The sequence below is a fragment of the Chromobacterium alticapitis genome (assembly GCF_002924365.1).
Classification (GTDB): Bacteria; Pseudomonadota; Gammaproteobacteria; order Burkholderiales; family Chromobacteriaceae; genus Chromobacterium; species Chromobacterium alticapitis.
Genome location: NZ_PQWB01000040.1, coordinates 1 through 55813 on the forward strand (window position 1 = coordinate 1; position 55813 = coordinate 55813).

Annotated in this window: 50 protein-coding genes, 1 tRNA gene and 1 CRISPR repeat array; of the genes, 31 read left to right on the forward strand and 20 right to left on the reverse strand. The window is 63.3% G+C overall.

Annotated elements, in window-relative coordinates; translation table 11 throughout:
• Window positions 1-96 precede the first annotated feature (96 nt).
• From cas1 to C2I19_RS10570, 3 genes are all read left to right on the forward strand, one after another.
• Entirely contained in the window at window positions 97-576 is a 480-nt protein-coding gene (gene cas1, locus C2I19_RS10560; RefSeq protein WP_255410699.1) for a CRISPR-associated endonuclease Cas1, read from the forward strand.
• A complete protein-coding gene (cas2e, locus tag C2I19_RS10565) occupies window positions 557-859 on the forward strand; it encodes a type I-E CRISPR-associated endoribonuclease Cas2e (RefSeq protein WP_103902658.1) in 303 nt (100 codons plus the stop codon). Before cas1 ends, cas2e begins: the two co-directional genes overlap by 20 nt.
• A 101-nt stretch (window positions 860-960) precedes the next feature.
• A CRISPR array of direct repeats spans window positions 961-2575; the repeat unit is 29 nt; unit sequence GTGTTCCCCGCAGGCGCGGGGATGAACCG.
• Window positions 2576-2715: 140 nt separating this feature from the next.
• Complete coding sequence (locus C2I19_RS10570) at window positions 2716-3036, forward strand: RebB family R body protein (RefSeq protein ID WP_103902659.1); 321 nt, start codon at window positions 2716-2718, stop codon at window positions 3034-3036.
• A 113-nt stretch (window positions 3037-3149) separates the two neighbouring features.
• Here C2I19_RS10570 and C2I19_RS10575 read toward each other — a convergent pair whose 3' ends face one another.
• Window positions 3150-4031: a LysR family transcriptional regulator gene (locus tag C2I19_RS10575; protein ID WP_103902660.1), complete on the reverse strand. Its 882-nt coding sequence runs from the start codon at window positions 4029-4031 to the stop codon at window positions 3150-3152.
• Window positions 4032-4173: 142 nt separating this feature from the next.
• Here C2I19_RS10575 and C2I19_RS10580 point away from each other — a divergent pair, with 142 nt between their 5' ends.
• From C2I19_RS10580 to C2I19_RS10620, 9 genes are all read left to right on the forward strand, one after another.
• A complete protein-coding gene (locus tag C2I19_RS10580) occupies window positions 4174-5694 on the forward strand; it encodes an AMP-binding protein (protein ID WP_103902661.1) in 1521 nt (506 codons plus the stop codon).
• A 4-nt stretch (window positions 5695-5698) separates the two neighbouring features.
• A complete protein-coding gene (locus C2I19_RS10585; RefSeq protein ID WP_158253687.1) occupies window positions 5699-5959 on the forward strand; it encodes an acyl carrier protein in 261 nt (86 codons plus the stop codon).
• A 22-nt stretch (window positions 5960-5981) separates the two neighbouring features.
• A complete protein-coding gene (locus C2I19_RS10590) occupies window positions 5982-7109 on the forward strand; it encodes an acyl-CoA dehydrogenase family protein (protein WP_199181142.1) in 1128 nt (375 codons plus the stop codon).
• A gap of 31 nt (window positions 7110-7140) precedes the next feature.
• Entirely contained in the window at window positions 7141-8322 is a 1182-nt protein-coding gene (locus C2I19_RS10595) for an acyl-CoA dehydrogenase family protein (RefSeq protein WP_103902664.1), read from the forward strand.
• 6 nt (window positions 8323-8328) lie between these two features.
• A complete protein-coding gene (locus tag C2I19_RS10600) occupies window positions 8329-9534 on the forward strand; it encodes an MFS transporter (RefSeq protein WP_103902665.1) in 1206 nt (401 codons plus the stop codon).
• Window positions 9534-10319, forward strand: a complete 786-nt coding sequence (locus C2I19_RS10605) for an alpha/beta fold hydrolase (RefSeq protein ID WP_103902666.1) — start codon at window positions 9534-9536, stop codon at window positions 10317-10319. Before C2I19_RS10600 ends, C2I19_RS10605 begins: the two co-directional genes overlap by 1 nt.
• 16 nt (window positions 10320-10335) lie before the next feature.
• Window positions 10336-11022: a ferredoxin reductase domain-containing protein gene (locus C2I19_RS10610; protein ID WP_103902667.1), complete on the forward strand. Its 687-nt coding sequence runs from the start codon at window positions 10336-10338 to the stop codon at window positions 11020-11022.
• Window positions 11023-11122: 100 nt separating this feature from the next.
• Window positions 11123-11581 (forward strand): hypothetical protein, encoded by a 459-nt coding sequence (locus C2I19_RS10615; protein WP_103902668.1) that lies wholly within the window; start codon window positions 11123-11125, stop codon window positions 11579-11581.
• A gap of 2 nt (window positions 11582-11583) precedes the next feature.
• Window positions 11584-11892: a hypothetical protein gene (locus C2I19_RS10620; protein ID WP_103902669.1), complete on the forward strand. Its 309-nt coding sequence runs from the start codon at window positions 11584-11586 to the stop codon at window positions 11890-11892.
• A gap of 1 nt (window position 11893) precedes the next feature.
• Here the strand turns inward: C2I19_RS10620 and C2I19_RS10625 are convergent, their stop codons facing one another.
• Window positions 11894-12790, reverse strand: a complete 897-nt coding sequence (locus C2I19_RS10625) for a LysR family transcriptional regulator (RefSeq protein WP_103902670.1) — start codon at window positions 12788-12790, stop codon at window positions 11894-11896.
• A gap of 98 nt (window positions 12791-12888) precedes the next feature.
• Here C2I19_RS10625 and C2I19_RS10630 point away from each other — a divergent pair, with 98 nt between their 5' ends.
• Complete coding sequence (locus C2I19_RS10630) at window positions 12889-13302, forward strand: DUF2000 domain-containing protein (RefSeq protein ID WP_103902671.1); 414 nt, start codon at window positions 12889-12891, stop codon at window positions 13300-13302.
• A 10-nt stretch (window positions 13303-13312) separates the two neighbouring features.
• On the forward strand, window positions 13313-13900 hold the full coding sequence (locus tag C2I19_RS10635; protein WP_103902672.1) for a LysE family translocator: 588 nt from the start codon (window positions 13313-13315) through the stop codon (window positions 13898-13900).
• Between the two features lie 3 nt (window positions 13901-13903).
• Here C2I19_RS10635 and C2I19_RS10640 read toward each other — a convergent pair whose 3' ends face one another.
• Complete coding sequence (locus tag C2I19_RS10640; RefSeq protein ID WP_199181143.1) at window positions 13904-14569, reverse strand: HAD family hydrolase; 666 nt, start codon at window positions 14567-14569, stop codon at window positions 13904-13906.
• A gap of 310 nt (window positions 14570-14879) precedes the next feature.
• On the opposite strand from C2I19_RS10640, the gene C2I19_RS10645 reads away from it, so the two are divergent.
• The gene (locus C2I19_RS10645; protein WP_103902702.1) at window positions 14880-18821 is read left to right on the forward strand and encodes a Dyp-type peroxidase; all 3942 of its coding nucleotides are present in this window, start codon (window positions 14880-14882) and stop codon (window positions 18819-18821) included.
• Between the two features lie 179 nt (window positions 18822-19000).
• Here C2I19_RS10645 and C2I19_RS10650 read toward each other — a convergent pair whose 3' ends face one another.
• Both C2I19_RS10650 and C2I19_RS10655 read right to left on the reverse strand, forming a co-directional pair.
• Window positions 19001-20407, reverse strand: a complete 1407-nt coding sequence (locus C2I19_RS10650; RefSeq protein WP_103902673.1) for an L-serine ammonia-lyase — start codon at window positions 20405-20407, stop codon at window positions 19001-19003.
• A gap of 187 nt (window positions 20408-20594) precedes the next feature.
• On the reverse strand, window positions 20595-21893 hold the full coding sequence (locus C2I19_RS10655) for an HAAAP family serine/threonine permease (RefSeq protein WP_103902674.1): 1299 nt from the start codon (window positions 21891-21893) through the stop codon (window positions 20595-20597).
• A 1088-nt stretch (window positions 21894-22981) separates the two neighbouring features.
• Here C2I19_RS10655 and C2I19_RS10660 point away from each other — a divergent pair.
• The 4 genes from C2I19_RS10660 (at window position 22982) to C2I19_RS10675 (ending at window position 28130) form a co-directional block, all read left to right on the forward strand.
• Window positions 22982-23764: a formate transporter FocA gene (locus C2I19_RS10660; protein WP_103902675.1), complete on the forward strand. Its 783-nt coding sequence runs from the start codon at window positions 22982-22984 to the stop codon at window positions 23762-23764.
• Between the two features lie 268 nt (window positions 23765-24032).
• Complete coding sequence (pflB, locus tag C2I19_RS10665; RefSeq protein ID WP_103902676.1) at window positions 24033-26360, forward strand: formate C-acetyltransferase; 2328 nt, start codon at window positions 24033-24035, stop codon at window positions 26358-26360.
• A 123-nt stretch (window positions 26361-26483) separates the two neighbouring features.
• On the forward strand, window positions 26484-27263 hold the full coding sequence (gene pflA, locus C2I19_RS10670) for a pyruvate formate-lyase-activating protein (protein WP_103902677.1): 780 nt from the start codon (window positions 26484-26486) through the stop codon (window positions 27261-27263).
• Between the two features lie 123 nt (window positions 27264-27386).
• Window positions 27387-28130, forward strand: a complete 744-nt coding sequence (locus tag C2I19_RS10675) for a copper homeostasis protein CutC (protein ID WP_103902678.1) — start codon at window positions 27387-27389, stop codon at window positions 28128-28130.
• On the opposite strand, the gene C2I19_RS10680 is transcribed toward C2I19_RS10675, so the two are convergent.
• Window positions 28127-28918: a substrate-binding periplasmic protein gene (locus C2I19_RS10680; protein ID WP_103902679.1), complete on the reverse strand. Its 792-nt coding sequence runs from the start codon at window positions 28916-28918 to the stop codon at window positions 28127-28129. The two genes, C2I19_RS10675 and C2I19_RS10680, sit on opposite strands and share 4 nt — an antisense overlap.
• A 189-nt stretch (window positions 28919-29107) precedes the next feature.
• On the opposite strand from C2I19_RS10680, the gene ggt reads away from it, so the two are divergent.
• From ggt to C2I19_RS10695, 3 genes are all read left to right on the forward strand, one after another.
• On the forward strand, window positions 29108-30778 hold the full coding sequence (ggt, locus tag C2I19_RS10685; RefSeq protein ID WP_103902680.1) for a gamma-glutamyltransferase: 1671 nt from the start codon (window positions 29108-29110) through the stop codon (window positions 30776-30778).
• An 80-nt stretch (window positions 30779-30858) separates the two neighbouring features.
• A complete protein-coding gene (locus tag C2I19_RS10690) occupies window positions 30859-31287 on the forward strand; it encodes a GNAT family N-acetyltransferase (protein ID WP_103902681.1) in 429 nt (142 codons plus the stop codon).
• 208 nt (window positions 31288-31495) lie between these two features.
• The gene (locus tag C2I19_RS10695; protein WP_158253688.1) at window positions 31496-33145 is read left to right on the forward strand and encodes a methyl-accepting chemotaxis protein; all 1650 of its coding nucleotides are present in this window, start codon (window positions 31496-31498) and stop codon (window positions 33143-33145) included.
• 2 nt (window positions 33146-33147) lie between these two features.
• Here the strand turns inward: C2I19_RS10695 and C2I19_RS10700 are convergent, their stop codons facing one another.
• The 7 genes from C2I19_RS10700 to C2I19_RS10730 all read right to left on the reverse strand — a co-directional run bounded on the left by C2I19_RS10700 (window position 33148) and on the right by C2I19_RS10730 (window position 37946).
• A complete protein-coding gene (locus tag C2I19_RS10700) occupies window positions 33148-33897 on the reverse strand; it encodes a LytR/AlgR family response regulator transcription factor (protein ID WP_103902683.1) in 750 nt (249 codons plus the stop codon).
• 9 nt (window positions 33898-33906) lie between these two features.
• On the reverse strand, window positions 33907-34809 hold the full coding sequence (locus C2I19_RS10705; RefSeq protein WP_103902684.1) for a sensor histidine kinase: 903 nt from the start codon (window positions 34807-34809) through the stop codon (window positions 33907-33909).
• Window positions 34802-35044, reverse strand: a complete 243-nt coding sequence (locus tag C2I19_RS10710) for a hypothetical protein (protein WP_103902685.1) — start codon at window positions 35042-35044, stop codon at window positions 34802-34804. The genes C2I19_RS10705 and C2I19_RS10710 overlap by 8 nt, the downstream gene beginning before the upstream one ends.
• Complete coding sequence (locus C2I19_RS10715; RefSeq protein ID WP_103902686.1) at window positions 35037-35300, reverse strand: hypothetical protein; 264 nt, start codon at window positions 35298-35300, stop codon at window positions 35037-35039. The genes C2I19_RS10710 and C2I19_RS10715 overlap by 8 nt, the downstream gene beginning before the upstream one ends.
• Before the next feature lie 152 nt (window positions 35301-35452).
• Window positions 35453-36451 (reverse strand): DUF1176 domain-containing protein, encoded by a 999-nt coding sequence (locus C2I19_RS10720; RefSeq protein ID WP_158253689.1) that lies wholly within the window; start codon window positions 36449-36451, stop codon window positions 35453-35455.
• 33 nt (window positions 36452-36484) lie between these two features.
• The gene (locus tag C2I19_RS10725) at window positions 36485-37003 is read right to left on the reverse strand and encodes a methylated-DNA--[protein]-cysteine S-methyltransferase (RefSeq protein WP_103902688.1); all 519 of its coding nucleotides are present in this window, start codon (window positions 37001-37003) and stop codon (window positions 36485-36487) included.
• A gap of 40 nt (window positions 37004-37043) precedes the next feature.
• Window positions 37044-37946 (reverse strand): LysR family transcriptional regulator, encoded by a 903-nt coding sequence (locus tag C2I19_RS10730; protein WP_103902689.1) that lies wholly within the window; start codon window positions 37944-37946, stop codon window positions 37044-37046.
• Between the two features lie 124 nt (window positions 37947-38070).
• Between C2I19_RS10730 and C2I19_RS10735 the strand changes: the two genes are divergently transcribed.
• The 3 genes from C2I19_RS10735 to C2I19_RS10745 all read left to right on the forward strand — a co-directional run bounded on the left by C2I19_RS10735 (window position 38071) and on the right by C2I19_RS10745 (window position 40315).
• Window positions 38071-39504 carry an MFS transporter gene (locus C2I19_RS10735; protein ID WP_146056778.1) on the forward strand — a complete coding sequence of 478 codons (1434 nt, stop codon included), beginning with the start codon at window positions 38071-38073 and terminating at the stop codon, window positions 39502-39504.
• Between the two features lie 124 nt (window positions 39505-39628).
• On the forward strand, window positions 39629-39985 hold the full coding sequence (locus C2I19_RS10740) for a DUF1304 domain-containing protein (protein ID WP_103902690.1): 357 nt from the start codon (window positions 39629-39631) through the stop codon (window positions 39983-39985).
• A gap of 27 nt (window positions 39986-40012) precedes the next feature.
• On the forward strand, window positions 40013-40315 hold the full coding sequence (locus C2I19_RS10745) for a hypothetical protein (protein WP_103902691.1): 303 nt from the start codon (window positions 40013-40015) through the stop codon (window positions 40313-40315).
• 10 nt (window positions 40316-40325) lie between these two features.
• On the opposite strand, the gene C2I19_RS10750 is transcribed toward C2I19_RS10745, so the two are convergent.
• On the reverse strand, window positions 40326-41234 hold the full coding sequence (locus C2I19_RS10750) for a LysR family transcriptional regulator (protein ID WP_103902692.1): 909 nt from the start codon (window positions 41232-41234) through the stop codon (window positions 40326-40328).
• A gap of 99 nt (window positions 41235-41333) precedes the next feature.
• Between C2I19_RS10750 and aptA the strand changes: the two genes are divergently transcribed.
• The 3 genes from aptA (at window position 41334) to C2I19_RS10765 (ending at window position 45243) form a co-directional block, all read left to right on the forward strand.
• Entirely contained in the window at window positions 41334-42671 is a 1338-nt protein-coding gene (gene aptA, locus C2I19_RS10755) for an omega-aminotransferase AptA (RefSeq protein WP_103902693.1), read from the forward strand.
• A 32-nt stretch (window positions 42672-42703) separates the two neighbouring features.
• Window positions 42704-44197: a CoA-acylating methylmalonate-semialdehyde dehydrogenase gene (locus C2I19_RS10760; RefSeq protein WP_103902694.1), complete on the forward strand. Its 1494-nt coding sequence runs from the start codon at window positions 42704-42706 to the stop codon at window positions 44195-44197.
• 602 nt (window positions 44198-44799) lie between these two features.
• On the forward strand, window positions 44800-45243 hold the full coding sequence (locus C2I19_RS10765) for an SRPBCC family protein (protein WP_103902695.1): 444 nt from the start codon (window positions 44800-44802) through the stop codon (window positions 45241-45243).
• A gap of 102 nt (window positions 45244-45345) precedes the next feature.
• Here C2I19_RS10765 and C2I19_RS10770 read toward each other — a convergent pair whose 3' ends face one another.
• Complete coding sequence (locus tag C2I19_RS10770) at window positions 45346-46695, reverse strand: chitinase (protein WP_103902696.1); 1350 nt, start codon at window positions 46693-46695, stop codon at window positions 45346-45348.
• A gap of 178 nt (window positions 46696-46873) precedes the next feature.
• Complete coding sequence (locus C2I19_RS10775) at window positions 46874-47992, reverse strand: MBL fold metallo-hydrolase (RefSeq protein WP_103902704.1); 1119 nt, start codon at window positions 47990-47992, stop codon at window positions 46874-46876.
• A 181-nt stretch (window positions 47993-48173) separates the two neighbouring features.
• Between C2I19_RS10775 and C2I19_RS10780 the strand changes: the two genes are divergently transcribed.
• Entirely contained in the window at window positions 48174-48734 is a 561-nt protein-coding gene (locus C2I19_RS10780; protein ID WP_103902697.1) for a murein L,D-transpeptidase catalytic domain-containing protein, read from the forward strand.
• 329 nt (window positions 48735-49063) lie between these two features.
• Here the strand turns inward: C2I19_RS10780 and C2I19_RS10785 are convergent, their stop codons facing one another.
• Entirely contained in the window at window positions 49064-50335 is a 1272-nt protein-coding gene (locus C2I19_RS10785; protein WP_103902705.1) for a RidA family protein, read from the reverse strand.
• Here C2I19_RS10785 and C2I19_RS21730 point away from each other — a divergent pair.
• Window positions 50334-50519 carry a hypothetical protein gene (locus tag C2I19_RS21730; protein ID WP_146056779.1) on the forward strand — a complete coding sequence of 62 codons (186 nt, stop codon included), beginning with the start codon at window positions 50334-50336 and terminating at the stop codon, window positions 50517-50519. The genes C2I19_RS10785 and C2I19_RS21730 overlap by 2 nt on opposite strands.
• A 903-nt stretch (window positions 50520-51422) precedes the next feature.
• Here the strand turns inward: C2I19_RS21730 and C2I19_RS10790 are convergent.
• Both C2I19_RS10790 and C2I19_RS10795 read right to left on the reverse strand, forming a co-directional pair.
• Window positions 51423-53573 carry an AsmA family protein gene (locus C2I19_RS10790; protein WP_103902698.1) on the reverse strand — a complete coding sequence of 717 codons (2151 nt, stop codon included), beginning with the start codon at window positions 53571-53573 and terminating at the stop codon, window positions 51423-51425.
• Window positions 53574-53631: 58 nt separating this feature from the next.
• A tRNA-Gly gene (locus C2I19_RS10795) sits at window positions 53632-53705 on the reverse strand.
• A gap of 508 nt (window positions 53706-54213) precedes the next feature.
• On the opposite strand from C2I19_RS10795, the gene C2I19_RS10800 reads away from it, so the two are divergent.
• Window positions 54214-54777, forward strand: coding sequence for a DUF4879 domain-containing protein (locus tag C2I19_RS10800; protein WP_158253690.1), 564 nt, complete (start codon window positions 54214-54216; stop codon window positions 54775-54777).
• A 96-nt stretch (window positions 54778-54873) separates the two neighbouring features.
• On the opposite strand, the gene C2I19_RS21735 is transcribed toward C2I19_RS10800, so the two are convergent.
• Window positions 54874-55398 carry a hypothetical protein gene (locus tag C2I19_RS21735; RefSeq protein ID WP_146056780.1) on the reverse strand — a complete coding sequence of 175 codons (525 nt, stop codon included), beginning with the start codon at window positions 55396-55398 and terminating at the stop codon, window positions 54874-54876.
• Between the last annotated feature and the right edge of the window lie 415 nt (window positions 55399-55813).

Sequence of the window (55813 nt, forward strand, 5' to 3'; positions counted from 1 at the left end):
ACAATATCAAAGCGGCACGCGAACAACTGGGTTGGTCGCCAGACCAGTTACTGGCGCTATGCAAGCTGGCATGAGATAGCATTGAATGGCCCTGGGGTGCGGGCCATGTACCAGCAACTGGCGCAGCAGTACGGCGTCAAATGGCAGGCGCGCAATTACGACCGCGAAGACTGGGACCAGGCCGACATTCCCAACCGCTGCTTGTCCGCCGCCACCGCCTGCCTGTACGGCGTGACGGAGGCTGCGGTGCTGGCGGCCGGCTACGCGCCGGCCATAGGCTTCATCCACAGCGGCAAGCCGCTGTCCTTCGTTTACGACGTGGCGGACGTTTATAAATTCGAAACCGTGGTGCCGGTAGCTTTCGCCGTCGCCGGCAAGCCAGTGCACAACGTGGAGCGCGAAGTGCGCCAGCGCTGCCGCGACATGTTCCGCAAGACGCGGTTGCTGGAGCGCATCATCCCGGACATCGAAACCATGCTGGACGCCGGCGGCCTGGACAAGCCGGAGGCGCAGGGCGTCGTGGACGCGGCGTTTCCGGAGGACGAGGGGTTGGGCGATGCTGGTCATCGTACTTGAAAACGCGCCGCCCCGGCTGCGCGGCCGGATGGCTATCTGGCTCTTGGAAATCCGCGCCGGCGTTTACGTGGGCGCCTACAACCGAAAAATCCGCGACTACCTGTGGCTGCAGGTGGAGGAAGGGCTGGAAGACGGCAATGCGGTGATGGCCTGGCAGGCTACTACCGAGGCCGGCTTCGACTTCGTCACCTTGGGCGCCAACCGCCGCGTGCCGGCCGAGTTCGACGGCGCGAAATTGGTGTCTTTCCTGCCGCCTCCCGTATCGGAAGAGACTGGCGAATAGGGGCCGGGCGGCGCGGATGGGAAGGGAGGTTTGGCTCTTTAAAAATCGGTAGATTTTTAGATGGTGTTTTTTGTTTTGAAAATCAGTTATTTGCAAATGGTGTGTTCCCCGCAGGCGCGGGGATGAACCGCCCAACCCCAACCCCAAGAAGGCGGACCCGAAGTGTTCCCCGCAGGCGCGGGGATGAACCGCAGGCATCCAAATACTGGCCGCATCGCGAGCGGTGTTCCCCGCAGGCGCGGGGATGAACCGCAGGCATCCAAATACTGGCCGCATCGCGAGCGGTGTTCCCCGCAGGCGCGGGGATGAACCGGCGCCGGGGAGCCTCCCGGACAATGCCGTTGTGTGTTCCCCGCAGGCGCGGGGATGAACCGACCCTGCTGGCGCTCGCCGCGGGCCTCGAGCAGTGTTCCCCGCAGGCGCGGGGATGAACCGGCCGTATAGAGCGAAATGTGTCTGTTTCTAGAGTGTTCCCCGCAGGCGCGGGGATGAACCGATCATGAGGCCACCCCCTGCTAAAATTGGTTAGTGTTCCCCGCAGGCGCGGGGATGAACCGAAAAATGCCGTAGCGTTCTTCCAGCTCGCCAAGTGTTCCCCGCAGGCGCGGGGATGAACCGTCTTCGACATCTTCGTCGCGAATGCCAGTTACGTGTTCCCCGCAGGCGCGGGGATGAACCGACTTCCGCCGGGAGGCGGAGCAGCAATTCCCAGTGTTCCCCGCAGGCGCGGGGATGAACCGGGAGCGATGAATCAGATGGCCCAGGCTATCCAGTGTTCCCCGCAGGCGCGGGGATGAACCGACCGTTAATGCGGATGGTGAGGTGGTCGTGAAGTGTTCCCCGCAGGCGCGGGGATGAACCGCGCTTGGCGGCGCAGCCAAACCGAGACCGCGGGTGTTCCCCGCAGGCGCGGGGATGAACCGGCGACCAGCGTCGCTATTACGTCGCCTGTCCTGTGTTCCCCGCAGGCGCGGGGATGAACCGTATGGATTTCGATTGTCCCGTTCGAGGGCAATGTGTTCCCCGCAGGCGCGGGGATGAACCGCCGGCGCAGTGAATCGCCGGAGCTAACCGGAAGTGTTCCCCGCAGGCGCGGGGATGAACCGCTCGACAATCCAGTGAGACACGGCGTTCTTGAGTGTTCCCCGCAGGCGCGGGGATGAACCGCCGGCAATAGACTGGCTGTGCGGATCGGAGCGGTGTTCCCCGCAGGCGCGGGGATGAACCGGCAGCGGCGTACTATCCCCCAGCGTGAATGGCGTGTTCCCCGCAGGCGCGGGGATGAACCGCCACGGAAGGTTCTCACGGAGTTTTCTTGGACGTGTTCCCCGCAGGCGCGGGGATGAACCGTCGCGGTTGCAGAGAAGTCCAGTGCGGCACCAGTGTTCCCCGCAGGCGCGGGGATGAACCGGTGATCACAGCCAAGAAGCAGATCATGGGAGCGTGTTCCCCGCAGGCGCGGGGATGAACCGACTGAGGCATCTCTTATTGATTCATTTGAGCGGTGTTCCCCGCAGGCGCGGGGATGAACCGCTGGGCGAAACTGTCGGAAACCTGGAGCGCAAGTGTTCCCCGCAGGTGCGGGGATGAACCGCAGACTTACACGGACCTGACCGACGCTAAGACGTGTTCCCCGCAGGCGCGGGGATGAACCGCAGGCTGCAGTTGTGATAGACCTTGACCAGCAGTGTTCCCCGCAGGCGCGGGGATGAACCGCGAATGATCCCATGAGTCATGCGCGTGTCGCGCTCGCTGGAAGGTTTTTCCTTTTCAAGATAATTCATATAAGTAAGATCTCTCATTGAATGAGTGGGGGCCAAGTGCCAGTCTGAAATTCCCACATAGGAGGAACGAAGATGGCTTTTCCCACGGCAGTCAACGATCAAATCACCGACGCCATCGCCCAGGCCAATGTCAAGGTGGTAGCCGAGGCGCCGGCCATGGCGATGGGGGCGATCTATCAGACCATGGCGCATTCCGCCGGCATTCTGTTTGAGAACGCCGTGTCATCGCAGCAGCAGATGACGGCGCTGGCGCAGTCAATGGCCAATATGGGCGTGATGCAGATCTACAGTCTGGATACGCCCCCATCGGGACTGGCGCTTGCCGGCGTGCCGGACAATCTGTCCAGCTTGCTTGCCGTGCTGCAAGCGTTTCGCGTGCGGGCCGGGACGTGACGGAGGGGGTGGCTTGACGCGCGCTTGAGCCAAGCCTCGTCTCCGCGGGGGGCGCAAGCAGCGGGGCTGGATCGTGACTGTTTTCGAGTCGCACGGGCTTGGAGCGCGGGGCTTCAGGCGGTTTCGCTCAGCAGCTCCAGGCATCGTTGCGCGGCTACGGACAGCTGGACATTTTTGCGCCAGATCACGGTCAGCAGCCATTGCAGGTCTCCGCATTCCAGCGGCACGGTTTCCACGCCGGGCGGGATGTGATGCTGGGCCAGCAGCCTGGGCAAAACCATCACGCCCGCGCCGGCCGCCACCAGGGACAGGCAGAAGGCCAGGTTGCCGCTTTGCGCCACTTGCCGGCGCGAGATGTCCAGCCCCGGGCAGCACTGCTCGATGCGGCGGTTCAGGATGGAGGCGCCCAGCAGGCGCACCCAGGGTTGCTCCGCCAGATCGGCCAGCGTCAGCTTATGGCGATGGGTCAGCGGGTGGCGCGGCGGCAGCGTCACCACCAGGGGTTCTTCGCAGATCGGGTGCCAGGCCAGGTCGGCGCCATCGGGCCGCAAGCTGATGGCCAGTTCCACCTCGCCCTTGCGCACGGCCTCTTCCAGCTCCAGGCCGCCTTGCTCCAGCAGTTGCAGCTCCACTTGCGGGAAGCGGCGGTGGAATTCGGTCAGCGTCGCGGCCACTTGATCGGTGCTGCCCAGGGGCGGCAGCCCCAGGCGCAGGGTGCCGGCGGCCAGGCTGTTGAGCAGGCTGACGTCGGCCTGCATTTGCGCGCTGCGTTCCAGCAGCGCCTTGGCGTGATGGAATACCAGTTCGCCGGACGGCGTCAGTCGGGAAGGCACGCCGGGCTTGCTGCGCACCAGCAGCAGGGTGCCTAGTTCCTCTTCCAGTTGCTGCACGGCCTTGCTCAGCGCGGGTTGAGTGACGTGGATGCGGCGGGATGCCCGGAGGAAGCCGCCATGCTGGGCCACGGACACAAAATAGCGCAGATTTTTCAAATCCATACGGAACTATACCTTATCCATATACGGTGTATGAAGATTATTCATTTACGCTAATTTAATCAGCGCCTCTACTATCGCCCTTCGGAAAGCGTTGCTGCACTGCAGCGTTGATTGTCGAAATGCATAAGTAAGGGGGCCTGCTTTGTACAAGGATTGTTCGCGGCTGGATCAAGCCCTGGCCTGGGCCGCGCAACGCTACCCGCAACGGCCGGCGCTGCAGGCGGAGGATGGTTCGTTCAGCTACCAAGAGCTGGATCAGGCGGTGGATGGCTTGTGCGAGGCGCTGCGGCGGGATGGCGTGGCTGCAGGCGACCGGGTGGGCGTATACATCGCCAAGAGTGCGGCGGCCGTGGTGGCCATCCATGCCGTTTTGCGGCTGGGGGCGCTGGTTGCGCCCATGGATGTGCGCGAACCGGCGGAGCGCGGCGCGCGCATGCTGGCCAATGCGGATATGGATTATCTCCTGGCGGCGCCGTCCAGCCGCGCCGCTGCTGGCCAAGTGGCGGCGGCGCGCGGCGCGAGCGAAGAGGCGCGCGCGGTCGGCGGCTTGTGGCTGTTCGGCTTGCCCGGCCAGCCCGGCCGGCATGCCGGCGACGAGGGCGGTTATGTGCTGTTCACCTCGGGCAGCACCGGCTGGCCCAAGGGCGTGCGGCTGTCGCATGGCAATGTGCTGCATTTCGCAGTCTGGGCGGCACGCGAGGTGGGGCTGGGCTGCGAGGACCGCGTGGGTTCCCAGGCCGCGCTGACTTTCGATCTGAGCACGTTTGACCTGTTCTCCAGCGCGCTGGCCGGCGCCTGCCTGTGCCTGCTGCCGGATTATCTGAAGTCCTTCCCGCGCGATGTGGCGGCCTGGCTGGACGGGCAGCGCGTCTCGGTGTTCTACGCCGTGCCCACGCTGTACCAAATGCTGCTGCTCAAGGGCGGCATAGAGGCTTCGCCCCCGCGCGCGCTGCGGGCCGCGCTGTACGCCGGCGAGCCCTTCCCGCCGCAAATGCTCAAGCGCTTCCTGCAAGCCTTCCCCGATCTGCCCGTTTACAACCTGTACGGCCCCACCGAGACCAATGTCTGCACCGCCGAGCGGGTGAGCCTGGCGGGTCTGGACACGCCCTTGCCGTCCATAGGCTGGGCGATAGACGGCGTGGAAGTGGAGGTGATAGGCGAAGACGGTGGCGCGGCGGCCGAGGGCGAGATTTTCGTCGCCGGCCCCACCGTGTTCGCCGGCTACCTGGTGGATGGCGTTTGCCGCGACGCGCGCCGCCTGGTGCGCTTCCGCGATGGCGAAGAGCGGCTGGCCTACGGCACCGGCGACATCGGCTACCAGGCTGAGGACGGCCGCTTCCATCTGCAAGGCCGGCGAGATCACCAAGTGAAGCGGCGCGGCCACCGCATTGATCTGCTGGACATTGAAAGCGCCGTGCTGGCGTTGCCGGGGGTGGAAAACGCCGCCGTGGTGGCGAGCCATGGCGCGGACCAGGAATGCGAGATCTGGGCGCACGTGGTCAGCGCGGGCGCCAGCCTTGACGACATCGCCCGCGGCTTGCGCGAGGCGCTGCCGCAAAGAATGCAGCCGGATGGCGTGGAAATGGCGGCCAAGCTGCCCGTCACCGCCAACGGCAAGATAGACCGGCGCGCGCTGAGCGCGCTGCATCCCAATGGAGAATGAAACGATGAAGACGATTGAAACGCTGTGCGCGCTGATCCAGGACAATTTGCTGAGCCAGCATCAGGGCGCCCAACTGACCGTGACGCCGGAAACCGCCTTGCTGGAAGAGGGCTGGCTGGATTCGCTGACCATCATGTCCATCGTCACCGCCGTTGAGCAGGAGTTCGCCATCGCCTTCCCGGAAAACAAGATCGTGGCGGCCTCGTTCCGCACCCCCGCCGCCCTGTGGGCGGTGGTGGAAGCCGGTCTGGCCGCAACCGTTTGAACGCGGACGCGCGGAGACGATGATGCTGTTCGAGTGCGAAGACAAAGCGATTGAGCAAGCCGTGCGAGATAGCCGCGACCAGGCTGCGGCGCTGCTGCCCAGCCTGGAAGGGCGGGATTTCCGCGGCCGGTGGCGCGTCATGGCGGCCACCGGCCTGCTGCGGGCGGACGAGGGATCGGCCGCGCGCAAGCTGGCCATGGCGGAGGGCTTGGGCTGGGCCGGGCTGGACGCGGGGCTGTGCTATGCGATGACGTCGCAGCTGTTCGGCATGCAAATGCCGATGCGGCCGTGGCTCAGCGAAGGCCAACGGCGGCGCCTGGCAGGCCTGGAAAGCGGAGAAACCTTGCTGTGCCACGCGCTGACCGAGGCGCATGGCGGCAGCGATCCGATGTCCATGGAAACGGTGGCCGAACGCCAGCCGGACGGCTCCTACCGCCTGAGCGGGGAGAAGCGCTTCATCACGGCGGCGCCGGCGGCGGACCAGGGCCTGGTTTTCGTGCGCACCGGCAAGGGGCGTTCGCCGTTCGATCTGTCCGCCGCGCTGGTGGACCTGGCGGCGCCCGGCGTGTCGCGCAGCGCGCCGCTGGCCAAGACGGCCTTGCCTGGCGTGCCCATGGGCGTGCTGAGCTTCGACGGCGTGCGGCTGAGCGAAGACGATCTGCTGGGCGGCGAGGGCGCGGGCTTTTCCGTGCTGACCGCCACCACCACCTGGGAGCGCGCCCTGCTGATGGGCTACGCCCTGGGGCCGATGCGGCGGATGCTGGAGCAGACCGTGGAATGGGGCCGTGCCCGCCAGCACTTCGGCCGCGCCATGGGCGCCAGCCATCTGGTGGCCGGCCATGTGGCGGACATGAGCCTGGCGCTTTACCGCTCGCGCCAGATGCTCTATGGCATGGCCCGCCGCATTGATGCCGGCGCGCCCATCCGCCAGCTGAGCGGCGAGGCGGCCATGGTGAAGATCTCGGTGTCCGAGGATTTCACCCGGCTGTCGCAGCTGGCTGCCCAGTTGGGCGGCGTGCGCTCTTATATAGAAGACTCCGGCCGAGCGGTGGACCTGATCAGCCCGTTGGCGGCCATGACTTACGCCGGCGTCAATGATTTGCTGCGCATCAGCGTGGCGCGGCAGGCCGGCCTGCCGGTGGAAAACTGAAATTTCGCAATACCAATCCGAGGTCAATCCTATGGCTTTACCGCATCAACTCGACGCCATCCTGGCGTTGGTGGACGAAATCGGCGCCCAACTGACTGATTTGGCGCCGGCCGTGGACAACCGGCAATCCGACAGCAGCGAGAGCTACCGCCTGGTCAAGGAATCCGGCCTGCTGGGTTTGCTGATTCCGCGCCAGGCCGGCGGCGCCGGCCTGAATTACCAGGAATACAGCCAGGTGCTGGCGCGGCTGGCGCAATACGACGCCGCCACCGCGCTGGGCTTCAATATGCACAATGTGGCGCTGGGCTCGCTGTGCGAATCCGCGGACAAGCCGATGCCGCCCGCCGCCGAGGCCTTCCGCGCCTGGGTGTTCGATGAGGTGATCCAGCGCAATATGATGTTCGCCTCCGCCACGTCTGAAACCGGCAGCGGCGCGCGGCTGCGCGGCATTCAGACGCATTATCGGCCGCATGAGGACGGTTTCCTGCTCAACGGCACCAAGTCCTTCGTGTCCCTGGCCGGCGCGGCGGACTACATCGTGGTGACCGCCAGGCCTGAGGGCAGCGACAGCGACAGCGAAGTGACCCACTTCGTGGTGGGGCGCCATGACGAAGGCGTGCAGCTGGGCCAGGTGTGGGACGGCTTCGCCATGAACGGCACCCAGACCGCCAGCATGACGTTTGAAAACGTATGGCTGCCGCGCCAGCGGCTGTTCCTGGCGGTGGAGGGCATGTCGCTGTTCAAGCTGGTGCGCGAGCCGCACTGGATGATTTCCGGCTACACCGGCGTGTATCTGGGCATCGCCAGCGCCTTGCTGGCCCACATCACAGAGGCGGTGCGCAACACGCCGTCGCAATGCGAGTCCAGCGCCATCCTGCAGGAAGTGGGCAAACTGTCCGCCGAGCTGCAGGCCGGCCGCGCGCTGCTGAACGAGGCCGGCGGCGCCATCTCGCAGCGCCGCGGCACCATAGACGCCAACGCCGCCGTGCATGCGGCAAAGTATTTCATCGGCGAACTGGCGCCGCGCATGGCGATGGCGGCGGTGCGGATTTGCGGCGCCGGCACGCTGAACCGCAGCCGGCCGCTGGAGCGGCTGCTGCGCGAGTCTTTCTTTTGCAACGTGATGCCGGCCAAGCCGTTGGATTGCCTGGAGTATCTGGGCAAGGCGCAACTGGGCGTCAATCTGTTCGACGCGCGGCAGATGAACTGGTAGACGGCCATGCACATTCCCGCTCAATCGCGCCGCGCCGCCTGGCTTAGCGCCTATCTGCTGCTGGTGGTGATGATGGCAGGCACGCTGCCCACGCCGCTGTACCCGGTCTACGCCAAGCAGCTTGGCTTGTCGCCCTTGCTGGTGACCATGGTGTTCGCGTCCTACGCGCTGGCCATCCTGTTCAAGCTGATGGTGTTCGGCAAGCTGTCCGACCTGCTGGGAAGGCGGCCGGTGCTGGGCCTGGCGCTGGGTCTGACGCTGGCGGGCCTGCTGGCCTTCCTGTTCTGGCCCACGCTGACCGGCCTGTTCGTGGGCCGCATCCTGTCCGGCATGGCGGTGGGCCTGATGGTGGGCGCCACCACGGCCTATCTGGCCGAGCTGCTGCGCAATCGTGCGCTGGCCGCGCTGATCACCAGCCTGAGCAATATGAGCGGTTTGGGACTGGGCGCGCTGCTGTCCGGCGCGGTGTCGCAGTACGCGGCCGAGCCGCTGCATGCCTGCTACCAGGTGTCGCTCGCCTTGCTGTTGCCGGCGCTGGCCTTGCCCTGGCTGCCGGAAACCGTGAAGCATGACGGTCCGCGACCGGCGCTGCGGCTGCAGCGGCTGCGGGTGCCGCCGGAAATCCGCCAAGCATTCGTGGCGGCGGCGCTGGCGGTGTTGTGCGGTTTCAGTTTTCTGGGCCTGTTCGCCGCGCTGGCCGGGCGTTTTCTGGCGGTGGGGCTGCACCGGAGCGGATTCTTGTTGAGCGGGGGCGTGGTGTTTTCCGCCTTTTGCTGCGCGGCCATCGGCCAATTGCTGGTGATGCGGATGTCGCCGCGCAAGGCGTTGCCGGCGGGCGTGCTGCTGCTGCCGCTGGCGCTGGCCTGCGTTTGGGTGGCGTTCCGCATGGCGTCCATGCCCTTGTTCCTGGGCGGCGCGGCCTTGGGCGGCGTGGGCGCGGGCATCGCCCTGCGCGGTGGGCTGGGTTTGGTGACCATGCTGGCGCCGGGCGAGCGCATCGCCGAAGTGAGTTCGTGTTTTTTCGTGGCGGCGTATCTGGGCCTGATCGCGCCGGTGGTGGGCGTGGGCTTGTTGCTGTCGGTATTGGACATGTCCAGCACCATTGGCCTGTTTGGCTTGCTGGTGGGGGCGCTGTCGATTTACAGCAGCCGCGCCGTCGCGGGCTTGGGCGAGGAAACGGCGCAGCCGGCGCTGGCTGCGAGGAGCGAGTGATGGCGAAAATTTCGCTGAGCGAAGGGGAAATCGATTATCTGCTGATCGATGGCGCGGCGGAGCTGCCGCCGCTGGTGCTGTTGCACGAAGGGCTGGGCTGCATCGCCATGTGGCGGCGCTTCCCGCACCGGCTGGCGGAAATGACCGGCCGCCGAGTGCTGGCGTACAGCCGTTACGGTTATGGCTATTCATCGGCGGCGCAACTGCCCAGGCGCGTCGATTACATGCACGTGGAAGCGCTGCAAGTCTTGCCGGAATTGCTGAGGCGGCTGGAGCTGCGGGAGCCAGTGCTGGTGGGCCATAGCGATGGCGCCTCCATCGCGCTGCTGCACGCCAGCGTGTTTCCGGTGGCGGGCTTGGCGCTGCTGGCGCCGCATGTGTTCGTGGAGGACATCACGCTGGCGGGCATAGAGGCGGCTAGGCAGTCATTTGCAAGCGGCGAGCTGGAGCGGCAGCTGGCCTTGTTCCATCGCGATCCGCGCACGGTGTTCGAAGGCTGGAGCGGCGTGTGGCTGTCCGAGCGATTTCGCGGCTGGAATATCGAGGAGTGCCTGGTCAATATCCATTGTCGCGCCTTGCTGCTGCAGGGCGATGGCGACGAATACGGCACGCTGGCGCAGCTGGACGCCATCCGCCTGGGCATGCGCGGGGTGGCGGTGCAACACTGCCTGGACGACTGCGGCCATTCGCCGCATCTGCAGCAGCCTGAGCGCGCGCTGGGCCTGGTGGCCGGTTTCATCACCCAATTGACGGACGCGGCTAGCCGCGTGCCGGAATTGCAATGAAGCCGCGGGAGAGCGCATGAGATTGCGGTGCCGAATCGAGGCCGGCGAAACCTTGGGCGGCAGCACGCGGCGCGTCTGGCTGCATCCGCTGCTCGCCGAGGGCTGGCATTACGCCGCCGGCCAGTATCTGAAAGTGGATTTGCCGGAGCTGGGCGGCGCGTATTTCTCCATCGCCAGCGCGCCGGGCCAGGCCGAGCTGGAGCTGCATGTCGACGCGCGCTCCGCCAAGGCGCTGCGCCTGGTCGAACTGGCCGAGCGGCGCGAGACGGTGGACGTGGTGCTGCCGCTGGGGGATTGCTGCCTGCGCGAGTCGCCGGCGCAACCCTTGTTGCTGGTGGCGGGCGGCTCCGGTTTCGCCCAATGCCAGAGCTTGCTGCTGCGGCTGGCTGAGCTGGACTGTCGCCAACCTTTAGTCTTGTTGTGGTCAGCCGACGAGGCCTATCTGGCCAGCCGCCGTCCGTTGTTGGAACGGCTGGCGCGGCGGTTGGACCTATCGGCGCAAACGCTGCCGCGGGAGGCGGGCATGGACGCCGAAGCCTGGCTGGCCGCCGGCTTGCGCGGCGCGCGCGCGCGCCATCCTTCGGCTCGAATCATGGTATGCGGCTCCAAGGCCTTGCTGGAGACGGTGCTGCGCCATGTTCCTGAGGAGAGGGTGCTGAGCGATATGTTGCCGGCGGTTGCCGAGAGGCAGGCTATGGTTTGATCTGGCGCGGCCATCCTTCATGCATTTGCTTTGCTGATTGCCTATGTTGAGAGCGTAGCCGTCGCCAAGCCTGGCGACGGCGCAATATGGGAGGCGGAGCATGGACTTATTGTTGTTGTCTCACCCGACTTTCGGCGCGCTGGGCATCATGGCCGCGGTGTGGGTGCTGGTGGAGGCGCTGAACGCGAGCAGCGGCAACGAGGCCAGGATACGGTTCGCCTCGCGAATCGTGGCGTTTTGCATAGGGATGTCCTGGGTGCTGGGCGGCTATTGGTATGTGCATTTCTATGGCCATGACAAGGCGCTGATCCTGAAGGGGCCGCTTCCCTATGCGCACAATCTGGTGATGGAGACCAAGGAGCACCTGTTCTTCATCGTGCTGATTCTGGCGTTCTACCTGCCCATCGTCGCGGCGCGCGGCTTGCACGAGAATCCGGCTGCGCGGCGCATGACCATAGCCGCGGCGGGTCTGCTGGCGCTGACCGCGTTCGCGGTGGAGGGGGGCGGGGCCATCATCAGTTTCGGGGTTAAGGCTGCCTTGCTGCAGCATGGAGCTTAGCCATGGAATATTCGCTGAACCGTCATGCCGGCGGCTTCGCCCTGTCGGCCTGCATCGCCATTCTATTCAATACCGCGCTGGCCTGGCTGAAGGACAGCATGCCGGCCCTGAACAGCTGGATGGCCTCCTTGAGCGGCCATCACTGGACCACGCATGGATTATTCGATCTGGCGGTTTTTATCGGGTTGGGCCTGGTTTTTTCCCATGCGCCCCTGCCTGAGCGGCTGGGCGGCGACGGCATGGCCAAGCTCTTGGCCGCCTGCACCGTGGCGGCAGGCTTGGGTCTGTTGCTTTGGTTCCTGTTTGTCTGATTCAAGCGGAGGGCTGGGGACTGTCTTTGTCGGCCAGATGGTTCACCAGCCTGAGCGTCAGGCTTTCCCGCGCCGCGTTGGCGGGCCAGACGGCGTAAACGCCCAGCGCTTCCACCCGCCATTCCGGCAGCACGGCGCATAGCCGGCCTGCCGCCAAATCCTCCTCCACCAGAAAGACGGGCGGCGTGGCTAGGCCGCAGCCGGCGATGGCCAGCCGGCAGGCCGCGTCTATGCTGTTGCTGGTCAGCCGCGGCTGGAAGGCGAAGGCTTGCGCTTCGCCGGAGTCCAGGCGCAGCGTCTTGCGGTTGGGCCGCATTCGTATGCCCAGCCAGGGCCAGTCCGCCAGCTCCGCCGGAACGCGCGGCGCTTCTCGCTCAGCCAGCAGCGAGGGCGCGGCCACGGTGAGGCGCGGCATGTCCAGCAAGCGCCGCGACTTCAGCGCGCTGTCCGGCAGTTCGCCTATGCGAATGGCCAGGTCTATGCCGTCGCGTATCAAATCCCGCTTCTCATCGCTGAAGTCCAGCGCCAATTCCACTTTGGGATGGCTTCGGGAAAAGCCGGCCAGTTGTTCCACCAGAGGATGGCGGGCGAAAAAGGCCGGCAGCGTCACGCTGAGCGAGCCGGCCGGCTCCGCCGCGCGGCCTGCCAGCGCGTTGAGTCCGCTTTCCGCCGCCTGCAGCATGGCCTGCGCATGTTGGTATAGGTCCTGGCCGTCCGGTGTCAGCGACAGCTTGCGGGTGGAGCGGTACAGCAGCGCCGCGCCGAGCTTGGCTTCCAGCTGCGACACATGATGGCTGACCACCGATGGCGAGAGCTGCAGGGCCCGCGCGGCGGCGCGGAACGATCCGGTTTCCACGGTTTTGGCGAACACGGCCAGCGCGCGCAGTTCATCTATCATTGTTCGATTTTTTCGACTAGACAGTTTTAATTGATCTGGATTGTAGCTTAGTTGGCGCCGATGCATAGTGGGTGCATACCCATACGCAGGAGACTGCCATGCAGGACATACGCTGCGCCATCATCGTCGATCCCGAGCTGCCTGCCGGGGTTATCGCCAATACCGCGGCTGTGCTGTCGTTGACGCTGGGCCGTCGCCATCCGGAGCTGATAGGCGAAGATCTGCTGGATGCGCAAGGAGAGTCCAGGAGCGGCATCACCACCTTGCCCATTCCCATTCTGAAGTGCGGCGCGGAGCAGTTGCGCGCCTTGCGCGCGGCGGCCAGCGAGCATGGCGACGAGCTGACGCTGGTGGAACTGATCAGCGCCACGCGCAGTACCCGCAGCTACCAGGAATACGCGGCGGCGCTGGCCGCCACTGCGGAGGAGGCGCAGCAGTACCAGGGACTGGCCTTGTGCGGCCCGGCCAAGCGGGTGAGGCAATTGACAGGCAGCCTGGGCTTGCTGCGCTGAGGAGGCTGTCATGATCTGGAGCTTCATCATCGCCACCGCCTTGGTCACGCTGTTGCCGGGGCCTTCCATGCTGGTGATCGTGGCGGCGGCTCTGCGCGAAGGCTGGCGGGCCGGCGCGATGGCATCGCTGGGCGTGGTGGCGGCGGACGCCATTCTGCTGCTGGCGGCCTTGAGCGGCCTGGGCGCGCTGGCGCAGGCTTCGCCGGCGTTGTTATTGGCGCTGAAATGGCTGGGCGCGGCTTATTTGCTGTGGCTGGGCGTAGGGCTGCTGCGCGCCGCGCCTGCCGCAGCGTCATCGATCTCGCCTTTAGCGGGCGGCGCGTTCCGCCGCGGGCTGATGGCCACGCTGCCCAATCCCAAGATCGTCGGATTCCTGATTGTTTATTTTCCGCAATTCATCCGGCCGGAGCAGGACGCGGCGCGGCAGATGCTGCTGCTGGGGCCGCTGTTCCTGCTCACCGTGCTGGCGGTGTTCCTGCTGTGCGTGGCGGCGGCGCGCTTGCTGGGCGGCGCCTTGGCCGGGGGAGGCCGCAACTGGCCTAGCCGCTTGTGCGGCTGCTGCTTGATCGCCTGCGGTCTGTACTCTGCCTTGGGTTGAGGCTTAGACCAACGCGCGCTCCAGCCAGCGCCATAGCTCGGGCGCGGTGAAGTCCGCGATCACGGCTGCCGCGCCGGCATCCAGCAGCTTTTGCGGCGGCAGCGCGCCGGCGATGCCGTAGCTGTGGATGCCGGCGGCGTGGGCGGCGCGCATGCCGGATGGCGAATCCTCAAAGGCGCAGGCGCGCTCGGCCCGGCCGCCCAGCCGGGCCAGGCCGGTCTGATAGGGCAGGGGGTGGGGCTTGCCGCGCTCCAGCTCGTCGCCTATCACCAACGCGTCTATCCGGCTGTCCAGGCCCAGGCCGGCCAGCATCAGCTCGGCGTTGGCGCGCGGCGCGTTGGTGACCACGGCGATGCCGACCCCATGGCGCTCGGCCCAGTCGAACAGTTCCCGCGCGCCCGGCGTCGGCGTCAGCCGGGTGACGGAGTCGCGGAACAGCCGCTCCTTGCGCTCGGCCAGCTCCAGGTGCCGCTCCGGCAGGTCCGGGAACAGCCGGGCCATGATGGCTTCGTTGGTGGCGCCGACGATGTGGTGCAAGAAGGTGTCGTGATCCAGCGCGCGGCCGTATTCGGCCATCAGGGTATGGAAGGCGTCGAAGTGCAGGTCGTCGGTGTGGGTCAGGGTGCCGTCCAGGTCGAACAGCAGGCAGAAATCGGCTTTGGCGTTCACGGATAGCCCTTTGTTTTCAATCGCATGGACAGTTGGAAAAACTGTACTGGCGCGTACTGTTTTGTGGAGTGGCCATGATGGCACTCTCGACACGAAAACGCCACAGCGATGGCGGCATTACGTTTACGGCGGTAGATCCGGCAGAGGAGATCCTATTGGGGCGCGCCGCAAAGGAGGCAATTCCACTCACGCGCCGACGCGACTGTTCATCGGCATCTAGTTTCAAGCGAATCCATGCTTGCTTAATGCTATTGGTCTTCTAGCATCAGAGATGCATTTCTATGTCATCAACGATCAAGGGGAGATATGCATGGAGCGGAATCCACAACAAACGGCGGCCTGTCCGTTCGAGGCGCTGGAAGGCAGCGGAGAGCGGCTGTCCGCCGGCAAGGGGCGCGAGGCGCGGCACGCCATCTGGCGGCTGGTGCAGCGCGGCCTGGTTTATCCGTCGCCGGAGGCGGTGTTCGCGATCTTCAAACTGCGGGCTGATGACAGCCTGTCCCTTGAGCGGCTAACTGAACTGATGGCTGCCGTGCGCCGCGAAATCCACCAGCAATACGGCAGCAGCCATACCACCGCCATCGTGGGCGTGGGATTCGAGCTGTGGCGGCGCTGGGCGGAAGCGGCGGGCTTGAGCGTGCCCAAGGGCATGCGCTTGAGCCGGCCGCTGATGCAGTCAGCGGATGCGGAGTCCGAAACGCGCTCCCAGGTCTTCGTCGACGGCGCGGCCGCGTTCAGCGATAGCGGCGGCGACTTGTGGTTCCACATCAAATCCCGCGAGGCGGCGCATTGCGACCAGGTTTTCGCCTTCATCGATGAATGGCTGAGCGGCGAGCAGGCCATCAACCCAGACGCGACGGTGCGGCAGCATGCTTCCACCAAGGCCAGCACCTTGGACCGCACCGGCGGCAAGGTGCTGGGCTGCCGTTTCTCCGAGAACTTGAACAATCCCTCCGACCCGCTCAGCATCCAGCAGCAGACCATAGTCGGCTTCGATGATCTGGCGCACGCGGGGGCTTCTTATGTGCTGGCCCAGCGCTTCCGCATCAAATGGGACAATATCCTGAATATGAGCCCGTCGCAGATCGAGGATCTGGTGGGCCGCACCACGGACGATATCCTGATCCCAACCCGGGACGACCGCAGCCACATCAAGTGTTCGCGCGCGCAGGACGGCGAGGGCAACACCATGGCGGTGCTGCGGCTGGGGCTGCCTTTCGGCCAGTCCGACGCCGTGCGCAATATCGACCTCAGCCGCAAGGGGGCGAGCCTGCGCGACGAGGAGGGCGTGGTGTTCGCCGGCTATGCCCGCAGCGCGGAGGCGCTGGAAAGCATTGTGGCCAATCAGATCGGCGGCGGGGAGGGACCGATCCGCGACCGGCTGCTGGCCAATGTCCACGCCGATGCCGGCGGGCTGTTCTACATCCCCAGCCAGGCCGACCTGGGTCTGCCCGAGGTGGACGTGCCGGACATCGCCGATCTGGAGTGGTCGCGCTTTCCCGGCGTGGATTGGGATAGGCTGGACCGCCACTTCACCCAGCGCTCCAAGAATGGGCTGATGTATTACAACCACAAGGATTACCTGTTCCAGATGGCGACGATGCCGGAGCAGGACAAGGCATTCAAGCGGCCGCCCTCGGCGCGCGTGCAGTTGCTGCTGGCCAACGCCTTCATGCGCTGGCAGGACAACTGGTATTTCGACCGCAAGCAGCAGGAGCTGGGCCATTTGCGGGACTGGGTGGCGAAGAAGTTCGGCGCGGCCAAGGTCGAGGACGTGATGGCGCTGCCGGTGATGGAGCGCATGGGCTGGGCCATCCGCATGACAGTGGGGCATGCCTATGTCGATCCGGAATACGGCCGCCGCGGCCGTTGGCAGGATGAAGAGGGCAACTGGATCAACGGCGCCGACACTTATCGCATCCAGCCGGAGGAGCTGATTGCCGGCGGCCTGCCCAATATCGGCCTGGGCCAGGGCAAGTACGTGATGGAGTACGCCCGCCGCGACGAGGAGATGGGCAATTTCTTCCGCGGCTTGGGCGCAGCCTCCGGCGTCGGCCACGTGGTGCCGGGCTATGGCGAAGCGTTGGAACTAGGGCTGGATGGGCTGCAGCGCAAGGTGGCGGAGAAACTGGCCGGCTGTCCCGAGGCGTCACGCTCCCTGTACCTGGCGATGCAGCAGGCCTTGACCGGCGTCAGCGAGCATTGCGAGGCCTATGCCGCACTGGCGGAGGCGATGGTCGATGGCATGGCGGATGGCCAGGCGGCGGAAAAAGCCAATCTGCGCGCTTTGGCACAGCGGATGCGCAAGCTGGCGCACGGCAAGCCGGAAACTCTGCTCGAAGCCGCGCAGCTGGTGTTCACCCTGCACGCCTGCCTGCATTTGGCCGGGGAGCCGACGGCGGTGGGCCGGCTGGATCAGTTGCTGGCCCCGTTCTACTTGGCGGACAAGCAGGCTGGCCGGCTGAGCGAGGAAGAGGCGCAGGAGATCATAGACTGTTTCTGGATCAAGATAGGCGAGAAGGTGCAGAGCAACCGCCTGTTCGTGGAAGATCATCAGCCTTACGGCAATATGGCGATGGGCGGCGCCAGCGGCAACTACCCGCAGGGCGCGGCCAATAACCAGTGGATACAGCAGGTGACGGTGGGCGGCACCGTGGCGGACGACAGTCCCGGCGCCGGATCGCCGGCCTACAACGACGTCACCATCCTGTGCCTGCGCGCGGTGCGCAGGCTGCCGCTGAACGCGCCCTGTCTGTCGCTGCGCCTGCGGCCGGACGCGCCGCGCCAGGTGCTGGAGGAAGCGGCGTTGGCCATTCTGTCTGGGGGCGCGCATCCTATCCTGCTCAACGACGAAGCCATCATCGACGGCCTGCATCGCAGCGGCGACGGCGTGGGCGAGGGCGCGAAGGTGGCAGAGCGCGCCGAGGGGCGCTGGCGCAGCGAGGTGGCGCTCAGCGCCGCCCGCGATTACGCCTGCGACGGCTGCTACGAACCGCAACTGTCCGGCCGCAACTGGTTCACCTTGGGCGGGATGAACATGCTGGTGGCGCTGGAGGCGGCGATGAACCAGGGCAAGAGCTGGGCCATGGCCGGACCGGTGTGGTTCCGCGGGCAGCGGGTGTCGTTCACTTCGGCCCCGCCGGAGGAAATCCATAGCTACGCCGAGCTGGAAGATTTGCTGCTCAAGCACCTGCGCTGGATGTACGCCAAGCAGCTGGATGGCCAGCTGGCCGGGTTTGGCCAGATGCAGCAGGTTTGCCCCACGCCCTTGCTGTCGTTGTTTGTGGAGGGCTGCCTGGACAAGGGGCAGGACCTGTACGAAGGCGGCGCGCGCTACAACGTGATCGCGCCATGCTTCACCGCGATCCCCAGCCTGATCAATTCCCTGTGGGCGATTCGCAGCATGGTGTTCGAGCGCGACAGCGCCGTGACCTCGCTGCCGGAGTTGGTGCAGGCGCTGATGTGCGACTGGGGCGAATCCATGCAGGAGCCGTTTGTCAGTTCGCTGTCCGGGCCGGACCGCATCGCCGCGCAGGCTGAGCGCTACCGCGATTTGCGCAAGGCGGCGCTGGCGCTGCCGCGCTATGGACGCGGGCACGAGGGCATTGACGCGTTCGGCGACCATATTTGTGGCCGCATCGCCGATACCGTGGTCGATCTGTTCCATAACCCGGTGCAATCCACCGGCGATCAGATGGTTGCCCTGGCCCAGCGGCTGGGCACGAAGGAGCAACCGTTCGGAGGCTTCCAGATCCAGCCGGGCGTGGGCACTTTCGAGAACTATGTCGAGTTCGGCGGCATGGCCGGGGCGTCGGCCGACGGGCGGCGCAACGGCGAGACCATTTCGTCCGACCTCAGCCCGACGCCCAGCCCGGCGGACCGGCCGGTGGCGCATCAGGAAGCGGCGTTCGGCAAAGTGCTGGATGGCTACACGGGCGAGGGCAACCGCGCCTTCAGCGACGGCGCGCCCATCGACCTGTGCATACGCGAGGACTTCCCGCGCGAGGAGCTGGTCGGGCTGCTGGACGCATTCGCGAATGGGGCCGGCTCCAACATTCTGACCGTCACCTGCGGCGATCCGGACACGCTGGCCGGCGCCGCGCGCGACCCGGAGAAGTATGATCTGCTGCGGGTGCGGATGGGCGGCTGGACCGAGTTCTTCGTCTCCATGTTCCCGGCCCACCAGCGCCAGCACCAGCGGCGTCCGCTGGATGTTTCCGGCGGCTGCCCGGAAGGGGAGGGCAAGCGCTGAGCGGCGATGGCAAAACCCTTGATGCTGCGTTGCGCCGACGGGTCCTGCGGTTTGTACTGCCTGCGTCGGCGCGCCTTGCCTCAAACGCCTCGCAGAGTTTTGTTAGCGGTCTAAGCAGGCTGTCGAGCAACAAAAAAATGCCGCCGGATGTCCGGCGGCATTTTCATTGCGGGGAGGGATCAGGCGCAGGCCGCGTCGTCCACCCAGCGTATGGCTTGGCTGGGCACGATCTTGCTTTCCGCCTTGATCTGCAGGGCGAGGCCGCCGCAGGAGGTTTCGCGGTACTTGGCGTCCATGTCCTTGCCGGTTTCGTACATGGCGGCGATGACCTTGTCCAGCGACACCTTGGGGCTGCTGACACGGTGCATGGCCATGCGGGCGGCATTGATCGCCTTGACCGCGGCGATGGCGTTGCGCTCGATGCACGGAATCTGCACTTGGCCGCCCACCGGGTCGCAGGTCAGGCCCAGGTTGTGCTCCATGGCGATTTCGGCCGCCATGCACACCTGGGACGGGCTGCCGCCCATCAGCTCGGTCAGGCCGGCCGCGGCCATCGAGCAAGCCACGCCCACTTCGCCCTGGCAGCCCACTTCCGCGCCGGAGATGGACGCGTTGAGCTTGAACAGGCAGCCGATGGCGCCGGAGGACAGGAAGAAGCGCAGGCAGCTGTCGTCGTCCAGCGGCTGGATGAAGTGGTTGTAGTAGGCCAGCACCGCCGGCACGATGCCGCAGGCGCCATTGGTGGGCGCAGTCACTACGCGGCCGCCGGCGGCGTTTTCCTCGGACATGGCCATGGCGTACATATTGACCCAGTCCATCACGCTCATCGGGTCTTTGGCCACGGTCAGCGAGCTGGTCAGCATGCGGTGCAATGCCGGGGCGCGGCGCGGGATGCGCATGGGGCCGGGCAAATTGCCCTCGGTGCGCATGCCGCGCTCTATGCTGCCCTTCATCACGTCCCACACGCGGCGGAAGTGGGCCTGAGTGTCCTTGACGTCGTGGAAGGCCTTTTCGTTTTCCAGCACCAAGGCGGCGATGGACAGGCCGGTTTCCTCGCACATGTCCATCAGCTGCTGGGCGGTAACGAAGTGATACGGCACGGGAGTGTCGCTGCAGCTGGATTGGTCGAAGTGCTCCTCGTCGACGATGAAGCCGCCGCCTATCGAGTAATAGGTTTTGGTCAGGACTTTTTCGTCGCCGACGAAGGCGTGGATCTGCATGCCGTTTTCGTGGCGTGGCAGATTGGCGGTGTGGAAGTCCATGCCGAAGGCCACGCGCTGGTGGGTGCGGCCCAGCGTCAGCTGGCCGGTTTGTTCCACGTCGGCGATCAGGCCGGCGGAGTTGTCCGGGTCTACGGTGTCCGGCAGATTGCCGGCCAGACCCAGGATGATGGCCTGGTCGGTGCAGTGGCCTTTGCCGGTGAGGGCGAGCGAGCCGTAGCAGTCCACATGGACGCGGTTCACTTGGTTGAAACGGCCGGTTTCCTTGAGCGCGCCGAGGAACTGGTGGCCGGCCTTCATCGGGCCGACGGTGTGGGAGCTGGAGGGGCCGACGCCGATTTTGTAGATGTCGCTCATGCTGAACATGATGCTACCTCTTTGAATGCTGGAATCTAGGAAGAAGAACAGGCCGGGCGGTTTGGAGCGTGCGATTGGGAGGGGGCCAGAGGGCCCGGCCATGCCGGGCCTCTCTATTTCAGCGCTGGAATCCGCAGCCTGATGACTGAGTCCCAATCCCCCAGCCAGCAAGGGCGGGGGGCCTGTTGGCTTACGATCAGGCGATCAGATCGTAGAAGATCGCGGAGATGGCGATCAGACCGATCAGCACCACGAAGATGTTGCTGGCGGCGCCGGAGTACTTCTTCATCGCCGGCACTTTCTGGATGGCGTACATCGGCATCAGGAACAGCAGCATCGCGATCACCGGGCCGCCCAGGGTTTCGATCATGCCCAGGATGGACGGGTTGATGGTGGCGATGATCCAGCAGGTCACGATCATGAAGATGGCGGTGTAGCGGTCCAGCTTGGACGATTCGATGGTCTTGCCGCTCTGGCGCAGTTGCTTGATCACCAGGCCGTTGAAGCCTTCCTTGGCGCCCAGGTAGTGGCCCAGGAAGGACTTGCTGATGGCGACCATGGCGATGATCGGGGCAACCCATTCCATCACCGGGTTTTGGAAGTGGTTGGCCAGGTAGGACAGGATGGAGATGTTCTGGGCCTTGGCGGCGGCCAGGTCGGCCGGGCTCAGGCTGAACACGCAGCTGAACACGAAGAACATCACGGTCAGCACCATCATGGTGTGGGCGCGGATCAGCACGCGGCTGGAAGATTGCTCTGCGTCATCGCCGTGCAGCTTGCGTTGGTCCACAGAGAAGGACGAGATGATGGGCGAGTGGTTGAACGAGAACACCATGACCGGGATGGCCAGCCACAGGGTCTTGTAGAAAGCGCCGCTGGATACGGCGTCGCCCAGGCTGCCGGCGTGGCGGATGGCGGTGTCGCTCCATTGCGGGATCAGGTACAGGGCCAGCAGCATCAGCACGACCACAAACGGGTAGACCAGGATGCTCATCGCCTTGACGATGACCTGGCCGCCCAGGCGCACGATGGACATCAGACCCAGGATCAGCGCCAGCGAGAACACGGCGCGGGTGGCGGTGCCGGTGCCCACTTCGATGTGCAGCTGGTTATTGAGGAAGGACAGCACCGTATTGGTGATGGCCACGCTGTACATCAACAGAATCGGGTAGATGGCGAAGAAGTACAGCAGGGTGATGATCTTGCCGGCGCCGAGGCCGAAGTGTTCTTCCACCACTTCGGTGATGTCCGCGCCTTCTTTGCTGCCGGACAGCACGAAACGGGTCAGGCCGCGGTGGGCGAAGAAGGTCAGCGGCAGGGCCAGGATGGCCATCAGCATCAGCGGCCACAAGCCGCCGATGCCGGCGTTGATGGGCAGGAACAGGACGCCGGCGCCGATGGCGGTGCCGTACAGGCCGAGCATCCAGGTGGTGTCGTGCTTGGTCCATCCGGACGAGCCGGAGCGGGAGGCGGTTGAGGCGATTGCTTGTGACATGATTGAGGTGCCTTTTCGAACGATATTTTGGAAATTCTGTTTTTGGGTCCGCCGTCTTCGCTGTTAGAGGCGGAGGGGCGGACAACCGGTTAGAGCGTTTAGCCGGCGGGGTTGACGTGAGGCTTGTTGAACCTCGCCTTGCTGAGTTGCCGTCATCGTACGGGCTTTTGTAATCGGCAAGGTACACATTTAAGAACATCAGTTGATTCTTATCAAGTTAAAATTGTCACAAAGCGAACAAATGAACAAGTCAGTCCGGCTGGCAGGGCTGAGGCAACTTGTTTTTATGTGGAATTTTTAGGCATTAAATTTTAAAATTTAAAATAAACTAGCAGTTAAGTTAAACAAAAATAAAATTTAAAAGAATAAAAACCCAATCTCCAAGAATATGAGAATGTCCTGGTTTTGCAATGGGGCGGGAGTGCGTTTGAGTGTTTGCTCTGTTTGTTGGCGGGTGCGATTCCGACTCGCTCGCAATCCTGTTGTTTCTGCATAACGAGGATGAGGTGAGTGCGTCAGGAGGGGCGGTGGGTTTGATTGTATTTTGTAAGTTATTGAATTTTATTTGTAAATTTTGGCTGGCCGGATGGAGCGGGCGGAGTGATCTTGCATGGGTTTTGCTGTGAGGCAAGTTTGAAATGGAATTGTTTTTGATCGAATTTGTTCATTATCCGCACGCTATGAGTAGATTATATTTTCGAAAATGAAAATAATTTTACCAAAACGAAAATATTCGGTTTCGAAGTGTGTGAATGCCGTTATTGTGAAGTGCGTGCGTGACAGACGCGGGGTCAAGATGCGGAGCCGGAAGGGAGTGCATGCGGCCATGCATGGAAGGTAGGGTTTGTCGCCTTTGCAGGCGTCTTGCATGCGCGTCGCGCGCGGCCTCCTTGAAATGGGACCGACAGTCATGCTGCTGAAGGGCAATGAGGCGCGGGGATCGGGCGGGGATGCGGTGAGTTGATCGTTATCAAACACGAATTTACTAATTCGAACATAAAATTTTCGTGAAGTCGCATCAGCTGCGAATGGCGGACAGCCATCGCGCGCGGCACAGCCTTCCCATACTTTATTAGAGACGCAAGAAAATGAGCCATCCCTCCACTCTCGCCTACGTAGTCGACGAGGCAGCCAGCAAGCAGGAAGTGTTGCTGTCCGAGCCTGGCCGCTACCTGCTCAGTTCCGCCATGGCCGGCGCCTTGATCGCCGTCGTGCTCGCCGTCAGCCTGAAGCTGGGCCAGGTATTCTTCGCAGCCGGCGCGCCTGGCTACTACATCGCCACCTCCGGTTTTTTCGGCGTGGCGCTGGTCAGCATCATCGTCTGCAAGGTGGAGCTGTTCACCAGCAATGTGATGTATTTTACCGTGGGACGCCTTAGCGGGCGTTGCGGCACCTGCAACCTGCTGCGCAGCTGGGCCATGGTGTATGTCGGCAACCTGATCGGCGTGCTGCTGTTCGTCGCCGTGCTGGCCGGCGCCGGCGGAATGGGCGCGCTGCCCGCCGACCATCTGCTGTTCAATGTGGTGGAACACAAGGTGCACGCTTCTTCTATGGAAATTTTCTGGAAAGGCGTGCTGTGCAACTGGGTGATCTGCCTGGCGGTATGGGTGCCGATGCGCCTGTCCAACGAGGCGGCCCGGCTGCTGATCATCATGCTGCTGGTGTTCGTGTTCTTCTTCTCCGGTTTCGAGCACAGCATCGCCAATATGGCCTTCTTCTCGCTGGCCAAGCTGCAAGGCATGGCGGGCCTGGAATGGAGCGACATCCTGCATAATATGGCGCCAGCCACCTTGGGCAATATCGTAGGCGGCGCCATCGGCGTAGGCCTGGTGGTGTTCTGGCTGGAACGCCACACTTTGCAGGCTGTCTGAGATGGATAGGGCATTTCAGGCTGTGAACGGCATGTAAATGTTCGTTTTCGAATGTAGTCGGCTCGGTACATCGGGTGCCGCGCCGATTTTGCTGTAAAATACTGATATTACAGGGGTGTTTGGCGCATTGTGCATGTTGCGGCGCAGGATCGGAATCGAGCTTGAAGCAGGGCGCTACTTGATTAAGATCAAGCGTGATTTTCGGATGCGAATGTACGATGTGTTCAATATCTAACACTTACTGGATCTAGCCAAGAAGGAGCCCCAGATGGACGCCATCACTCAAAATGCCGCTCAAGCCAACCCGTGGCGCGATTTCGCTGCCGGCGACTGGCAGAGCAAGGTCGATGTCCGCAACTTCATTCAGTTGAACTACCTGCCGTACGAGGGCGACGACAGCTTCCTGGCCGGCGCGACCGATCGCACCAAGAAACTGTGGGATACGCTGGGCGAGCTGCTGAAGCAGGAGCGCGCCAAGGGCGTGCTGGACGTGTCCGCCGACCGCGGCTCCTCCATCACCGCGCACGACGCCGGCTACATCGACCAGGCCAATGAAGTGATCGTCGGCCTGCAAACCGACGCGCCGCTGAAGCGCGCCATCATGCCGAACGGCGGCCTGCGCATGGTCGAGAACGGCCTGGAAGCCTTCGGCTTCAAGTTGGACCCGATGATCAAGGAAGTGTGGGAAAAGTATCGCAAGAGCCATAACCAGGGCGTGTTCGATGTCTACACCCCGGAAATCATGGCTTGCCGCAAGTCCGGCGTGATCACCGGCCTGCCGGACGCCTACGGCCGCGGCCGCATCATCGGCGACTACCGCCGCGTGGCGCTGTACGGCACCGACTTCCTGCGCAAAGAACGCCAGCAGCTGTTCGCCGAACTGAATGACGTGGCCTTCACTGACGAAGTGATGCGTCAGCGCGAAGAACTGTCCGAACAGTTCCGCGCCCTGGACGAACTGAAGCAGATGGCCGCCAAGTACGGCTATGACATCAGTCGCCCGGCCGCCAACGCTCGCGAAGCCATCCAGTGGGTTTACTTCGCCTACCTGGCTGCGGTGAAGGAACAAAACGGCGCCGCCATGTCCTTCGGCCGCGTGTCCACCTTCCTGGACGTGTACATCGAGCGCGACATCGCCGCCGGCGCGCTGACTGAAGAACAAGCCCAGGAAATGATCGACGATCTGGTGATCAAGCTGCGCATCGTCCGCTTCCTGCGCACTCCGGAATACGATCAACTGTTCTCCGGCGACCCGACCTGGGTGACCGAATCCATCGGCGGCATGGGCCAAGATGGCCGCACCCTGGTGACCAAGAACAGCTTCCGCTTCCTGAACACTCTGTATAACCTGGGCCCGGCGCCGGAACCGAACCTGACCGTGCTGTGGTCCACCCGCTTCCCGCAAGGCTTCAAGAACTTCTGCGCCAAGGTGTCCATCGACACCAGCGCCATCCAGTACGAAAACGACGATCTGATGCTGCCTTACTGGGGCGACGACTACGGCATCGCCTGCTGCGTGTCGGCGATGAAGATCGGCAAGCAGATGCAGTTCTTCGGCGCCCGCGCCAACCTGGCCAAGGCCATGCTGTACGCGATCAACGGCGGCCGCGACGAGAAGAGCGGCGCGTTGGTGGCCAAGGGTTTCGAACCCATCACCAGCGACGTGCTGACCTACGAAGAGCTGATGCCGAAGTTCGAGAAGATGATGGACTGGCTGGCCGCCACCTACGTCAAGGCGCTGAACTGCATCCACTACATGCACGACAAGTACGCCTACGAGCGCATCGAAATGGCGCTGCATGACCGCGACATCATCCGCACCATGGCTTGCGGCATCGCCGGCCTGTCCGTGGCCGCCGACTCGCTGTCCGCCGTCAAGTTCGCCAAGGTCCACATCATCCGCAATGAAGACGGCCTGGCCGTCGACTACAAGATCGAAGGCGACTACCCGGCTTACGGCAACAACGACGACCGCGTGGACGACATCGCCGTCTGGCTGACCCAGTCCTTCATGGACCGCATCAAGGCCCAGCCCTACTTCTACCGCGACTCCAAGCCGACCCAGTCTGTGCTGACCATCACCTCCAACGTGGTGTACGGCAAGAAGACCGGCAACACGCCGGACGGCCGCCGCGCCGGCGAACCGTTCTCCCCGGGCGCCAACCCGATGAACGGCCGCGACGTGAAGGGCTTTGTGGCGGCAGGCGCCTCGGTGGCCAAGCTGCCGTACGACTCGGCGCTGGACGGCATCAGCTGGACCGCATCCGCTACGCCGGACGCGCTGGGCCACACCGCTGAAGAGCGCATTCTGAACCTGGCCAACTGCCTGGACGGCTTCTGCTCCGCGCACCCGACCGCGTTCAGCAGCGCCCAGTGCACGCCGTTCGATTGCGAAGGCGAGCGCAACATCGCCGGCGGCGGCTTCCACGTCAACGTCAACGTGTTCAAGCGCGAAACCCTGCTGGACGCGATGGAGCACCCGGAACTGTACCCGCAGCTGACCATCCGCGTGTCGGGCTACGCCGTGAACTTCATCAAGCTGACCCGCGAGCAGCAGATGGACGTGATCAACCGCACCTTCCACGGCAAGATGTAAGCTGAAAAGAAGGTAGGGCGGGCAGCCGAAAGGCTTGCCCGCGCGGAAACACCATCGCATCAATGGCGGGGCGGTCCGGAAGGAAAGCCCCGCTTTTTCACCAGAATCACCGGAGATACGGCAATGACCCCACCCATCGCCGCAGACTGCGCCGCTCAAGCTGTCAGCACCGACACTCTAGGCTATTTGCATTCCACCGAAAGCGGCGCCGGCGTCGACGGCCCCGGCATGCGCTTCGTCTTTTTCACCTCGGGTTGTCAATTCCGCTGCCTGTACTGCCACAACCCGGACACCTGGAAGCTGCACAACGGCCGCCAGGTCACGGTTGAGCAGGCCTTGTCGGAAGTGGCGCCTTACGCGCGCTTCCTCAAATTCGCCGGCGGCGTCACCATTTCCGGCGGCGAGCCCTTGATGCAGCATGAGTTCGTCGGCGAGTTGTTCCATGCGATCAAGCAGCGCTTCGGCCTGCACACCGCGCTGGACACCCAGGGTTTCCTGCACGAGCGCGTGCCGGATGAATGGTTTGACGATGTCGATCTGGTGATGCTGGACATCAAGCATTCCGATCCCGACAAGTACCAGGCCCTGACCGGCCAGCCGCTGCAACCGACGCTGGATTTCGCCCATCGCTTGAAGCGTCTGAAAAAGAAGATGTGGATACGCTACGTGCTGGTGCCGGGTCTGACCGACGACAACGCCGACATCGAGCGCCTGGCCGATTTCATCGCCGCGCTCGGCGACGCGGTGGAACGGGTGGAGGTGCTGCCTTTCCATCAATTGGGCAAGGACAAATGGGCGCAGCTGGGCATGGAGTATCAGCTCAATGACACGCCTATCCCCACCGCGGAGCAAGCGGCCCATGCGCGCGCGCTGTTCGCCAGCCGCGGGCTCAAAGTCACCTGATTTTCATCGAGTCATTCTCCCTGGCCGCCGCCGCGTTCCGCTCCGGCGGCTTTTTTTGTCGCTGCGCGGCACCATTGAGCCGGCGGCGCGGTCTGTCAGGAATCGATAGGCAAAGGAGCACGCATGAACAAGGTTTTGGAGATCTGCGCCGGCTCGCTGGCGTCTTGCCTGGCGGCGCAAAAGGGCGGCGCGCAAAGGGTGGAGTTGTGCGACAACCTGCTGGAGGGCGGCACCACGCCGTCTTACGGCCTGCTGGCCCTGGCGCGCGACAGCCTGGGCATAGAGGTCAATGCGCTGATCCGGCCGCGCGGCGGCGATTTTCTATACTCGGCGCTGGAATTCGAGACCATGGCGCGCGATATCGAGCTGTGCCGCAAGCTGGGCCTGGACGGCGTGGTGATAGGCATGCTGACCGAGGACGGCGATATCGATGGTCCGGCCACGCGCGAGCTGGCCGGCTTGGCCGGACCGATGGGCGTGACCTTCCACCGCGCTTTTGACATGGCGCGCGATCCGGAGCAAGCCTTGGAAGAGGTGATCGCCTGCGGTTGCCATCGCCTGCTCAGTTCGGGCCAGGCGGCCACGGCCCTGCAGGGCGCGGACTTGTTGTCCCGTTTGCGCGCGCAGGCCGGGGAGAGGCTGATCGTGATGCCGGGCGCGGGGGTGCGCGCCGGCAATGTCGCCGAACTGGCGCGCCGCACCGGCTGCGCCGAGTTCCACGCCTCGGCGCGCGCCGCCGTGGCCAGCGCCATGTGCTATCGCCAAGCGGGCCTCGGCATGGGCGCGCCGGGCGCGGACGAGTATGCGCGCATGGAAACCTCGCCGGACGAGGTGAGGGCGCTGCGCGACGCGCTGGATGGCGGCTAGGGCGTCAGCACCGGGTCTATGTCCTTCATGCGCAGGCGCGCGGAGGTTTCGTCCTTGATGCCGCTGTTGAGCAGCTTCAGCAACTCCTGGGCATATGGCACTTTGCGGCTGACGAACATGTGATAGTTCGACACCGGCATGCCCGGCACTTCGCGGAAGCCGAAATCCGGATGGGCCAGGTAATTGGTCATGCCTATCTTGGCCATGCCTATCGCCACTTCCTTTTCCTCCAGCACCGCGTCGCAGTGGTCGGTCTTCAGCAGCATCATCGCGGCGGCCAGCGTGTACGGCGTGGTGTCCACGTCTGTCGGTTCCAGGCCGTAGGGCTGATAGGAATAACCGTGCTGGCCGCAGACGCGCAGCGTTTTCAGGTCGGCCCGGCTGTTCACCTTGGGCGCGGGGCGCGCGCGGGAGAAGAAATAGATGCCGGTGGTGTGGTAGTACGGCTTGCTGAGCAGATAGGCCTGTTCCCGCTCCGGGTTGCTGACGCCGTCCAGCGTCATGTCCTGGCTGCCGTATTTCACCTCGGCCTGGCAGCGCGCCCAGCTCATGCGCGTCAGCGCGTATTTCTGTTTCGCCGCGCCGAAGATGGCCTGCAGGTAATCCACCGTGTAGCCGATATTGCGCGTCGTGATCTGGCCGTTCTGGCGTTGATAGTAGAAAAACGGCGGCCACTCCTCGGCGTCCACGCAAATCTTGACGGTTTCTGGCAACTGGGCGCGCGCCTGCGGCGTGGTCAATAGCAGCAGCGCGGACAAAATGCCGGCGATGGATGCGGACGAGGGCATGCTGAGGCTTTCTGGCGGAATAAGCGCCGGCTGGAAAGGGAAGCTGATTGATCCATTTATAAACCTTGCGCGGCCGCGCCTACTGCGATCAGATCAAGTCCTCGCCTGCTTTATGCGGGATAAAAAAATTGGCGCACGGACCAGATTGATGGCATAAGAATGTCATGTCATTTCTTGTGGAGGAGCCGCATGCTTGCCCTGTTCCCATTGAAACGCGCCGCCATCGGCGGCGTTTGCCTGAGCCTGTTCTGCCTGCCCGCTTTGGCCGGCCAGGGCGCGGTGGCTGCGCCGGATCCGTATGGCGCCCGTGTGGCGGCGGATGTGTTGAAAGCCGGCGGCAACGCGGTGGACGCAGCGGTGGCCACGGCCTTCGCGCTGGCCGTTACCTACCCGGAGGCTGGCAATATCGGCGGCGGCGGCTTCATGACGATCTACCAGGACGGCAAGCCGTATTTCCTCGATTACCGCGAAACCGCGCCCCAGGCGGCCAGCCGCGACATGTATCTGGACCCGGACGGCAAGGTGTCGCCGCAGCAGAGCCTGGTCGGCGCGCGCGCCGCAGGCGTGCCGGGCACGGTGATGGGCATGTGGGAGGCGCACAAGCGCTTCGGCAAGCTCAAGTGGAGCCAGCTGGTCGAGCCGGCCATACGCTACGCCGAACGCGGCTTCACCGTGGCCGACCGGCAGTTCCAGTACCGCGGCGAGGCGGTGAAGCTGTTTGAGGGCAAGACCAATTTCGCCCAGTATTTCGGCGGCATGACCGCCGGGCGGACCTTCCGCCAACCGGAACTGGCCGCCACGCTGAGGCGCATCGCGCGGCGCGGCGCGGACGACTTCTACCAGGGCAAGACCGCGCGGCTGCTGACCGCGCAGATGCGGCGCGACCATGGCCTGATCACGGCTGACGATCTGCAAGCCTATCGCGCCCGCTGGCGCGAACCTATCCGCATAGACTGGCGCGGCAACGCCATCTATACCGCGCCGCCGCCCAGCTCAGGCGGCGTGGCGCTGGCCCAGCTCCTGGGCATCAAGGAAAACCGGGCGGTGGACTTCTCCGGCGTCACGTTGAATTCCGCGCGCTACATCCACCTGCTGGCGGAGATAGAAAAGCGCGTGTTCGCCGACCGCGCGGATTATCTGGGCGATCCGGACTTCGTGGCCGCGCCGGCGGCGGAGCTGACGGATCCGGCCTATTTGAAGCGCCGCGCCGCCGAGATCAACCCGACCTCCATTTCGTCCACGCCCGGCATCCGGCCGGGGCTGGAAAATCATCAGACCACGCATTTCTCCATCGTGGACCGCTGGGGCAACGCGGTGGCCAATACCTATACGCTGAATTTCGACTTCGGCAGCGGCGTAGTGGTCAAGGGCGCGGGCTTCCTACTCAACGACGAGATGGACGACTTCAGCGCCAAGCCGGGCGTGGCCAACGCCTTTGGCGTAGTGGGCAAGGACGCCAACGCCATCGCGCCGGGCAAGCGCATGCTGTCGTCGATGACGCCCACCATCGTCACCCGCGACGGCAAGGTGACGCTGGTGATAGGCACGCCGGGCGGCTCGCGCATCTTCACCTCCCTCTTCCAGGTGCTGAACAATCTGTACGATTTCGACATGCCGCTGCAATTGGCGGTGGCGGCGCAGCGCGTACACCATCAGCTTTTGCCCAAGGACACCATTTTCTACGACGAATACGCGCCGCTGTCCGGCCCGGTGGCGGACCAGCTGCGGGCCATGGGCTACGCGCTGAAGGACCAGGGCTGGCGCATGGGCGATATCCAGGCGGTGCAAGTGGACGGCGACAAGGCGGAAACGGCGTCAGACCCGCGCGGCCGCGGCATGGGCATCGTCGTTGGCGACTGATGCGGCGGATGCCAGACCTGAGGCCGTGCGCGCGGCGACGATCCCAGTTTTTTCGACAATGACAATAAAGCGAGTGAAGCATGCAGTACCAAACCGTGTTGAGCGATGTGGCGGCAGCGGAAACCCGGGCAGCCATCGTGGCTCCCCTGATTGCCTACAACGAGGAGCAAGTCGGCCCTAGCGACCATAGGCCGTTGGTGATCCGGATTGAGGATGAAGCCGGCCAGGTGGTGGGCGGGCTGTGGGGCTATACCCGCGGCGGCTGGCTGTATACCGAACTGCTGTCCGCGCCGACCGGCGCGCGCGGCTTGGGTTTGGGACGGCGAATGATGGAACAGGCCGAAGCCGAGGCCCGCGCCCGCGGCTGCATTGGCGCTTGGGTGGATACCCACAGCTTCCAGGCGCCCAAGTTCTACGAAAGCCTGGGTTATCAGCGCTTCGGCGAGTTGGAAGACTACCCGCCAGGACATAGCCGCATCTTCTACCGCAAGCGTTTGCGGGCGGATTGAGTCTCGGGGCCGTTGACGTCTATTGCGCGGATCGCGTTCGCGCTTCGCCAAACCGGTAGGGCCAGGCGCCTTTCGCGACCGCTCGGCAAGCGTCAACCGGCCCTGGCTGTCGCGCCGCATCGTTTTGCGGCGCAAATCATGACTGGTGATTGGTTCTGATTGCAACTAAAACGCTATGTGTATCCACCTAAGTGGTTGGGAGCGTAGCGTGAACCATTTACTTGCCCAATTCAGCATTCGGCTGAAGATTTTCGGCTTGATCCTGCTTGGCATCCTGTCCGCGCTGATCATCGGAGTCAACGGCATGAACGGCGCTTCGAAGATGTTCGATCTCACCACCGACATGCACGACAATATGTTGAAGCCGGTTTACCTGCTGGGGCAGGCTTCGATTCAGGCGCTTTATGTGAATCGCGGCGATTACCGTTATATCGCGGAAAGCGAGAAGCCGGTGATGGATCAGATACAAGCCAATCGCGACAAGTACGAAGCGGCGATGAAGGGCTTTCTCGACCAGTACCGCAAGACTCAATTGACGCCGCCAGAGGTCGATGGACTCAAGCGTTTCGACGCGGCCTGGGAGGCGATGGAAGGACCCTGCAAGCAGGTGCGGGAGCTGAGCTACAACGATACCGGCAACGGCGAGGACAACAAGAAGGCCTTGCAGATCATGGCCAAGCAGTGCCGGCCCATGTTTACCGCCGCAGCCGACATCCTGCATGATCTGTCCGACATCAATATCAAGCTGGCTGACAAGGGGCTGGAGGATGCGCAAAGCAACTACCAGTCGGTGCGGACGCTGGCCATCAGCGTGCTGCTGGTGGGCTTGATCATTCTGGTTGCATTGGGGCTGCTGGTGCAGAACGGCATCGTGAGCAGCCTGGCGGAGGCTTCCAGAGCGATGGAAAAAATAGGCGGCGGCGATCTGACCGGAAAGATTACGCCGCGCGGCAAGGATGAAATCGCGCAGATGATGCGCTCCCTTGCGGATACCCAGGAAAGGCTGCGCAAGACAGTGGGCGAGATCATTCGCTCCGCCGGCAGCGTGGCGGCCACTTCCGAGGAGTTGGCGGCTTCCACCGAGCAGGTCAGCGCCAGCATAGGCCAGCAGGTCAACTCCACGGCCAGCGCGGCGGCTTCGCTCGAGGAGCTGACGGTCAGCATAGACTTGTGCGCCAGCAACGCGTCCCAGGCCAATCAGCAGGCGGCGGACGCCGGCCAGCAGGCCAAGGCCGGCAATAAGGAGGTGCAGGATTCCACCTCGCGAGTGCGCAAAGTCAACGACAGCGTGGCGCAGTCAGCGGAAAGCCTGGAGTCCCTGTCCTCGCAAGCGCAGCAGATAGGCAGCATCGCCACCGTGATCAAGGACGTGGCCGACCAGACCAATCTTTTGGCGCTGAACGCGGCGATAGAGGCGGCGCGGGCCGGCGAGCAGGGGCGCGGCTTCGCCGTGGTGGCGGACGAGGTGCGCAAGCTGGCCGAGCGCACCACGATGTCGGCGCAGGAAATCACCGACATGATAGGCAAGATCCAGGACGGCGCGCGCGTGGCGGTGGACGGCATGCGCGGCAGCCGCCAGATCGTGTCCGACGTGGTGGTGGCGGCGGAGAGCGCTTCCTCCACCATCAGCACGGTGGAAACGCGCGCGGCCGAGGTATTGTCGGCGATCAGCGAGATCGCCTCCGCGGTGCAGGAACAGCGCCAGGCCAGCACGGAGCTGGCCGGCCGGGTGGAGTCCATCGCCGAGATGTCCAAGGAAAACGGCCTGGCGGTGGATGTGTTCTCGCAGGCCACGCGCGAGCTGGCGGTGGTGGCGGAGCGGCTGCAGCAGACCACGCTGGCGTTCAAGCTGGATTAGGGCTACATCCGCTGGAACAGGTGGGCGTAGCCGCGGCTCACTTCCAGCGGCTGGGCGTAGCCGCGCAGCTGCAGCAGCAGGCCGCGGTCGTCGCGGCGCACTTGCTCGATGGCGGCCACTCGAACCAGGGTGGAGCGGTGCACCTGCCAGAATTCGTCCGGGTCCAATTGAGGCAGCAGCTCCTTGATGGGCGTGCGGATCAGCGCTTCGCCGCCGGCGGTCTGCACTCGGGTGTATTTCTCGTCCGATTGGAAAAACAGCACTTCCTCAGTGGCTATCATGCGCATGGCGCTGCCTACGGTGGCGCGTATCCAGCGCAGATAGGCCGGTTTTTCCAGGCGGCGGCTCAGTTGCTGCAGCGCGGACTGCCAGTCTGCCGGCTGCGCTTCGGCGCGGCGTTGCTGCCAGCGCTGGCGCGTGCGCGCCAGGCGTTCGTCGTCCACCGGCTTGAGCAGGTAGTCGACGGCGCCTTCTTCAAACGCGCGGATGGCGTATTGGTCGTAGGCGGTGACGAAAACCACCGGGCACAGCCCGTCCAGTTCCACCGCCGCGGCGATGCCGGTCATCACCGGCATGGTGATGTCCAGGAAGGCGATGTCCGGCTGGCGCCGGCGCGCCAGCTCCACCGCCTGGCCGCCGTCGTGGGCCTCGGCGACGATTTCCAGTTCCGGCCATATCCTTTGCAGGGCGGCGCGCAGCTGTTCGCGCATCAGGCGTTCATCGTCGGCGATCAGGGCGGTCAGCGTGCTCATGTTTCTCTTTCAGGTCAGGGCGAAGGGCAGGACGATGGTGGCGAGCGTGCCGCCGGATTCGGGCGCTTCCAGCGTCAGCTCCGCCTCCATGCCGTACAGCATGGCCAGCCGTTCGCGGATATTGGACAGGCCCATGCCTTGGCCGGGCAGCTCCGGGAAGCCGACGCCGTCATCATGCACCGCCAGCCGCAGCTTGCCGTCCAGCACCTTGGCGTCCACCTCGATGGCGCCGCCTTCCGCCTTGGGCTCCAGACCATGCTTGATGGCGTTCTCCACCAGGGTTTGCAGCATCATCACCGGGAAACGGGCGGCCAGCAATGATTCGGGCACCTTGAGCCTGACCTGCAGCCGGTCTTCCATGCGCAGCTGCATGATTTCCAGATAGGCGCGCGACAGCTCCAACTGCTGGCCCAGGCTGGTCTCGCCGGGCGAGTCCCGCCACTCCGGCAGCGAGGAGCGCAGGTAGCGGATCAAGGCCTTCTGCATGGCGATGGCCTGCTGCGGCGCGCTTTCCATCAGTTGGCAGACCGAAGACAGGGTGTTGAACAGGAAGTGCGGCTCGATCTGCGCTTGCAGCGCGCTCATGCGCGTTTCCGCGAGCTGGCGCTTGAGCGCTTCCAGTTCCGCCTGCTGCTCGGCTTTTTCGCTGCGGGCGATGGCGCGGTCGGCCAGTTGCTCCGCCTGCCGTTTGCCGCTGGCTAGGATCTTGACCAGGATGGACACCAGGATCAGCGTCAGGGTCAGCAGCGGCACACTGAGAATGCCGCCCAGCGTTTGCACCAGCAAGGCCGCCAGCAGCAGCCGGCCCCAGCCTATCCGTGCCACCTGGTCGACGAACAGCCACCAGTAGCGCTCCAGGGTTTGCAGCAGCCGGTCGCCGCTCGTCAGCGTGTCTTCCGCGCGCTCATTCATGCGTGGCCTCCTGTTTGTTGGAGCCTTGCAGCCGGACCACGATGGAGGTCAGGATCAGCGCCAGCGTTAGCGCGGGCACTTGCAGCAGCGCGCCCAGCATTTGCAGGGGCAGCGCGGTGAGCCACAGCCGCTTCCAGCTCATCTGGCTCACATAGGCGGCGTAATGTTTCCAGCCGCGTTGCAGGGATTGCAGCAGCGGATCGCCGCTGGCTTGTGCGGTGGCGAGCTTATCCATGATGGGCCTCCTTGTGTTGCGGCAGGCGATGCAGCCGGGCCAGCGGTTTGGCGATGCAGTAATCCAGCGCCTGCCAGGCCAGCGCGGCCGGCACCATCAGCGCGTTGCAGACCAGGATGGCCAACAGCAGCGTCAGCGCGCCGTGTCCCCAATTCAATTGCGACAGCCAATTCAGGCCGTTCGATAAATACAAGGGAATATGATGGCAGAGCTGGATCAGCGAGTCCAACAGCGCGGCGGTGTCTTGGTAGTTCATGCTGCTCTCCTGGTGGGTTGGTGATGTGACTGTAGGAGAGCGGAAAACGGGGCGATATCGGGATGCGACGGACTGCGCGGGGCGGGGGATGAACTGCGTCTGGCGCGGATGGAATGCGCGGGCTTGTAGCCCGCGCGCAAGGAGGATGCGGCTTATTTTCGCCGCGTGGTCCAGACGCGCAGCGGCACGCCGCCGGGAATGCCGCTGCATTGCGGGGCTTTTTCGGCGGACATCAGCTTGAACTCGCGTCCGGTCCAGGCCCAGCTGTAGCTGTCGCCGCAATCGCCTATGCCGCGCAGCTTGCCGTAGCCGCTCAGCACGCCATGCTCAAAAGCCGGATTCATCAAGGGCGCGTCCTGGCCGTCTTCGTCGCTCAGTGCGGCCTGCTCGGCGCGGTAGGGCGGCTTGTCCTCGACGATCCAGGCCGCATAGCTGCTCTGGTAAGCGCCGCGGCTGCATTCGCGCATCGCCAGCAGCTGGTGGGCGTTGAGCCTGCTCAGATTGGCCTCCGGGTTTTCCGCGTCCGGCATTTCGTTCCAGCACTCTGGATCCGTTTTGCTCAAGGCCTGCAGAATGGGTTGCAGCAGCGCCTGGTCGCTGTCGCGGTAGGGCGGCGGTTCAATCGGCCTCAGCAAGGGCGCGGGTTTGGCCGGCGGCACGGAAGACTCAGGCTTGCCGCCTTTTTTGATCAGCGCGCCGGACGTGCCGACTCGGCCTTGCAAGTCGTCCATCTTCAACAGGGCCGCTTTCAAGCCGGACAGCGCGATGGACCATTCATGCGGTCCATCGCTCAGCGCGATGGCGTCGGCGTCACGCATCGCCGCCAGCAGTTCGGCCGTTTGCGCCGCGTCGAAGTCTTGATTCTCTGCCAGCCGCTTCCAGTTCAGCGTCCCGATGCTCAGCGTCAGCGGGCCTATCTTGCCATCGTCGGCCAGCAGCGCCTGCAAATGGCCGGTAAGGCGAGCGCCAGGGCCGCCATCCCTATCCAGTTGCAGCGAGGCCGGGTGATCAATGTCGCCGCCCTGGCTGCCGTTGGCCGTGCAATGGCGAGTATTGTCGCAGGCGATGGCCCAGTTCTGGAATTCGTAAACCTTAGCCCGAGCGGCCCAGGGCAGAGCCAGCAGCAGGGCGGCGATGGCGAGGCGCTTCATGATCATCCTTTCGTGGCATGCCATGCGTTGAGTTCAGGCGCTGAACAGGCCCGGCGGCGCGCTGCGCTCCAGCTCGAAGCGCAGCAAAGCGGCCTTCAGGGGCAGGCCGCCGGCATAGCCGGTGAGGCTGCCGTCCGCGCCCAGCACGCGGTGGCATGGCACGATCAGCGCGATGGGGTTGGTGGCGTTGGCGCGGCCTATGGCGCGGGCGCCGTCCGGATTGCCCAGCGCGCGCGCCAGTTCGCCGTAGCTCATCGTGGCGCCGTAGGGGATGAGGCGCAGCGCCGCCCATACTTGCTGCTGAAACGGCGTGCCGACAGGCGCCAGCGGCAGGTCGAAGTCGCGGCGCTCGCCGGCTTGGTATTGCGCCAGCTGGCGCGCGGTCTCGGCCAGCGCCGCGTCGTCGCGCGGGCAGGCGTGCGCGGACATCTGTTCCGGCGTCGGGTTGAAGATCAGCCGGGTCAGCGCGCCGTCGCGGTTCAGCCAGGCGGCTGCCGGGCCGAAGCGGGTGTCGAGCAGGCCGTGAACGGCAGTGCGGGGAGATGAGTTCATGGTTGGGCGTGTCAAATGGTGGATGGATTCGCGCGCGGGATCAGCCAGGGGCGGCCTCGTCGCATACCTGTTTCAGGACCTTGCGCAGCCACTGGTGCGCCGGGTCCGCATCCATGCGCGGATGCCAGAGCATGGAGACGGTGATCTCAGGCACGGCCAGCGGCAGTTCGAAGCGGTGCAGGCCGTCCAGCAGGTAGCCGGTATGGCGGGAGGGCACGACGGCGATCAGGTCGTCGGCGCGGGCCAACGCCAGCGCGGCGGAGAAACCGCCGACGGTGACTGCGATGTCGCGCCGCAGCCCCAATTCGCCCAGCGCCAGGTCTATGCGGCTTTCGCCTTGTTCGCGGCGCGCCACCAAGATGTGGCGGCCAGCGGCGAAACGACTCGCCGTGACTTCGCCTTGCGCCAGCGGATGCGAGGGACGCGCCACGCCGATGAAGCGGTCGCGGAACAGCGCCCGCGCCCGCAGCTCCGGCCCGGCAGTGTGGCCGATGACGCCGGTTTCCAGGTCCACTTCCCCTTTGCGCAGCGGTTCGCTGTCCTTGTCCAGCTTCAATATGAAACGCAGCCGGGCGCCGGGGGCCTCGGCATGCAGCCGGGCGATCAGCCGCGGGCCGAAGTTCTCGGCGAAGCCGTCCGTCGCGCGCAGCGTAAAAGTGCGTCGCAGGGCGGCTAGGTCAAGCGCGGGCGGCGGACCGAGCGCGGCCAGCGCGTCGCGCAGCAAGGGACCGGTCCGCTCCCGCAACTCCAGCGCGCGAGGCGTGGGCACCAGGCCGCGGCCGGCGCGCACCAGCAACGGGTCGCCGGTGGTTTGGCGCAGCCGCGCCAGGGATCGGCTCATCGCGGATGGGCTGAGCCCCAGCCGGCGGGCGGCGCCCGCCACGCTGCCCTCGGCGAGCAGCGCGTCCAGCACGATCAGCAGGTTCAGGTCGGGCGAATTCATGACCTTACCCTAACACATTCACATATGGCGCTGTGTGCACTTGTAAAGTGCAAATCATGCGCCTTCCGCCTGTTCTAGGCCGAGCCTACGCTGTGGGCTGAACATAGACAGATGGGAGAACATCATGAAAGCCATTTCGAACCACGCCGGCGCGTCGCCGCGGGCGAGCATGGCCAGCCTGTCGCTGGCCATGCTGCTGGCCTCGCTGGGCACCAGCATCGCCAATGTGGCCCTGCCGGCCTTGTCGCTGCATTTCGGCGTGTCGTTCCAGCATGTGCAATGGGTGGTATTGGCTTATCTCTTGGCCAGCACTGCCTTGATCGTCGGCGCGGGGCGGTTGGGCGATTTGATGGGACGGCGGCGCTTGCTGCTGGGCGGTCTGTTGCTGTTCGCCGCCGCCTCGCTGGTTGCCGGCTTGGCCTCGTTTCCGGCATTGATCGCCGCCCGCGCCGCGCAAGGCCTGGGCGCGGCTGTGATGATGGCCTTGAGCATGGCTTTCGTCGCCGACGTCATGCCCAAGGAGCGCATCGGTCGCGCCATGGGCTGGCTGGGCACGATGTCGGCGCTCGGCACCGCGCTCGGTCCCTCGCTGGGCGGCGTATTGATCGCCGGTTTCGGCTGGCGCAGCATCTTCCTGCTGCTAGCCGCGCTGTCGGCGGCGGCCTTGGCGTTGGCCAGCCGCAGCCTGCCGGGCGACGACCGCTCCGCTTCGCGCGGCCAGGCCGGCTTTGATCGAGTCGGCACCGCGCTGCTGGCGCTGGCCGCGGCGAGCTATGCGCTGGCTATGACCACGGGACGCGGCCACTTCGGCGCTTTCAATGCCGCCTGGCTGGCGGCGGCGTTGGCCGGGGGCGGCGTTTTTGTCTGGTGGCAGCGGCGGATCGAGGCGCCGCTGCTGAGGCTGGATATGCTGCGCGATTCGAACTTGAGCGGCGGCATGGCGATGAGCGGCCTGGTGGCGACGGTGATGATGGCGACGTTGGTGGTCGGCCCGTTTTACCTGGCGCGCAGCCTGGGATTGAATATGGCCGAAGTCGGACTGGCGATGTCGGCCGGACCGGTGTTGTCGGCTGTGTATGGCTTGCCGGCTGGCGCGGCCGTGGACCGCTTCGGCGCGCGCGGCATGGCCTTGGCCGGCCTGTTCGCCATATTGGCCGGCGCCGCCGCCTTGAGCCTGACGCCCATGGTCTGGGGCGTGCCGGGCTATATCGCATCGTTATTGTTGCTGACGGTGGGCTATGCGCAGTTTCAGGCGGCCAACAACACTCAGGTGATGGCGGGCAGCGGCGCGAGTGGCCGAGGCCTGGTTTCGGGACTGCTGAATCTGGCGCGCAACCTGGGGTTGCTGACCGGAGCCGGGGCGATGGGCGCGGTGTTCGCCGCGGCCGCGGGGACGGACAGGCTGGCGACGGCCTCGCCGGACGCCATCGCGCATGGCATGCATGCGGTCTTCGCCGTCTCGACGGGTTTGATCGCGCTGGCCTTGGCGATAGCGCTGGGCGGCATGCTGCCCTCGCGGCGCGCGGCGGCGGGCAGGGCGGCCAGCCGGGACGCGTGATGGCGCATGGCATGCGGCTTGTCGGCGAGGCGGCTTCCGTCTAGCATTTCTGCACGAGACGCCCATGCCGCGCGGCATGGGCGGGTTGATTCGGCGCCGGGGCTCATGGCGGCAAGGGGGCAAAATGCATTGGATAGCAAATATCGTCATCGCGCTGGTAGCGCTGCTGCATGTCTATTTCCTGATCCTGGAAATGTTTCTGTGGGACAAGCCGCTGGGCATGAAGACTTTCCGGCTGACGCCGGAGAGGGCGCGGGATACCAGGGTTCTGGCCGCCAACCAGGGCCTGTACAACGGCTTTCTGGCTGCCGGCCTGTTTTGGGGGCTGTGGCTGGGCGCGGCCGGCTTCCAGATCAAGCTGTTCTTCCTCGCTTGCGTGCTGGCGGCCGGCGTGTTCGGCGCGCTGACTGTCAATCGGCGCATTTTGTTTGTGCAGGGGCTGCCGGCGGCGCTGGGCATCGCGCTGCTGTGGCTGGCTTGAGCGGCGAGCGCGTCGCGGGGAGTGCGGATGGTTCCGGAAATGAGCATCTTGGGGCGGTTTTCAGGCAGAAGGCTCAAGCCTGCGCGCATCGTGTTCAATGAGCGAGGCGTGTCGGTGCTCCGAGGCGATGCCTTGCGCTGGCGGGTGCCGCTGGAGGAGATCGCGTCCGTTAGCCTGAGGCGGGGGCGGCGTCTGTTCGGCTTGTTTTCGTTTGGCCGGTGGCTGGTGGTGGAGTCTCGCGGCGGAAAATTCTATCTAGAACCCACCTTGGAATACAAGAAAGACGAGCTGGAGCGCTTGGTTGCGCGAATCTGCCAGTTCATCCCTTGATTTCGCAGGATCAGCTCGTGCGCTCCAGCTCCTGCAAAAATCTCTCCAGCACCAAATTGGCGCGCCGGCCCTTGCGCACCGCCAGCGCCAGAGGCGCGGCGTAATGGCAGACGTCCGGCAGCAGCGGCCGCATCATGCCTTGGGCCACCCAGCCGGCGGCGAAGTGGTCCGGCAGGTAGCCGATGTAGCGGCCGCTGAGGATCAAAAACGCGATGCCTTCGCGGTCGGATGCGGCGGCGGCAGGGGTAAGCCGCTGTTGCAGCGCCTGCGCCTGCGGCGGCAGCCGGTAGCTGGGCGCGACGGCGTTGGCCGCGGCCAGGTCCACCTCGCTCAAGGCATCGTCCAGCTGACTGAACAGCGGATGCTCGCGGCTGCAATACAGCTGCGAGCGTTCCTCGTACAGCGGCAGATAGTCCAATCCTGACAGCGGCTGGATCAGTGGCACCACGCCGGCGTGCAGCTGGCCGTCCAGCAGGCCGGTTTCGATATCGCTGGGCGTCATCATGCCTATTGATATCTTCACCTCTGGCCCTTGCTCGCTCAGCGCTTTCAGCGCGCCAGTGACGCGCATCTTGGGCAAAGTCACCAGGTTGTTGACGATGCCGATGTTTAGCTCGCCGCGCAGCTCGCGGTGCAGCAAGTTCACTTCGCTGCGGAAATCTTCCAGCGCCGCCAGCAGCGTCTGGCTGGCGCGCAGCACTTCGCGGCCCTCGTCGGTGAGGGCGAAACCGGCGCGGCCGCGCTGGCACAGCCGGATGCCGAGGCGCTTTTCCAGATCGCCCATCTGCAGGCTGATGGCGGAGCGGCTGATGCCCAGTACGCCCTCGGCGGCGGAAAAACCGCCGCACTCGGCTACCGCGCGGAACAGCCGCAGCAGGCGGATATCGAAATCGCTGACTTGGCCCAGCGCAGGTTTCATAAGTTGAGTATTTTAAAATCTAAACATAATAAAGATAGCATTTAACTCACGCGATGTCCGCGGCATGCTGTGCCGATATTCCCGCCACAGGTGCCCGACATGAACCCGCTCACCACCCGTTCCGAATTTTCCCGCCTAGACTTGCGCGCGCACTGGATGCCGTTCAGCGCCAACCGCAACTTCCAGCGCGATCCGCGCCTGATTGTGGCTGGCGAGGGCAATTATCTGACCGACGCCGACGGCCGGCGCCTGTTCGACAGCCTGTCCGGCCTATGGTGCTGCGGCGCCGGCCATAGCCGCAAAGAGATCGCCGAGGCGGTGTATCGCCAGCTGTCCACACTGGACTATTCGCCCAGCTTCCAGTTTGGCCACCCGCTGTCGTACCGGCTGGCAGAGCGCATGGCGGCGATGACGCCGGGGGATTTGAATCATGTGTTCTTCACCAACTCCGGCTCCGAGTGCGCCGACACCGCGGTGAAGATGGCGCGCGCCTACTGGCGGCTGAGGGGCCAGGCGTCCAAGACCAAGCTGATCGGCCGGGCGCGCGGCTACCACGGCGTCAACATCGCCGGCACCAGCCTGGGCGGCATCAACGGCAACCGCAAGCTGTTCGGGCCTTTGATGGATGCGGACCATCTGCCGCACACCTTGCTGCCGGCCAACGCTTTCAGCCGCGGCCTGCCGGAACACGGCGTGGAGCTGGCCGACGATTTGCTGCGGCTGATCGAGCTGCACGACGCGTCCAATATCGCCGCGGTGATCGTGGAGCCGATGGCCGGCTCGGCTGGCGTCATCGTGCCGCCGCAGGGCTATTTGCAGCGCTTGCGAGAAATCTGCAGCCAGCACGGCATCCTGCTGATCTTCGACGAGGTGATCACCGGCTTCGGCCGCACCGGCAAGCTGTTCGGCGCCGACTACTTCGGCGTGACGCCGGACATCATGAATCTGGCCAAGCAGCTGACCAATGGCGCGGTGCCGATGGGCGCGGTGGTGGCGACGTCCGAGATCTACGACGCCTTCATGGCGCAGAGCACGCCGGAGTACGCGGTGGAGTTCGCCCATGGCTACACCTACTCGGCGCACCCGGTGGCTTGCGCGGCGGCGTTGGCGGCGCTGGACTTGCTGGAGAACGAAAACCTGGTGGCGAGAGTCGCCGAGCTGGCGCCGCATTTCGAGCGCGGCATCCACGGCCTGAAGGGCTTGCCGCACGTGGCGGATATCCGCAACTGCGGCTTGGCCGGCGCGGTGCAGATCGCGCCGCGCGGCGGCGACGCCATCGTGCGGCCGTACGAGTCGGCGATGGCGTTGTGGCGCAAGGGCTTTTATGTCCGCTACGGCGGCGACACGCTGCAGTTCGGCCCGCCGTTCACGACCACGCCGCAGGAGCTGGACAGCCTGTTCGACGCCGTTGGCGAGACGCTGGCCAAACTGGCCTGAACCGATTCCCTATCGATAAAAGAGAAGCTGAAATGACGATTTTGCAGCATCTGATCCACGGCGAAGCCTGCGATGGCGGCAGCCGCCGCGCGCCGGTTTTCAATCCATCCATCGGCGAAACCATCGCCGAAGTCCAGTTGGCCGACGCCGCCACGGTCGCGCAGGCGGTGGCCGCCGCCCAGGCGGCGTTTCCGGCCTGGCGCGACACCCCGCCGGCCAAGCGCGCGCAAGTGTTGTTCCGCTTCAAGCAGCTGTTGGAGCAGCATGAGGCCGAGATCGTGCCGCTGATCAGCCGCGAGCACGGCAAGACGCTGGAAGACGCCGCCGGCGAGCTGAAGCGCGGCATCGAAAACGTGGAATACGCCTGCGCCGCGCCGGAGCTGCTGAAGGGCGAGTACAGCCGCAATGCGGGTCCGGCGATCGACGCCTGGAGCGATTTCCAGCCGCTGGGCGTGGTGGCCGGCATCACCCCGTTCAACTTCCCGGCCATGGTGCCCTTGTGGATGTATCCGCTGGCCATCGCCTGCGGCAATACTTTTATCTTGAAGCCATCGGAGCGAGATCCCAGCTCGACGCTGCTGATCGCCCGTTTGCTGCACGAAGCCGGCCTGCCCAAGGGCGTGCTCAATGTGGTGCATGGCGACAAGGAGGCGGTGGACGCGCTGCTGGCGGCGCCGGAAGTCAAGGCCGTCAGCTTCGTCGGCTCCACGCCCATCGCCGAATACATCTACGCCGAGGGCAGCCGCCGCGGCAAGCGGGTGCAGGCGCTGGGCGGGGCCAAGAACCACGCGGTGGTGCTGCCGGACGCCGATCTCGACAACACCGTCAACGCCTTGATGGGCGCGGCCTACGGCTCCTGCGGCGAGCGCTGCATGGCCATCTCGGTGGCCGTCTGCGTCGGCGATCAGGCGGCCGACGCGCTGATCGCCAAGCTGACGCCGCAGATCCAGGCTTTGAAAGTGGGGCCCGGCACCTCGCCGGGCCTGGACATGGGCCCGCTGGTGACGCGCGCGCATCTGGACAAGGTCAGCGGCTATATCGCCGATGGCGTGGCGGCCGGCGCGGAGTTGGTGGTCGACGGCCGCGGCATCGCGGTGCCGGGGCATGAGGGCGGCTTCTTCCTCGGCGGCTGCCTGTTCGACCGCGTGATGCCTCAGATGCGCATCTACCAGGAGGAAATCTTCGGCCCAGTATTGTGCATGGTGCGCGTGGACAGCCTGGAGGAGGCGATCGCGCTGATCAACGCTCACGAATACGGCAACGGCACCTGCATCTTCACCCGCGACGGCGAGGCGGCGCGGCTATTTGCCGACACCGTGGAGGTGGGCATGGTGGGCATCAACGTGCCGCTGCCGGTGCCGGTGGCCTACCACAGCTTCGGCGGCTGGAAACGGTCCTTGTTCGGCGACTTGCACGCCTACGGCCCGGACGGCGTGCGCTTCTACACCCGGCGCAAGGCGGTGACCCAGCGTTGGCCGCAACGCGCCAGCCACGAGGCTTCGCAGTTCGCGTTTCCCAACTTGTAGTCTGGCCTAGGCTTTCCCCCTCTCCCCAACCCCTCTCCCGCGGGGGGAGAGGGGCTTTCCTGCGGCAACAACATGGCGCATCGCGGCCCGTTTAACCGCCCCAGCATCGCTCGCGGATATGGCCTTTGGCCAACCCGCGCTACGGAGCTGGCGGTTGGCGTAATCCGCGTCATGGCCTAGCGTTTGCTGGGATAGGGCTTTGGCGATGAGTCGGTTCGGGACCGGTGGGCAACCCTGTCGACATTCCCCCTTCTCCCCTTGCGGGAGAGGGGCTGACAGGTGGCTGGCGTAATCCGCGTCAGGGCCTAGCGTTTGCTGGGATATGGCTTTGGCGATGAGTCGGTTCGGGACCGGTGGGCAACCCTGTCGACATTCCCCCTCTCCCTTGCGGGAGAGGGGCTGACAGGCGGTTGGCGTAATCCGCGTTATGGCCTAGCGTTTGCTGGGATAGGGCTTTGGCGATGAGTCGGTTCCGGACCGGTGGGCAACCCTGTCGGCATTCCCCCCTCTCCCCTTGCGGGAGAGGGGCCGGGGGAGAGGGGGGGCGGTTTGTCGAGCATGCGCTATGCTGCAATTCCCGATGTCCTGATTCAGGAACCGCCATGCCGAACACGATACGCTTGCACCGCGTGCTGAGCGCGCCGCCGGAGCGCGTTTACCGCGCCTTCCTCGATCCGCTGGCGCTGGCCAAGTGGCTGCCGCCCGAGGGTTTTGTGTGCAAGGTGCTGGAGCACGATGCCCGCGTCGGCAGCGGCTACAAGATGGAATTCGTCGCCTTCGCCAGCGGGCAGCTTCATGCTTTTGGCGGGCGCTATCTGGAGCTGGAGCCAGGCGTTCGCATCCGTTACAGCGACCATTTCGAAGACGCCGGTTTGCCGGGCGAGATGGTGACCTCCATCGTCTTGCAGGCGTTGGACTGCGGCACAGATTTGTCGATTACTCAGGAAGGCATCCCCGACGCGATTCCGCCGGAAAACTGCTACCTGGGCTGGCAGCAGTCGCTGAACCAGCTAGCCCGGCTGGTGGAGGCCGATGCCGGCGTTTGAACGGCTGCTTGCAAACAGCCGCTAAAAAACCAAGCAGCGTCTAAGGGGCGATGCGAAGCGAAAAGGCCGGGGGAACCCGGCCTTGTTTTTCAAACCATCATCTTAGTTGGCTGGCGACCACGGGTCGCCGGCGGTGGGCACGCTGCCTTGGGTCCACCATTTGGCGCAGTACTTCTTGCCCTGATACAGCGCGCAGGCCCCGCCGTTATAGGTGGCGCTGGCGGACCAATTCTGCAGATTGCCGCCTTGCTGCTGCCAAACGGCGGCTTGGCCCGGCGTGTCGCCCTGGGTCCACCATTGCGCTTTCCATGTCGCGCCGGCATAGCTGACCAAGTTGCCGGATTGATAGATCTGGCTGGCGGACCAGGCTTGGCCGTTGACCGGGCCGCCATTGCCGGAACTGCCGCCGCCGTAATTCGGGTTTGGCGTCACGCCGCTGCCCCAGTGGTCTTTAGCGGCGGTTTTGAACGCGCTGCTGAAGGCGTAGGCGGTCTGGGCTATGCCCGAGCACGCGGGGCCGACGGTGGCGGCGTTGCCGGGGCAGGCTTGGTCGCGGCTGACAGACCACATGGCCAGCGTGCCGATGCCGTTGGCCGATGCGAAGGCGGCCAGGCTGGCGGCATTGGCCAAAGTGAAGGTTTCAGGCCGGGTATCGTTGAGGCCGATCATGGGCGTCAGGCCGATCTTGCGCCAAAGCTGGGCGGCGCTCAAGGTCTGGCCGCGGGCCTTGTAGGCTGCGTCCAGCTGGCCGTACAAGGCCTGGGCCGCCTGTTTGGCCGCCAGCCCCATATCGCTGTTGCGCTGGCCGTAGTCCATCGCCATCACATTGACGGTATCGAGCGCGGTTCCGCTTTTCAGCGCCGCGTTCAGCACATTGAGACCGTCTTGGGTCAGACCGTAGGGCATCACCGGCAGGGTTAGCGATACCGACAGCGTTTTGCCCTTGGCCTGGTAGCTTTTCTGCAGCGCCGCCACGGCGGCGAAGTTGCGCTGATTGGCCGCCGCGTCGGTTTGCGCGGTGCCTTCGATGTCGAAGTCGATGCGGTTGAGCTGGTAGGCGTCCAGCGTCCTTTGGTAAGCCGCCTGCAGCGCCGCGGGCGTGGCGCAGGCCTGCTGCAGCGGCAGGCCGTTGGCGCCGCCGAAGGACAGCATCACCTCGCCGCCTTTGGCGCGGAAGTTGGCTATGCCGGAGGCGATGGCCGCCATTTGCGTATCGGCGGCGTTGCCGGGAATCGGCATCACGCCTCCCCATGAGGGGTTGCAGCCATTCTGGGCGGTGACGAAGGCCAGGGTGAATTGCTGGATACCCTGGGTAATGCCGATTTTGTCGATTTGCGGCGTGGGCCACAGCGTGACGTCGACATAGGGCGCGAAGACGCCGGCTTGGGCGATGGGGCTGGCGAGGCCGGCCAGTGCGGCGGCCAGCGCCGAGAGCGCGATGAAGGGTTTCATCTTGTCGATACCTTAAGCAATGCGCCGCCATGCGGCGTCATATCCATTTTATGTTTATAAACTAGCTGATATTTTTCAGCATTGCTTAATGTACTCGGGCGAGATTAAAACTCAATGATAATTATGACAAAACGCGCTCTCAATCGAGGCGCGTTTTGAACGGAGAGGCGAAGCCGGCTCAGTCTAGTGGCCAGGGCAGAGATTTAGGCATGGCTTCCTCAGGCTGAGGGGCTGGAGAGGGAGCGGCCTCGGTATCCACCCCGCGCCACCACGGGAGCGCGCGTTCGGCATGGGCCGGCTCCATGGCCTCGCCCAGGCGCGGCATCAGCAGGCGCGTGCCGCGGCGCTCGGCGTGCGCCAGCAGCGCCTCCGCCGGCGCGTCCCAGGCGTGCATGGCCAGATTGAAGGTGCCCCAGTGCACCGGCAGGAAAGCGCCGCCGCCCAGCAAGTCCAGCGCCTTCAGCGCATTGTCCGGCCCCAGGTGAATGTCGCCCCAGGCTGGATGGTGGGCGCCCACTTCCAGCATCACCAGATCGAACGCGCCCAGGCGTTCGCGGATTTCCTCGAACTGGCCGGTCAGGCCGGTGTCGCCGCTGAAAAAGACCGAGTGGCGCGGCGTGCGGATGGATAGAGACGACCACAGCGTGGCGTTGCGGTCTTTCAGGCCGCGGCCGGAGAAATGCTGCGACGGCGTGGCGGTGACGGTGAGTTCAGACCCGGGGTGGGCATAGCTTTCCCACCAGTCCAGCTCGATGATGCGTTCCGGCGCCACGCCGAAAGCTTCCAGATGCGCGCCCACGCCCAGCGAGGTGACGAAGGGCGTGGTCGTCTTGGCCAGTTCGCGTATCGTGGGGTAGTCCAGATGATCGTAGTGGTCGTGCGAGACCAGCACCAGGTCCAGCGGCGGCAGCTCCTTCAGCCGGACCGGCGCCGGCTGGAAGCGCTTGGGGCCGGCCAGCCGCGTCGGCGAGGCGCGCGGTCCCCATACTGGATCGGTCAGCAGCCTGAGGCCGTCTATTTCTATCAAGACGCTGGAGTGGCCCAGCCAGGTGGCGCGCAGGCCGGATTCCGCCGGTTTGCGCCAGGCGTGGCGCGGATCCAGCGCCGGCAAATGGCCGGTGGGCACGCGCCGTTCGCCGCCGCACAGGAAATCCTTCAGCGATGGCATCTTCACTGACGGGTCCCGCAATCCGGGCGCAATAGGGTAAACATTGCGGAAGCCGTCTCCCGCCCACATCGGGGAAGCGCGCATCCTCTCCAGCCGCGCGCCGGCCGCTTTCTTGCCAAGTGCTTTCATCGCCATCCTTTTCAAGCGTATCGATGCCGCCGCGCGGCTGGTGTCGACACTGTAAATAAGCGCGTCCGCCGCGTCGAGCTTTGACCACGCCCGTGGCGCATGGTTGCGCGCGCGATGCTTGCGGCGGATAAGCCGCTGGCTAGAATGAAACACTGGCCGGAGGGCCGGCAAGGGGAGCGGAGTGGACGAACTGGACGAATTGCTGTTGCAGCTATGCCGGCAGGAAGGACTGCCGGATCACGCCGTGCTGGACATGCTGGCGGCGCAGCGCGCGGATCACCCGCGCGCCAGCCTGCTGTACTGGGCCGTGGTGGATTTCGGCCTGCCATCCACCGAACCGCGGCTATTCGTGTTCGACACGCTGGAAGCTTCGGTCCAGCGCTTCCTGGTGGCCCATGGCCGCGGCCCGAATCCGGGCGACAATCTGCTGTACGCCAAGCACTTTTCAGATGATCCAGCCTCCAAGGCGTCCTGTCTGGGCGTCTGCCGAGCCGCCGACACCTGCTTCGGCCCCTGCGGCCTATCGCTATGCTTGGACGGCATCGGACCGGACAACGCCAATATGCGCGCGCGCAAGCTGACCATGCACGGCGCGGATTACCTGGCCCCGGATTACATCCGCGAGCACGGCATGCCGGGCCGCTCCGACGGCAGCCTGGCGATAGACCCGCAATACAGCGTCGGTCTGATCAATATGCTGCAGGGCGGGTCGTACATCAATTGCATTTATTTCCGCCGTTGATTCTTGTTGGGTTTGAGTCTGATTTTGCTAAAGCTATGGCAGCAAGATAGATGGCTTGCGTATGGGGAATGTGTCCGTGATGCGGGCCATCATTCAGGTATGGCTGCATCTGCCAAGCGCATCAGGGCTGTGTATCGACCGGGGTCTGACTCAATCTGGTTTTTAAGATCCGTTGATTGAGTGAAACATGAAAAGCCCAACGCTTGCCGTGAAAATAATGATGGACATGTTTTCTGTCGGCAAACGATGGGCTTTATTGCATCCCCACGCTTGGCGCTTGATGGCATCTTGCCATGGCAATCAAGCGCCGGCGTGATGGGGTGGATATTTTACGCGTTAGGCGGGGTGCCTTCGGCGTTGGCGACGACGGCGTCGATTTGAATCCTGGCATTGAGCGGCAAGGCGGAGACGCCTACGATTCTGCGCGCCGGCACGCCGTCCGGGAAGAAGGTTTTGTAAGCTTCATCCAGCGAGGCAATATCTTCCATGTTTTGCAGGAAAATATTGACCTTAACCACATCCTCCATGGCGTGGCCTATGCTTTCCACGATGGCCTTGATATTTTTCAAGCACTGAGCCGCTTGTTCTTTGACTCCGCCGTCGACGATTTGATTCGTCTGCGGATTCAAGGGCAGTTGAGCGGACAGGTGGTTGTAATGGGAGAAGGCCACCGTTTGCGTGGACAGGGCATCGCGCGGGGCGTTTGCCGTGTTGTTCGCCTTGATCACGATGCCATGCCGGTCTTCCACGGCTTGCGGCGGCGTGCCGTCACCATGCGATACCACGGCTTCGATTTGAACCAGGGCATCCATGGGCAAGCCTGCGGCTGCGATAACGGTGCGGGCCGGCAGGTAGGCGACCGCGCGGGCGATGGCCGAGTCCGGGAAGAAGGCGCGGTAGGTTTCGTTTACCGCGTCAATATCCCCCAGGTCTTTCAGGAAGAGATTGATTTTGACGATGTCGTCAAACGGAACGTCCATGCTTTCCAGAATGGTCTTGATGTTTTTCAGGCACTGGGCAGCCTGCTCTTTGGCGCCGCCGGCTACCAGCTTTCCGGACTTGGGGTCGATGGGCAGCTGAGCCGAGATATTGTTGTAATGGGAGAAGGCTACGGATTGCGAGGACAGCGGGTGTTTAGGCGCGTTGTCCGTATCGCGCGCGATCTTGATCAAATCGCCAGCTTGGGGCGCGTTGGGGATGGTGCCTTCGCCATTGGAGATCAGTGCTTCTACTTGAATCAAAGCGTTCAAGGGCAGGGCAGAGACGGCGGCGGTGGTCAGGGTGGGAACATAGCCTTGGAAGAATTCGGCATAGACTGGATTGACCATTTCCATGTCCGAGAGGTTCTTGACGAAAATGGTGATCCTGACCACATCGTCCATGCTATGGCCGATGCTTGCGATGATTTCCCGGAGGTTTTTGAAGCACTGCGCGGCTTGTTCTTTGATGCCGCCGGCTACCAGTTTCCCGGTGGCGGGATCAATCGGCAATTGAGCTGAAAGATTGTTGTAATGAGAGAAGGCGACGGTTTGCGAGCTGAGGCCCAAGCCCTTGGGCGCGTTTTCCGTATTTCTTGCCAGTACCGTATTGAAGCTGCACATGATGGTCATTACCTGTTTGGTTTGGATTGGGCCTGCCGGCGTGGCTTGGAATATAGCGGTTGAGCTATTAATGTTTCGCCACGCTTCTAATCGAGTACTGGCATTGATTTCGCTTGGTTTGAATTTGAATTCAGATGCGGATCATTTTAAAACTCGATTAGCGCGAATTTTGTGGATTGCTTGAGCGATGTAATCAAGATGTGGATTTTTCGATGAATGGCCTGAGCTGTCAACACATGTGGTGATAGAAAAATAGTAAAACGTAAAATCTGAATTGAGTAAAGCGAAGCTGTTTCAGATTGTACTGATTTGGCATGTCTCATATTTGAATAAAAAATGCGCTTTAGCGCTAATGGTGCTTGTAGTGAAAATGACGGGTCTTATCTTTATTGTTGGCCAAATGATTTACCGCCAACCATATTTCTCTTGGGCAGGATTTGACGAAGATCAGTATGGATGGCGAGAGCGGTGTAATGAAATTTAGGGCTGAAAATACGAGAAAGGCGTAATAAAGATGATTTTCAATACTCTTGCCTATTCTGCGCTTGCATAAGGCATATTTGATGCGGCTTGATGCGATAGATGAGTATTGAGATGACTGGTTCGATAAAGCCGCGCTTTTTCATTCAAGCTGGGTGGCGGGGTATGTGAAAGCTAATGTTCGCTGCAGGTGGGGAGAGATTTTCGCGACCTGCATCGGGCTTTACTCCGCGGCGTCGGCAGGCTTGATATTGAGCGTGTGATTGGAAGGGTGATCGTTGGCGGCGCTGCAGGCGTTGGTTCTCTGCGCGAAGACGCCCTCAAGGCGCGTTGCTGAAGTTTGGCGGCCGGGTGAGTAGGGATTGCGTTGGCGTTGCAGGAGGGGTGTTGAGAACATCCTGGATTGCCTGCATGAAGACTGATTTTGCAGAGGGGCGCCGATATCGAAGCTATTTCAGCGATCCCATCTATGCGGCAGGGTGGTTTAGATCTTGGCCTGGCATGGGCGGGCCTTCGTCGGGAGGCAAGTCCTTGCTTGGGACGGGCGGCGGGCCTTGATGCTAGGCCGCTGCCGCGTCGTTTTGCTTGGGGTGTGGGGTGGAGGAACTCAGGGCAGAATGGTGGTGATCTGTTTCTGAAGTTGTTGCTTGAGCGCCTGCTGCTTCTCGCCTTCGGTCTTCTTGCCCTTGACCAGCGCGTTGAAGTCCAGCGCGTAGACTGGGGCGTTGATCGGGCCGGTGATCTTCAGCGGCACGTTGACGCCTTTGAGCCGGACGAATTCCTGCGGGTTGGCCTGCACGTCCAGCGCGTAGTCGACAATGCTCTGTTTCAGGTCCAGCTTGCCGCCGCCCTTGACGTTGACCAGCTGGGAGGCGAGCTTCAGGTCCTGGCTGCGCGCCACGCCCTTGTCCAGCTTCAGGCTGGTGGACAGTGTGGAGAAGGTGGTCTTCTGGTCATTTTGCGCGGCGCCGTTCCATTCCTTCAATTCCGCCGGCAGGTTCTTCAGCGCGGCTACTAGGTCAATGCCGGTCAGCGCGCCGTTGTTCAGGCTGAAGGCGGCGTCTCCGCTCAGGGTGTTGCGCAGTTCGGCGAATGACTTGCCGTCGGCTCGGATGTCTATCTTGCCGCTGCCCTTGCCGTCCAGCCGGCCGAAATTGAACAGATCGACCAGCAGCGGGCGGATTTTCATGCCCTGCAGCGTTTGCTTCACCTCCAGGTGCGGCTCGTCGCGGCGGCTCAGCGAGGCATCGCCCTGCAGTCGGCCGTCGTAGATGTCGGCCGACATCTGGTCCAGTTCGAAGGCGCGCGGATTGATGCGGACGTTGCTGCTGATGTTGTTGATGCGGAAACGTCCCATTTCCAGCTCGCCGATGGAAAGCTTGCCGTTCAAGTCGAAGAAGTCCAGCCAATCCAGCGGAATCTCGTTGGTGTTCTGGAAAATGGCCACCGGGTCGCCTTGGGTCTCCGGCAGGTAGCGATTCAGGTCTAGCTTGCCTATGGCCAGCATCGCCTCGTGGCGCGGCTTGATCAGGCCGTATTGGCTCAATGTGGCGGATACGTCGGAGCCATCCAGCTTGCCGGCCACCCGCAGGTTGAAGCGCGGCTCGTCGATATCGCCGTCCAGCATGCCGTCCATGCTGGCCACCAGCTGGCCGCGCGGCAGCGCGGGCGTGGTGATGGTGCTGGTGAGCTTCAGCGGCTGCATTCGCAATTGGCTTAGCCCTGCCAGCGACAAAGGGGCGTTCAGCTTGACGTTGACCTTGCTGGCGCCGGCCAGCCAGTTGAATTCGCCGTTCAGTTTGTCGGCGTAGAGGCCGCCTTCGCTGAGCTTCAGGTTGTCCAGCGCTGCCTGCAGCTGGTATTGGCTGCGGGCATAGCTGAGCTTGGCGCTCAGGCTGCCTGAGGGCATGGTCAGCTCGTGCAGGCTGGCATTGACCTGGGGCAGGGTTAGTTTGACTTCGCTGCTGGGGCGGTCGCTGCTGAAACTGACGGTGACGTTGTTGCCGGTCGCCTGCAGCGAGGCGAAGTTGAAACGGTAGGCGCCTGTGAGGTTCAGCTTGGTTTCGCCCAGCCCCTGGATGGTGCTGATGGCCACCGCGTCCAGCTCGGGCAGGCTGACTTGGTCGTCCTGAATCGCCAGCGGCGTATTCAGCGCCAGGCGCACCGGGCGCTTGTCGTCGTCCAGGACTGCGCCGGCGCTGACCTTGGCGGTGTCGCGCAGGCCATCGGCATCGACGCTGATGCTGGAGAAACGCTTGTCGGTCTGGCTCATCTGGTCCGACACCTGCAAGGTGCCTTCGCGGATGCTCAGCTGGTCCAGCTTGATGCTGTAGCCGTTCTGGCTGTGGCGCTGAAACAGATCGGCGATGTTCAACCGGCCATCCGAGTTGCGGCTGATGGTGGCGGTGGGCGCGTACAGTTCAACGGCCTTGATTTCCCGGTTGCCAAACAATAGCGGCATCCAGGCCAGGGAGACTCGCAGCAGCTGCACGCGAGCGAACAAGTCAGGCTTGCCGGCTTCGCTGATGCTGACCCGTTCGATTTCCAGGCCAGGGGAGGGGAAGACGGAGGGGGTGATGCTGCCTTCTATGCGCACGGTGCGGCCGCTGTCTTTCAACGCATGAGTCAGGTTGTCGCGGACCGCGGATTCGTCGAACTGCCAGAAGATAAGGGCGCGGATCAACACCAGCGCCGCAACTACAGCCAGCAGGCCATAGGTCGAGATTCTTAGCCACAGCCGGCCGGAGTTCAATTTCATTGGATTTCGCTCGGAGAGGCTATGCATGCAGGGTTGTGTACGAGGAGGTGGGAGCGGCTGGAGCGGGTGAAGGGAATCGAACCCTCGTCGTAAGCTTGGGAAGCTTCTGCTCTACCATTGAGCTACACCCGCGCGCTTCGCTGGAGCCCACGAATTTAGCGGGTTTCAGAGGGCTTGGCAAGGTTTTGCGGCGCAGCAAATCTAGTCGCTGAAGCGGATTTTGAAGTGGCTGCGGATTTCAGATCGCTAAGTAGTTGATGTGAAAGGGGTTGGATTCTGGGGGTAGGTTTGTGCGGGGTGTCATTTCGGTGAGTGAGGTCGGGTCAATGGCATTTCAGCTACTTTCGAACTGATAGAAAGATCAGGATTCAGTGGTTGAGGTGGTGCGAAAGATATGAGGTGGATGCGGTAGGTGTATGATGTTTGAGTATCTTGATTGTGTGGATTTTCCCATAGCGTGGAGCTATTGGCAGCACGTTTAATATTGCACGACATCAGTTAATCGTACGATTTATACGTTCCAGTGTCAGATTTTTTTTGGTTTTATTATTTGCTCTTAAATAATGAATTCAGCTGAGATTGGATTTATTGAGATTGTCAGATTCGTATGATTATTCTTCTTCATGAAGAAAGGCATGCCATGAAATATGTATTGATGTTGGGTTTGAGTCTGATTTCTTCAGTAGCATTTCCCCAGGGAGTGCCTGAGCAGAGAGTATTGCCTATTGTAGTTTTTCAGGAGCTTGGGCCTGCTTTATCGCCAGCTGTACCAGCTGTAAGTCGTGATGGTAGTGGTAAGGTGAGGCCATTGGATGCTGCAAGCCCATTGTCTTATGTGGGGATTCTTGCTGTTGGATCGACGCTATATGGTGGTTGGGAAATTCTGTCGGCCAATCAGCTTTCCACTGCAGGTAGTCATGGCGGATCTCAATTGAGAGTGGTGGTTGATACCATAGGGTATGGCCGGGCAGCTATTGCCAAGATTAATGGGATTGTTTTGCCTGCTGCTGCTCTGTACCAAACAGAGTCGCTATGTAATGTCAATGGTCGATATACAACTCCTTGTCCTATCGGCTCTATCGTTGCAGGTTTTCGCCAGTACTTTAATCTTGATGGACAAAGTACTCCAGGCACATTTTCCTATCAGAATACGTCACAAAACTACCCTTGGAATACCTTGAGTACGCAAGTTTATATTAAATAGTTGACGTATTTTTGGTTGTGATATTAAGCATGATTGATGTGCATCATATGGGCATCTACAGCTTCTCTGTGGATGCCCGTTTTTTATCTTCAGTCTTTATGCTAGTGTGTCTATGTTTTTGGTTTTGTTTTGAAATGATTGTATTAATTGCAAAGTTTTTTCAGCTTGTTGTGCGCTTTTAAAATTCCCTCGGTATTTGTCTCCGTCAATCAATGTTTGTAGGGATGTGAGCACATTTATTGGTTGATCGTAAGTATTGGGAAGATTTTGCGTAAATGTTTCGTTAGGGAGGTTTGGTGGGATGAGTGCCAGTAGGGGGCCAGAGTCGTCAAAGGATAATTTACCATTTTTAATTAGATTGTTCATTGTTGAAACAATTTTGTTGGGCGACATGTTGGTAAAGTCATAGCTGTTTGATGTTTCTGGTGTGGATTGCGTTGAGTGGGTCGTAGCCCATCCTTCTTGGCTCGCAGGGGTTGGTCGGACACTGTTTTGGTTGCTAGGTGTTGTGGTCCTGAAGATGCTGTTGTTATTTCCAATAATCACTTTCATCTCCAAAGAAATTGGCCAATATATGGAAGTTGGTTTGCCTTGTTTGTGATTGTTTCTAGTTTTTGCCACGGAGTATGTCAAAGCAAACTATGTGCCACTTAGTTTGGTAAGGTTGCATGATTAGGATAAACCTGTACTTTATACTGGTTTTTAGCGGGGATGCTGCAGTGAAATGGGCTATAGGAGTTGGGAACGCTTGGCTGATTGAGGCGCGAACCAATGTGAGGGTGCTGTGCAGAGACGATCGTTTGAGGGTAGAGGAAAGAATTGCCGCTATCGTGGCAGATTTTACTACGTCCCTGGCTTTTTTCGTTGCTCTTATAGTCACTAACAGGCCGTTGAAAAACCAACATCCACCCATTTGGTATAATCAAGCATCCAACGAACTACGGAAGCATCCAATGAGAGGCGTCCGCAACGACACGCAGACCAATCTGTTCAGCTACATCCAGCTGGAAGATCGCATCCCGGCCAATCACCCGCT

Coding starts and splice junctions, on each gene's coding strand:
- C2I19_RS10725 (WP_103902688.1), bottom strand. CDS start 37,003: ATGAACTCATCTCCCCGCACTGCCGTTCACGGCCTGCTCGACACCCGC.
- C2I19_RS10735 (WP_146056778.1), top strand. CDS start 38,071: ATGAAAGCCATTTCGAACCACGCCGGCGCGTCGCCGCGGGCGAGCATG.
- C2I19_RS10800 (WP_158253690.1), top strand. CDS start 54,214: ATGAAATATGTATTGATGTTGGGTTTGAGTCTGATTTCTTCAGTAGCA.
- C2I19_RS10635 (WP_103902672.1), top strand. CDS start 13,313: ATGATCTGGAGCTTCATCATCGCCACCGCCTTGGTCACGCTGTTGCCG.
- C2I19_RS10630 (WP_103902671.1), top strand. CDS start 12,889: ATGCAGGACATACGCTGCGCCATCATCGTCGATCCCGAGCTGCCTGCC.
- C2I19_RS10710 (WP_103902685.1), bottom strand. CDS start 35,044: ATGGATAAGCTCGCCACCGCACAAGCCAGCGGCGATCCGCTGCTGCAA.
- C2I19_RS10645 (WP_103902702.1), top strand. CDS start 14,880: ATGGAGCGGAATCCACAACAAACGGCGGCCTGTCCGTTCGAGGCGCTG.
- C2I19_RS10705 (WP_103902684.1), bottom strand. CDS start 34,809: ATGAATGAGCGCGCGGAAGACACGCTGACGAGCGGCGACCGGCTGCTG.
- C2I19_RS10655 (WP_103902674.1), bottom strand. CDS start 21,893: ATGTCACAAGCAATCGCCTCAACCGCCTCCCGCTCCGGCTCGTCCGGA.
- C2I19_RS10600 (WP_103902665.1), top strand. CDS start 8,329: ATGCACATTCCCGCTCAATCGCGCCGCGCCGCCTGGCTTAGCGCCTAT.
- aptA (WP_103902693.1), top strand. CDS start 41,334: ATGAACCCGCTCACCACCCGTTCCGAATTTTCCCGCCTAGACTTGCGC.
- C2I19_RS10745 (WP_103902691.1), top strand. CDS start 40,013: ATGGTTCCGGAAATGAGCATCTTGGGGCGGTTTTCAGGCAGAAGGCTC.
- C2I19_RS10770 (WP_103902696.1), bottom strand. CDS start 46,695: ATGAAACCCTTCATCGCGCTCTCGGCGCTGGCCGCCGCACTGGCCGGC.
- C2I19_RS10750 (WP_103902692.1), bottom strand. CDS start 41,234: ATGAAACCTGCGCTGGGCCAAGTCAGCGATTTCGATATCCGCCTGCTG.
- C2I19_RS10785 (WP_103902705.1), bottom strand. CDS start 50,335: ATGTGCAGCTTCAATACGGTACTGGCAAGAAATACGGAAAACGCGCCC.
- C2I19_RS10575 (WP_103902660.1), bottom strand. CDS start 4,031: ATGGATTTGAAAAATCTGCGCTATTTTGTGTCCGTGGCCCAGCATGGC.
- C2I19_RS10615 (WP_103902668.1), top strand. CDS start 11,123: ATGGACTTATTGTTGTTGTCTCACCCGACTTTCGGCGCGCTGGGCATC.
- C2I19_RS10675 (WP_103902678.1), top strand. CDS start 27,387: ATGAACAAGGTTTTGGAGATCTGCGCCGGCTCGCTGGCGTCTTGCCTG.
- cas2e (WP_103902658.1), top strand. CDS start 557: ATGCTGGTCATCGTACTTGAAAACGCGCCGCCCCGGCTGCGCGGCCGG.
- C2I19_RS10775 (WP_103902704.1), bottom strand. CDS start 47,992: ATGAAAGCACTTGGCAAGAAAGCGGCCGGCGCGCGGCTGGAGAGGATG.
- C2I19_RS10605 (WP_103902666.1), top strand. CDS start 9,534: ATGGCGAAAATTTCGCTGAGCGAAGGGGAAATCGATTATCTGCTGATC.
- ggt (WP_103902680.1), top strand. CDS start 29,108: ATGCTTGCCCTGTTCCCATTGAAACGCGCCGCCATCGGCGGCGTTTGC.
- C2I19_RS21730 (WP_146056779.1), top strand. CDS start 50,334: ATGATGGTCATTACCTGTTTGGTTTGGATTGGGCCTGCCGGCGTGGCT.
- C2I19_RS10690 (WP_103902681.1), top strand. CDS start 30,859: ATGCAGTACCAAACCGTGTTGAGCGATGTGGCGGCAGCGGAAACCCGG.
- C2I19_RS10700 (WP_103902683.1), bottom strand. CDS start 33,897: ATGAGCACGCTGACCGCCCTGATCGCCGACGATGAACGCCTGATGCGC.
- C2I19_RS10720 (WP_158253689.1), bottom strand. CDS start 36,451: ATGAAGCGCCTCGCCATCGCCGCCCTGCTGCTGGCTCTGCCCTGGGCC.
- C2I19_RS10570 (WP_103902659.1), top strand. CDS start 2,716: ATGGCTTTTCCCACGGCAGTCAACGATCAAATCACCGACGCCATCGCC.
- C2I19_RS10610 (WP_103902667.1), top strand. CDS start 10,336: ATGAGATTGCGGTGCCGAATCGAGGCCGGCGAAACCTTGGGCGGCAGC.
- C2I19_RS10590 (WP_199181142.1), top strand. CDS start 5,982: ATGCTGTTCGAGTGCGAAGACAAAGCGATTGAGCAAGCCGTGCGAGAT.
- C2I19_RS10740 (WP_103902690.1), top strand. CDS start 39,629: ATGCATTGGATAGCAAATATCGTCATCGCGCTGGTAGCGCTGCTGCAT.
- C2I19_RS10760 (WP_103902694.1), top strand. CDS start 42,704: ATGACGATTTTGCAGCATCTGATCCACGGCGAAGCCTGCGATGGCGGC.
- C2I19_RS10625 (WP_103902670.1), bottom strand. CDS start 12,790: ATGATAGATGAACTGCGCGCGCTGGCCGTGTTCGCCAAAACCGTGGAA.
- C2I19_RS10620 (WP_103902669.1), top strand. CDS start 11,584: ATGGAATATTCGCTGAACCGTCATGCCGGCGGCTTCGCCCTGTCGGCC.
- C2I19_RS10595 (WP_103902664.1), top strand. CDS start 7,141: ATGGCTTTACCGCATCAACTCGACGCCATCCTGGCGTTGGTGGACGAA.
- pflB (WP_103902676.1), top strand. CDS start 24,033: ATGGACGCCATCACTCAAAATGCCGCTCAAGCCAACCCGTGGCGCGAT.
- C2I19_RS10650 (WP_103902673.1), bottom strand. CDS start 20,407: ATGTTCAGCATGAGCGACATCTACAAAATCGGCGTCGGCCCCTCCAGC.
- pflA (WP_103902677.1), top strand. CDS start 26,484: ATGACCCCACCCATCGCCGCAGACTGCGCCGCTCAAGCTGTCAGCACC.
- C2I19_RS10660 (WP_103902675.1), top strand. CDS start 22,982: ATGAGCCATCCCTCCACTCTCGCCTACGTAGTCGACGAGGCAGCCAGC.
- C2I19_RS10715 (WP_103902686.1), bottom strand. CDS start 35,300: ATGAACTACCAAGACACCGCCGCGCTGTTGGACTCGCTGATCCAGCTC.
- C2I19_RS10680 (WP_103902679.1), bottom strand. CDS start 28,918: ATGCCCTCGTCCGCATCCATCGCCGGCATTTTGTCCGCGCTGCTGCTA.
- C2I19_RS10585 (WP_158253687.1), top strand. CDS start 5,699: ATGAAGACGATTGAAACGCTGTGCGCGCTGATCCAGGACAATTTGCTG.
- C2I19_RS10765 (WP_103902695.1), top strand. CDS start 44,800: ATGCCGAACACGATACGCTTGCACCGCGTGCTGAGCGCGCCGCCGGAG.
- C2I19_RS10790 (WP_103902698.1), bottom strand. CDS start 53,573: ATGAAATTGAACTCCGGCCGGCTGTGGCTAAGAATCTCGACCTATGGC.
- C2I19_RS10730 (WP_103902689.1), bottom strand. CDS start 37,946: ATGAATTCGCCCGACCTGAACCTGCTGATCGTGCTGGACGCGCTGCTC.